The sequence below is a fragment of the Gorillibacterium sp. sgz306347 genome (assembly GCF_059735245.1).
In genome coordinates, this window is sequence record NZ_JCAPET010000039.1 from 1 (window position 1) to 43,796 (window position 43,796).

The window sequence follows — 43,796 nt, forward strand, 5'->3', positions numbered from 1 at the left end:
ACGCGACTTTATTTTCATTTTCTGTGGTGCCCGCCAGGGCATGGGGCTAACGGTTGCGAGCGAGCTTATTTGCCTCGAAATATCGAATAAGGCCCTCTCCAGCGCGAAATAAGCTCCGTGGCAACCGGTTCATTTTGAAAAGCTTCGTTTTGGCGAAATAAGCCCTCTGGCAACCGTTAGCGTTTATTCGAGCGTCCTATTCGAACCTGCCGTTCAAGGCTGGTAAAAGGGACAGCCCAAGGCCAGCCGATAAACGCCTTTTTGGACATAAAAAACCGCCGCCGGTCAACCCGGCAGCGGTTCATATTCAACAAGTCAGTCCCGGCGCGCCCCTCTTCCGCCCCTCTTGCCTTCAGTATTCTTCTTGAGGGAAGAAATGCGCTCTTCGCTGTCTTTCAGGAATTTGCTCATCTTGTCTTCGAAGGACGGCTTGCCAAAACCCGGCTTGCCATAGCCTCCTTTGTTGAAAGGCCGACCGCCGCGGTCGCGGTTAAATCCGCCGCCTTCGCGTCTCTCTCCGCCGAAGCCGCCTCCCGGTCCTGTGCGAGGAGGTCGTTGCGGCATTTCCGACGCGGGCCGATCCACAGCTTGTTTGATCGACAAGCCGATCTTCCCGTCTTTGTCCACATTGATAACCTTGACGGTGACGATATCGCTGATCTTCAGGTGGTCGTTTACGTCTTTGACGTAATTATCAGCAATTTCCGAAATGTGAACAAGACCGGTGCCCCCCTCGGGAAGCTCCACAAAGGCCCCAAAGTGGGTAATTCCTGTCACCTTTCCTTGCAGTTTGGCGCCTACTTCGATGGCCATAAAATAATACGTTCCTCCTCAGAGTAATTAGAAAAACCCAAAACCTACGCAAATTATACCCGAAGGTCAACGGGAAATCAAGAAACGTCCCGTCCAGCGGATTCCGTCTTGCGGCTTGCGTTAAAAGTGCACTAATTGTTCGGCTTGACCGGCTCAAAGACGGTCTCGCCTTCCTTGGCGTAGTTCAGCTCGCTCCGGATCACTTCCTCCCGGTATTCCGGGTCGTTCATTCGCTCCAGCTCCAGCTGCATCTCGGCGTTGGCTTTTTCTTTGGCGTTTAGTTTGCTCTTCAATTCTACCAGTTGGGCGGTGTTCTCCTGCAGCTTTCCAAACTGATTCCAGGCCGTGTAAAATACCGGAACGGCAAGCACGGCCACCAGCAGCGAAGCGAGCCGCATTCGGCGCACGGACGCTTTCGAGCGTTTGGGCTGCCCGGAGGAAGACGACGGCATACGGCTGAACCTCCTGACCAATCAATCGAAAAATTTGCGAAACCAGCGGAACAACGGGCCAACGGTCCGCGCGGCAAAACGCCGCCAAGGCACCCGGCCTCCCGTGCGATTCCAAGCCCATCGGAACAGGACTCGAAAAGGGTATAGCAATTGTAGCACAATTTTTAGCAAGAACAAAGAGACTGCAGCCGCAAATTGCAGAAGAAGCAGCAGCAGCCGGTAAAGCCCCCGCAGCGGACGAACCACGGCCATATCCGCGAGGCGGCCCAGCATGCGCCACGTCCATCTTGCGCCGCGAATGCCCGCCAGCACCAGACGAACCGTCACACGGCTGAACAGCCCGTAATGCAAAAGGACCCCTGCCGCAAGACCGAGAAACACAAAAAAACGCAGCTCGCCCTCATTGCTTCCGACCAGCATGCGAAAAACGAAAACCGTAACAGCCGCCCAATACAAGAGATCCAACAAGGGAAGAAGCCGGCGGACGATCCGCAGCTGCCCAGTCAGCACGCGGTAAAAATCGTAGACGGCTCCCATGGCGATGCCGCTCGCCATCATCCACCCCATTGTCGCGAATTGAACCGAAAGCGTCATCGAAACAGTTTGCCGAGCAAACCTTTCGATTTCCCCTGGGTTCCCGCTTCCACATAGGCCAGCTCGTTCACATATCCCTCGATGGCGACAAGTCCCTGCTCGAGATTCAAGTTCTTGATATGCAGATTTTGGCCCTTGATGGTTAAAAACCCGCATTCCGTTTCCAGCAAAAACTCTTCGCTGTCAAAGCTCTCCACATTCATGACCCCCGAAATTTCCAGCGCCTTGCGGTTCAGCATGCGAATTTCCTGTCGTTTCGGCTTCCCTGGCTCCGCCATCGCTCGTCCCTCCCTTTTACCACTACCCTATGGAGAAGACGGGGATTTTAGAACAGGGAGACGGGACGGCCCTGCGGAAGCCGGGGTTATTCTTTTGTTTCGTCTGCCGGGCGCTTTCGGGGCCGGCCGCGCCCTTTGCGGCTTGCGGGCGGCACAGCCTCTACCTCCGGGTCGGCGGGTTCAGCGGAATTTGCCAAATTCGCCGGACCGGTTAGGGGAATGTAATGCCGCTCGGGAAGGAAATACGGCTCCCGCTCCGCCAAAAGGGTCGGGTTGTACCCGTAAAGGTTGAGCTCCAGAGCGGAAACCCCCGGGTTCCATTTGCCGCAAAAACGCAGGGCGTTTGGAAGGGAGGACTGCCGGTAGTTCAGCCCTTCCTCCTCAAAGGTGCCGTGCCCATAATGGTGCAGATATACATCGTTCGCCACCCAGAGGCGGTATCCCGCTATGCGGGCGCGCAGGCAATAATCGTCATCCTCGTACCCGCCCGGAAAAAACCGTTCGTCGAGCGCCCCCACGCGTTCGAGAACGGCGCGCCGCATCAGCAGGCAAAACCCGATCAGGCGGTGGGCGTAAAACCCGCTGCCGGCATGCCGCTCGCGCCAATCGGCGGCGAAGGCTTCAAGCTCGGCTTTGGTCGCGTAGGAGGGGTCCGGCACGTTTTGAATCGGAGCGACGTTGCAGGCGCGCGGTCCGGCCATGCCTACCGAAGGATCACGCTCCAGACAAGCCAGCAGCCCGTTCAGCCAATCCCGGGTCACGATCACGTCGTTGTTGAGAAGAAGCAAATACTCCCCCTCCGCGGCCCGAAGCCCCTGGTTGCAGCCTCCGGCAAACCCGGTATTCTCCGTGTTTTGGATCAGGCGGGAATGGGGCACTTCCTTCAAATACTCGGGGGTCCCGTCCGTCGAGCCGTTATCGACAAAAAGAAATTCAAACGGTACGTCCGTATGCGCAAGCACGCTTTCCACCGCTTCCCGGGTCCGGTGCAGGGCGTTCCGGGTGAGCATGATGATCGACACCAAAGGCTTCAAGGCCATCCTCCCTTTCTGCTACAGACCCGAGGTTTCCAGCACAAAGCGGATCGCGCCGTCCAGTCCGCTTCCTTCTTCATACAGCACGCCAAGTCCGTTGTTGGTGTGAAGCCGGCGGAGAACAAGCGGGAAGGACGACTCGCGCATGAAATCCTCTACGGCCGTAAGCACTCCGTTGCGCTCGCCTCCTTCGGTCTCCGCATTCGCCAGCACCGCGTTAAAGCCGCCCGATTCCGCCAGCTCCGACTGCCCGGGCACCATTCCCTTGCAGGCGTACGGCTGCCGGAAGGCTTCCGGAACGGTAGCCGGATCGTAATACATGTCCCGGCGGCCGTACGGCCATTCCGTGTCGTGCAGAATCGTAACGGGGAAGCGGCCCTGGAGAGCGGCGATCCGTCCGGCTTCGCGCAGCTCATGATAAACCGTATACCAGTTGTGATCCCCGTCAATCAGCAAAAGGTCGCAGGCATTCTGCCGGGGCAGCGCCTCCAGACTGAGCTCCCGGAGCATTTGAAAGGAATCCCCGAAAAAGCCCTCGAACGAAGCGACGTCGAATTGCGGCAGCGGGTCGATCGCGATGACTTTCGCTCCGGCCGCACGGCCGTATTCCGCCAGCTTGATTGTCGTCTTTCCCGAAAGCGCCCCGATTTCGATTATCGTGCGCGGCCGCACGGCCGCAAGCAGCGGCCGGATCGCCTTTTCCCAAAACCGATGCATGCCATCCCCTCCTTTTTCCTGCCGGCCGGACCAGGCGTCCGAGCCGCGCGCCGCGAAAACGCAGCATTTCCTTAACGGGCCGGACGCCTTATTCCTGTTCCGCCGCTCCGGGAGACGCTTCGGCGGCTGACCGTTTGGCGAAATAATCGCGGTTAAAGAGAATGGAGGGATGCGTCGGATGATAGGTGTAGGCGATCTCGTTGTGCTCGCGCGCCTTCTCGTATTGCTGAAGCCGGTCGTAGCACAGGCAAAGCTGAAGATGCGGATACCAGGTAGACGCGTAGCGGTCTACCGTACCCATCGACTCCTCCGCCGGTTCTCCGTCCCGGACGGCCTCCCCGTACCAGTACGCCGACTTCCGGTATTCCGAGAGCTCCCGGAAGTAATCGCCGAGGGCGCAGCAGATCTCCGGGCGGGGCGTGTCATAGAAAAAGGAACGGAGCAGCGACCGGACGCGCCCCTCCTGATTGCCGGTCCGGTGATAGCAGCCGGCCAGCTTCAGACAGGCCCGGATGTTATCCTCCACCCAGCCTTTCCCCGTCTCCAGAAAACGCTCATACTGCTCGGCCGCCTCGTCATAGCAGGCATGATCGCTCAATTCGTTCCCGAAATAGTACAAGTCGCGGGGGCCGAAGCTTTCTCCCGCCGCCAGCCGGTTGCGGTAAATTTTTAAATTCCGGTCGGTGTGGGGCCGTTCTTTTTTGTGTTTGATCGCCACATCGCTGTGAAAAATTCTTCCGCCGACCTCCAGGTACTCATGAACGGCCCCGATCCAGCGAAAATGCCGGTCCCGGCGGACAAGCCGGTTGCGGCGCAGGCTGGTGGTCGGGTTTCCCCGATCGTCAAAGCCCAGCTGGTACAGCATGCTGACGCTGTCCACATGGGGCAGCAGATCGTTTTTCAGTTGAAGCAGCTTGGCGCATTCGGCTTCTTCCAGGATATCGTCCGCATCCAGCCAGAGAATGTACTCCCGGGTCGCCTTCTGAAACGAAAAATTGCGCGCCGCCGCAAAATCATCAATCCATTCAAAATCGTAAACAGCAGGGGTAAAATTCAGGGCGATTTCTTTAGTGCGATCGGTCGAGCCGGTGTCGACAATGACGATTTCGTCTACCGCCTCCCGCACCGAGGACAGGCAGCGCCCCAGGCTGTCTTCCTCGTTTCGCACGATCATGCACAAGCTGATCGTTATCAAACGGATCGTTCCTCTCCTGATTTCTTGCGTCCCCGTGCTTCCCGCACGCATTCTTGCACAAAACCGGTCGTAACAGCTATATGCCTCGCGTCCGCAAGCCGTGACGACCCTTAGCCCGGAAACGAAAAATACGGCCGGAAGCCGAACGCAAAAAAGGAGCCTCCGAACCCGGAGCTCCTGAAAAAAGAAACAAGCGGCCCTTTTCCGGCAAACCGGAAAAAGACCGCAGTTTAATTTCGTTGATCTGTTGCGGCGGCGAACCGCCGGCTAAGCCGATTTCCTCGGCCGGATAGCGTGAATGATGGATGTCGTGGATGATTACTGCCGCGGTTCTTCGCGGAGCAGCGTGTACATGTCCCCGGCTTCGTCCTTGCGTACCGTTTCGGCGATCCGGTCGATGCGCACGGTGACGTTTTTCTGCCCGAACTGAATGGTCAGCTCGTCCCCGGGCTTCACCGTACTGGACGGCTTCGCCTCTTTCCCGTTGATCCATACCCGGCCCTGCTCGGACACATCCTTGGCTACGGTGCGCCGCTTGATCAGGCGGGAAACCTTCAGGAATTTGTCGACGCGCATTATTTTACGGCTTCTTTAAGCTTGTTGCCCGCTTTGAATGCCGGTACGACCGATTCCGCGATGGTGATCGTTTGGCCGGTTTGCGGGTTGCGGCCCGTCCGTCCGTTGCGTTTGCGGGTTTCGAAGGTGCCGAAGCCGATCAGTTGGACTTTTTCGCCTTGGGACAGAGCGGTGGTGACTTCACCGAAAAAGCCGTTCAGCACGGACTCGACATCTTTTTTGGACATTCCGCTTTTTTCCGCGATATTGCTAATCAAATCGGTTTTGTTCATGAATAGCAAGCCTCCTCTGAATAGTAAAACTGACAATCTTCCCTTATATTCTTTGCGTCTCCCGGAATTCCTGCTTTCTCCGCGTTATTTTTCTTGATTTTCCGGGGTTTTGGCCTCCTGCCAGTACCTCTCCATCTCGTCAATTCCAGTTTCGTCCAGTTTTCCGCCTTTTAAACGGACCGATTGCTCAATGTAACGAAACCGGCGGATAAATTTCCGGTTGGTCAGGGAAAGCGCCTCTTCCGGGTCCACCTTGAGAAAACGGGCCAGGTTGACGACGGCAAAAAGAAGATCGCCCAGCTCCTCCCGGCGTTTCGCCTCCCCGGCCGTTCCGGCCTCGTCCGCCACCTCGCGCACTTCAGCCAGCTCTTCCTCCACCTTCGCCAGCACGTCGCGGATATCCGTCCAGTCAAAGCCGACCGCCGCCGCTTTCTTTTGCAGCTTCCATGCCTTCAGAAGCCCCGGCAGGTCGCGCGGTACGCCGTCCAGCGCCGATGCCTCATCCGCCGCTTCCCCGCGGCTTTCTTTTTCGGCGCGTTTGATGTCGTTCCAGTTGGCCAGCGCTTCCGCCGCATCGGACGCCGCCCGGTCGCCAAAAACGTGGGGATGCCGGCGGATCAGCTTCTCATTCAGCGTCTGGATAACATCGTAAATGCCGAATGCGCCCGCCTCCGCCTCAATCTGGGCATGCAGCAGCACCTGCAGCAGCACGTCCCCGAGCTCCTCCCGCATATGGTCCGGGTCGTCCTCGTCAATCGTTTCCAGCACTTCATACATTTCTTCGATCAGGTTTTTGCGCAGGCTGGCATGGGTTTGCTCCCGGTCCCACGGGCATCCGCCCGGGCTGCGCAAAATCTCGACAATTTCCCGGGCGCGGGCGAACGAGCGGTTCGTCAGCTCGTCCCGCTCGGAGCGGGGGACGTAAACCAGCGTCAGGTTGCCGTACTTCTCTTCTCGGTCCAGCTCGTAAAGCGGAATGCGGCTGACCCGCTCCTCGCCGGCCACCCCAAGCGCATGACCGACCATAACCGGATAATCGTCGGGGTAGACCTCCATCAGCGCAAGCTTTGCATCGGAGGCGGTAAAGGTGTCGTACACTTGCCCGATCACCGTATGCAGCCGGGGGTTAAGCAGATCGGCCTTCAGATCGGCCGCGTCCAGCAGCTGGAACCCTTCGACCGGGTCAAAGCCGAAGCGCAGGAAGGCCTGATCCAGGAAGCTTTCGCCGCCCAGCACCGTGAGGGTAATGCCTTTCGGCGGGCAATGCTCCTGCAGAAGCCGCGTCGTCCGTTCCGCCACAAGCGGGTGGCCCGGAACGGCGTACACAATTTCGCTTTCCGGCCGGCTTTCGGCCTCCGCGATCAGCCGCCCCGCGATCTCCTCGTACACGGAAGCAAAATCGGAGGATTTTTCGTATGCGTCGTCGAACGAGCGGAAGCTTACCTTGCTTTCGGCGAGGAACCGGACCACCGGATGATCCGCGGTCCGCAGGTAAAGGGAATCCGCTTGGCGCAGCTTGTTCCAGATAGCCAGGGTCAGTTGGTTTTCGTCGCCCGAGCCAAGCCCGGCGACCGTAATGCGGGCCGTCATCGATGTACCTCCTCTGGCCTGCCGTCGGCAGGCGGAGTTTTATGTAGTCGCGCTCCGGCATACGGCGCCCGGTATAATACCGGTGCCGCCGCAGGCGGGAAAACGCGGGACAAGCGTTGAAGCGCCAGCGTGAGAACGTGTCGCGAGCCGGGAATCGGCGTGCCGGGCAAAGGCGGACCGGCCGCGCGGCGGCGGAGATACGAGTGCGTCAGCGCAGCAGTAGGCGAGGCGGGCGCGAGCGCGGGCGCAGACAGCTCAGCGGCGGGTGCGGCGGCTCGCACAGGCGGTGCGACAAGGTGCGTCAGCGCAGCAGCCGCAGCCGCTCGCAGAGCGGGATCAGCCGCCGGCCGAGAGCGGGCGCGGCCTCCAGGTCGGCGCGCGTCACGACACCGAAGCGCAGGAGCGCCGCGCCGTACGCGGCCGCGCCGGCCGCCACCGCGGCGAGCGCCGTCAGCGTTGCCGCGCCGCGGTGCGCCGGGCCGGCGGCCGGGCCCGCGAGCGCGAGCACGGCGCCGACGGCGGCGGCCATGACGGCGGCGGCGGCCAGCGGCCGGCCGAGGAAGGCGGCCGCCGGGAAGCGCACGCCCGCGAGGCGGCGGACGGCAGCGAGGCCCGCGAGGCCCGCGAGCGCGTACGCGGCCACGCTGGCGGCCGCCGCGCCGGGGATGCCGAACGCGGGCACGAGCAGCGCGTTCAGCAGCCATTTGACGCCGGCAGCGGCAAACAGGTGCAGCGCCGGACGGCGGGCGTCGCCCAGGCCGATCAGCACGCTGGCCGTCACGATCTGCAGCGTGCCGAAGGCCGAGGTGAAGGCCAGAATGGCCATCGTTCCCGTGCCTTCGCCCGTCGCAAACAGCATGGCGTTCACCGGACCGGCCGCCAACGCCAGCCCAAACGAAGCGGCGAAGCCGATCAGCCAGGCAAACCGCACGGACGTCTCCGTCCGGCGGCGGAGCAGAGCGAGATCGCCCCGCGCCCGCGCTTCCGCGATGGCCGGAACCAGCGCCGCCGCCATGGAGCTTGCAATCAGCGCAACCAGCTGCACGAGCGGCTGCGCGTGGTTGTACACGCCGACCTCGTGCAGCCGGGCCGCTTCCGCGAGACCCGCCTTCGCCAGAAGCCGGGGCAGCGTCGCGGAATCGACAAGCGTCAGCGTGGGCAGGGCGATGGAGGCGAAGCAGACCGGCAGCGCCAGCCGCACAAACCGGCGGAGGAGCGCGCCAAGCGGCTCGGCCGCTGCAGCGGAAGAATCAGCTGCCGCTGCCCCGGGAAGCGCGCCGCGGCGTTCCCTTGTCCGCCAGGCCAGCATGACCAAAAGGCCGGCCGCCGCTCCCGCCGTCGAGCCGAACGTGGCCCCGGCGGCAATGGCGTCCGGGCCGTATCCGGCGTCCATTAGCCAAAACAGCAGCGCCAGCATGGCCGCCACCCTTACCAGCTGTTCCGCCACCTGGGAGACGGCGGTCGGTACCATATCGCCCCAGCCCTGATAGTAGCCGCGCAGGGCCGCCATTACCGGGGCCAGGAGAAGCGCCCAGGAAACGCTGCGGATGGCGGGCGCCGTTTGGGCTACGCCGAGCAGCCGGGAAAGCGGGTCGGCTCCCGCGTATAGAAGGGCAAACGCCAGCACTCCCGTTCCGGCCAGCAGCACGGCCGCGACCCGCAAAATCCGGTTCGCCTCCCGCCGGTTGCCTGCGGTCGCCTGCTCGGCGACAAAAGCCGACACCGTCAGCGGCAAGCCGGCAATGGTCAGTGTTAAAATCAGGTTATACAGCGGGTAGACAATGTTGTATATGCCAAAGGCTTCTTCCCCGGCAAGGTTTTGCAGCGGGATTTTCTGCAAGGTGCCGAGCAATTTGGACACCACGGCCGCCGCGCCGAGCACAGCCGCCCCTTTCAGGTAACCCTTGCCCTGCTTCACTTGGAAACCCCTTCCGCCGTCATAGGATGCCCCTATTATAGCGCAAGTCCACAAAAAAAACTTCCGCCCCGGGCCTTGTCCGGTACGGAAGTTAGATAGGCCCCCCGGCAGGGCCGCCGCCGGCTTTCACAAGCGGCTTCGGCGGTTCCGGCGGAGGAAAGCTTACTGCTCCATCTGTTTGCCCAGAAAAGCGGCGGCGATTTCCGCCATTTTTTGTTCCATTTCGCCCAGCTGGGTGTCCCCGTCCTTGGCGACCAGGATAACGGAGCCGATAGGGTCGCCGCCCGAGATGATCGGCGAAATGACGCAGGATTGATACGTCTCCTTGCCGTCCTTGACGATCTCGTAGCTGCCCGGCTCGGTTTCGAGCACCGTCCGGCGCCCTTCCATGCTGCTTTCGACCAAGCTTCCCACCGGTTTGTCCTGGTAGTCCTTCTTCGAGCCGCCCGAAATGGCGACGATGCTGTCCCGGTCGGTGACCAGAATCAAATGGCCGGTGCTCTCAAACAGCGAGTCCGCATACTCCTTGGCAAAATCGGACAACTCCCCGATGGGCGAATATTTCTTCAGAATGACCTCTCCATCGCGGTCCACAAAAATCTCCAGCGGGTCCCCCTCGCGAATCCTGAGCGTGCGGCGGATTTCCTTTGGAATGACGACACGGCCGAGGTCGTCGATACGGCGAACGATTCCCGTTGCTTTCATTCTCCTGATGCCTCGCTTTCTTTGATGATGAAGTCACTGGAAGATAAGGTATGGTCAGTATTCTCCGTCTCCCGATCCTTATTCAGGTTTCGCGGAATAATGAATGCGGGCGGCCGGAGAAGACGAGACGGCTGTCCCCCTCATTATGCCCGAATGCTGGAAAAAGAAACGGAGCCTCCCGAAGGAGGCTCCTGGTATATGCTGGGCTTGTCCGCCCGGCGGGAAAACAGGGTTAGCTCGCCGACGGGCTTGCTTCCGGGGAAGCGGAAGCCGCCGGGCTTTCGGTTGCGGCCGGTTCGGTCGCCGCCGGTGCGCTTGCGTCAGGCGCTGTGGTGGCCGGAGCGGAAGCGGACGGAGACGGCTGCGGCAGAAGCGACGTGAATTCGTAGGAGGGGAAGTCCTTCTCGATAAACTCGGACAGCTTCTCCTGCGCTTTCGTTTCGCGGATCGCTTCCTTTTCGTCGTCGAGCGTCAGCGTTTTGCGCGAATCCACCCGCATGACATGGTAACCAAAGTCGGTTTCCACCGGCTCGCTGATGGCGTTAACCTCCAGCTCGGTCATCGCTTTCGTGAAAGGTGCGACAAACTGGCTCGTTCCGACCTGCTGGTCGGCGTAAAGCCCGCCTTCTTCCTTGGAGCCCGGATCGTCGGAATACTGCTTCGCCAGCTCGGCGAAATCGCCGCCGGCTTCCAGCTTGCCCTTGACTTCGTTGGCAAGCTTCAGCGCTTCTTCCTTGGTCCGTTTTTCTTTGCTTTCGCCCGTTTCGGTCGTTTCGCTGGTGGCGATCAGAATGTGCCGCACGTTCACGACGTCATAGTAGTTGGCGTTGGCTTTTACGTTCTCGTCATAGGCCGCTTTGAGCTCGTCGTCCGTCACTTTGCTCTGAAACTCGGTAATGACGCCGAAGGTGCTGGTCACGTAGTCCGTGATGTCCTTGATTTCCACCTTGTTTTCTTTCAGAGCGGCTTCAAAGTTCTCTTTGGTGGTGGCGTCCATGTCCTTGATCTGCTTCTCCAGCTCTTCGGCGCGTTTCTCGCCGGCTTCGCGGCTTTCCTTGGACGTGCTTTCGTCCAGAACGCGGAAAATCGCTTGCTGCTGCAAAAGCTGCTGCATGGCGTAATCCTTGTACTCGGGCGTTTGCAGCATCATGGAGAGTTGTCCGGTGCCGTCCATGATGACATTGACCCCGACAAAGGTATCGAATTCGGCTTGCGTAATGGAGCCGCCTTTGTAGGTGGCGACGATGTCTTTCGCATCTCCGGACGGAGATGCGGTGGCGCTGCCGGTGGCTCCTGCGGAAGCCGAAGGCGATGCGCTGTTATCCTTGTCACCGCAGGCGCTGAGCAGGCCCATCGCCAGGACAAGGGAAATACCCGCGGACAGGACACGTTTGCCCCGCCGTAGTTTACTTTGCTGCATTCTGTAATTCTCCTTTCAATATGCGCGCCTCCTCCAAGCGCTCCAAAAACTGCTCCAGCAGGAGGATGGGATGGCCGACCTTGTAGCCTTTGCCTTTGACTTCCATATGAATCTGCGGACCGGGTACCAGTCGAATCCGATTATCAAACCGGGCGGACAGTGCGATCAGCTTCTTGCCGTCCAGCTGGGTGTTCTGGTCGGCATGAAACTTCAGGTGGAAATCCTCCCCTTTCTGAGCGATCGACTCGATCCGGTACAAAGAACCGTAAACTTTGACTCTTGCGACCGAGAGCAGGTTTTGCACGGCGTCGGGAAGATCCCCGAAGCGGTCCACCAGTTCTTCCTGGAGATCGCCTGCTTCCTCAAGCGTCGTAATTCCGGCCACTTTCTTGTAGATCTCGATCTTTTGCATGCTGTCGTAGATATAATCAGAAGGCAGATAAGCGTCGATCTGCAGGTCCAGCTGGGTGCTGAAATCCCGAACCGGAACGGCAGTGTCCCCATCCATCTCCGCCTTGCGCTTGTTGATCTCTTCGGCCAGCATCTGGGAATACATGTCAAATCCAACGGACGCGATGAAGCCGTGCTGCTCGGCCCCGAGCAGATTTCCCGCGCCGCGAATGGACAAGTCCCTCATTGCAATTTTAAACCCTGACCCTAGTTCTGTAAACTCTTTTATGGACTGCAAGCGCTTTTCCGCCACCTCCGTCAGCACTTTATCGCGCTGATAAGTGAAGTAGGCGTAAGCGATCCGGTTGGACCGTCCGACCCGTCCGCGAAGCTGATAAAGCTGGGAAAGCCCCATCTTGTCGGCATCGTGAACGATCAGCGTATTGACGTTCGGAATGTCGACGCCGGTCTCGATAATGCTGGTGCTGACCAGCACGTCGTACTCGCCGTCAAGAAAATCGAGAATCGTCCGCTCCAGCTCCTGCTCGCCCATCTGCCCGTGCGCAAACGCGACGCGGGCGTCGGGCACGAGGGCCGCAATCTGGTCGGCCATCTGCTGAATGCCCTGAACGCGGTTGTACAGATAATAAACCTGGCCTTCCCGCGCCAGCTCCCGCTCTACCGCTTCCCGGACAAGCGCCGGGCTGTATTCCAGCACATACGTCTGCACCGGAAAACGGTTTTCCGGCGGCGTTTCGATGACGGACAGGTCGCGCACGCCGAGCATGGACATGTGCAGCGTCCGCGGAATCGGGGTCGCCGTCAGCGTCAGTACGTCGACATTGGTTTTCAGGCGCTTCAGCTTTTCCTTGTGGGAAACTCCAAAGCGCTGCTCTTCGTCGACGATCAGGAGGCCCAGGTCCTTGAACTTGATGTCGGCCGAAAGCAGGCGGTGCGTCCCGATGACGATGTCCACGCCCCCGGTTTTGATCCCCTTGATGGTTTCCGTCTGCTCCTTGCGCGAACGGAAGCGGCTCAGCACGCCGATGTTGAACGGGTAGCCGGAAAACCGCTCCCGGAACGTTTCGTAGTGCTGCTGCGCCAGAATGGTTGTGGGCACCAGCACCGCGACCTGCTTGCCGTCGATGGCGGCCTTGAACGCCGCGCGCACCGCCACCTCCGTTTTGCCGTAGCCTACGTCGCCGCAGAGCAGGCGGTCCATCGGGCGCCCTTTTTCCATGTCGGCTTTAATCTCCGTGATCGCCCGGATTTGATCCCGGGTTTCCTCGTAGGGAAACATCGCTTCAAACTCGTTCTGATAGGCGGAATCGCGGGAAAAAGAATAGCCGGACGTCTGCTGCCGCTCGGCATACAGCTTGATCAGGTCGTCCGCAATGTCCTTGACGGAGGAACGGACCTTGGTTTTCACCTTGTTCCATTCGTTGCCGCCCAGCTTGTATACCTTCGGCTCCTTGTCTTCCGAACCGACGTATTTCTGAATCAGCTCGATCTGGTCGATCGGCACGGATAGCTTGTCGCCGCCCGCATAGAGAATATGCAGATAATCCTTGTGAATGCCGCCGACTTCCAGCGTTCCGATACCGATATACTTCCCTATGCCGTGGTTGACATGCACCACGTAATCGCCGACCTTCAGCTCTTGATAGCTTTTGATCCGTTCGGCGTTCTCGATCTTCTTGTCCACCCGGCGAGCCTTCCGCTGCTTCTGGGAGAACATTTCCCCTTCGGTGATGACAACCAGCTTGACCGACGGCAGCTCAAAGCCGGATTGCAGGCTTCCGTCCAGAAGCTCCGGCTCCTCGATCTTGTAATCGGCCAGCACGCGCCGCACCCGTTCTTTGCGTTCGCTGCCTTCGGCCAGCAGGATGACCCGCGCGCCGGATTTCTTCCAGCGCTCCATTTCGGATTTGAGCAGGTTCATCTGGCCGTGGAAGCTCTGCATCGTGCGGCAGGTAAAATTCACGATGTTTTGCGGCTGCGTCTGGGGCACCTGACGGAGAAAAAGCGACACATAGACCGTCGGAAACGGCTTGCGGTGCAGCAGCGAGTCGTACGGCTTCGAGAGGGTCAGTGCGGGCAGCGATTTGCCGTCCTGGAGCAGCCCCGTCATCCATTCGCCTTCGTCCCGCTCCAGCTGCTTGGAGGTTTCCATGATGCGCACCGGCTCGTCGATCAGCAGCAGCGTATCTTTCGCCGCGTAATCCAGCAGCGTTTGCCGTTCGGGATACAAAAGAGAAATATATTTCGAGACGCCGGCGAACGACGCGCCTTGCTCCAGACGGCGGATTTCCTCGCCGATGGTTTCCCGCAGCTTGGATTTCGCCTGTCGGTCGGTCATTTTGGCCAGCTGCGCCTCCAGAAGATTGGCCGCATGGTCAGCCGCCCGCTGAAAGCGCTTCAGTTCGCCCATAACCTCCTTCGCCGGAGGAATGGTCAGCTCCGGGACCCGTTCTATGGAACGCTGCGACTCCGGATCAAAGGTGCGGATCGAGTCGATTTCCACATCAAAAAGCTCAATCCGGTAAGGGGCCTGCGCCGTGAGCGGGTAGATATCGACAATGCCGCCCCGCACGCTCATCTCGCCTTTTTTCTCGACCCGTTCGGCTCTCTCGTAGCCCAGCTCGGTCAAACGACGCAGAAAATCGTCGAGGACGAGCTCCTCCCCTTCCCGGACCGCCAGCTGGGACTGCTGAAAAACATCCCGGTCGGGCAAAAGCCGACGAAGACCGGCATAAGGGGTGATGACAACGCCCCGGTAACCGGCCGCCAGCCGGGAAAGCGCTTCGATCCGCTGCGCCATCGTTTCCGGACTGGCGATGGCGGCCTCGGCCGCAAGCATTTCCTGGGCAGGATAAAGCAGCACCTGGTCCGCGGACAAGCATTCTATCAAATCTTCCGCTATTTTCTGAGCGGCGAACATATTGTGCGTCACGACCAGAATCGGCCGGTCGGTTTTCTCCAGCAGCGCGGCGATCATCACCTGCCGGGACGAGCCGGCGAGTCCGGCCACCAGCTGCTCGCGCAGTCCGGACCGGACGCCGTCCGCCACGGCCTGAAAATCGCTGTCCGCCGAAAATGCGGCGATCAATTCCCGCATACGTGCACCTCCAGATTTACATACCGGCGCATCAAAAGAACCCCCAATCCGAGGCGCCCCGCCTGTCGGCGAAGCGTTCCATGGGGGATGACGGCGTTCCGGTTTACCCTTCCTTACCGGCGGCCGCAAAAGACCGCCTAAAAAACAAGAAACCCGGGCTTGCAGCATCGGCCTAGGTTGAAGGTCAAGCTATTACTGTAACGGATTGCCAACTAACGAAAGCTCCGGATTAGCGGCCAGCGCCTCCCGGCAAAACTCGCATACCACCTTGACGGTCATTCCGCCGTCGGGGTTATATGCTATTATATCCCGCCGTTCCCTGGGGGTCAAGAAATGCAGCCCGAGCCTGAGCTCGCTGACCGCCCCGCTTTCGAGTACGCCGATCTCGGCATGGCAGTGGCGGCAGACATAACGAATGGTCATACTGAGTCCTCCTCCCGGATGGTCCTGCCTTCAGTATGTCCCAATCCGCCGTTCTTCACTCGCGGGAATCGCCGCTAGACGTTGAATTTCGCCATCGTTTGCTCAAAGGAATGCGTCAGCCGGTATTCCATGGCTTCGCCGGTTTTGTCGAGAACGTCCGGCAGCAGCTTGGCCTCCGCCCGCGAAAATTCCCCCAGTACGTAGGGCACGATGTCGCGGCCCGGAGCGGGCCGGGAAATGCCGATGCGAATGCGGTCGAACGTCTGGGTCCCCGTATGCTGAATGATCGACTTGATGCCGTTATGGCCGCCCGCGCTCCCTTGATAGCGGAGCCTTATGCGGCCGATCTCCGTGTCGAGATCATCGTAAACGACCGTCATGTCGGCCAGGTCGGCCTTGTAAAACCGTTGAAACGCGTGCACCGCTTCCCCGGAAAGATTCATATAGGTCGCCGGCTTGATCAAGTAAACCTTCTCTCCTCCGACATTTCCTTCCCCGATCCAAGCCCTGCATTTGCTTTCCTTAAATGCGATTCCCCAGCGGGCGGCAAACCGGTCCAGCGCCATAAACCCGACATTGTGGCGGGTGGCTTCGTATTCGCGCCCGGGGTTTCCGAGGCCGACAAACCATTTCATGCTTCTTCGTCCCTTTCCAAATTCCGCCTGAATTCCGGCAAAAGCTGATTTTTTTTAAAAAATGGCCTTTTTTGGCGATACATTGGGCTTTCTGGTCTTGTCTATTTAAGTGGAGGAACATTTCGGATAAAACGGTCCCGGAGGGTGATATCATGTATGCCTTTGGCCAAAAGCTCGTGACAACCGTTCATTTTCAAGATCATCTTTCCCATCATGTGCCGATACAAATCTATGAAAGAGGCGAGCATCGGGACATCGGCTTCGTCCAGCAGTGCACCCCCTATTATATCAAAATGAATGGCGTTCTCTACAACCGGCGCAAATTCACGTTCATCTCCCGGCCCGGGTACTGAAAAGCGCAAAAAGGCCGCTTCGCGGGGAAGCGGCCTTGCGCATGGCGGCAGTTGGCTTTCCGGGCGCCGACCGGCGGCGGAAAGGCGTTATTCGGCGGCAGCCTCTCCGGCTTCCGCATCGGCCTCGCCCGCAGGCTCGGCTTCTTCTTCCTTCTGCGGAGCCACGACGGTGGCGATGACGTCCGTCGGCTCGGTCAGCAGCTCGACGCCTTCGGGAATCGTCAGCGCGGAGACAAGAACATTGTCACCCACCTGTAGCGAAGTGATGTCGACGGCCAGCGAAGCCGGCAAAGCCGAGGGCAGGCAGCGCACCTCCACTTCATGCGTTTCGACGGTCAAAATGCCGCCCGCCTTCACGCCTTCGGAAGTGCCCGCAAGCTCGACCGGAACCGTGGAACGGACCGGTTCGTTCATGTTGATCTGGTGAAAATCGACATGAAGCACCTTGCCCGACATTTTATCCCGTTGGATCTCATTGATCATCACCGGGTGCTTACCCAGCTGCGCAATCTCCAGTTGGATGACGCCGTGGGGATTTGTCTTCAAAATGGACGCAAGCTCTTTTTCCGGAATGGAGATCGCTTCGCCCGTCATAATTTTTTTGCCGTACACCGCTGCCGGAACACGGCCGCCGTTCCTTAACCCGTTCAGGTAGGAGCGGGTGTTCTCTGTTCGGATTTCTGCGTTCAATTGTAGGGACACGCCAAAAACCTCCTTAAACCATCCGGCCTTGACGCACGGGGCGCCTTTCGGTTCGGACGAGAGAATTAGGTGACTACCTATTAAGTTACCCAATTCAAGGAGAGCTGAAACGGACAAGCGCCTTCTTCCCTCCTGCGGCAACGCTGCCGTGCGGGAAAAAGGCGCTTCTTTTGCGGCAAGGCTCTGCGGCCTGCCCGGTCCGCTTGCGCGCGGTGCGCATGCAGATTATTCGCTGTGCTGTTTCTTGAGCCGCGCCCGCAGGCGGCTGGCATAGCCGGGTTTGTTCGACTGGTGCTCCCGCGCGATGGCGAGGGCGTCGTCCTCGACATCCTTGGTAATCGTCGAGCCGGCCACAACAAACGCGCCGCGGCCGATTTTGACCGGAGCGATCAAATTGACATTGCTGCCGACGAAAGCGCCGTCGCCGATTTCGGTCGTAAACTTGTTGTAGCCGTCATAGTTGACGGTTATGGAGCCGCAGCCCATGTTGACGTTCTTTCCGATGACGGCGTCGCCGACATAGCTGAGATGCGAAACCTTGCTGCCGTCCCCGAGGGTGGCATTTTTGATTTCGACAAAATCGCCAACCTTCGCTTTTTCGCCCAGCTTGGCGCCGGGGCGCAGATAAGCGTACGGGCCGACCGTCGCCTCGCGGCCGACTACGGCGTTCACCAGAACCGCGTGCTTGACGGACACGCCGTCCGCGATCTCGCTGCCGTCGATGTCCGCATACGGCCCGACCACGCAATCCTCCCCGATCACCGTACGGCCTTTCAGCACGCAGCCGGGCAAAATGCGCGTATCCGCGCCGATTTGAACCTCCGCTTCAATGTAGGTCGAAGCCGGGTCCTGAATCGTCACGCCGTTCAGCATATGGGCGCGGTTGATGCGGCGGCGCATGATTTCCTCGGCCTCCGACAGCGCGGCCCGGTCGTTGACGCCGATCGCCTCGGTCTCGTCCGGGGTCAGATACGCCGTCACCTTGTCGCCCTGAGCCCGCAAAATGCCGATGACATCCGTCAAATAGTATTCCTGCTGGGCGTTCTGGTTGGTGACGTTCCCGAGTGCCTGGAACAGCTTCCGGTTGTCAAAGCAGTAGATGCCGGTATTGATTTCCCGGATCTCGGCCTGCTCCGGCGTGCAATCCTTCTGCTCAATAATTTCCGCCAGCTCGCCCTGGCCGTCCCGTACAATCCGTCCGTAGCCGGTCGGATCAGGCAGCTCGGCTGTCAGAACGGCGGCCGCCGCTCCTCCGTCCGCAACCAGCCGGAGCATCGCCCGCAGGCTTTGCTCTTTGATCAGCGGCGTGTCGCCGTACAAAACGAGCGTAAGCCCTTCTTCCTTTTCCAGCAGCTCGCGCGCACGCAGCACCGCGTGCCCCGTACCGAGCTGTTGTTCCTGCAGCACATATTCGGCGCGGTCGCCCAGGTAGCCTTTGACCGCCTCCGCTCCATGACCCACCACGACAATACGTCGGTCGCATTCCATCTTTTCCAGAAGTCCCGTCACATGCCCGACCATCGGGACGCCGCAGACGGGATGAAGCACTTTGTATAATTTCGATTTCATCCGTTTGCCCTGCCCGGCGGCCAAAACGATTCCATAAATCCGCAAGCTGACCACTCCCACTTGTTATCGATCCCCCCCACTATAGCCGAAAAAAGCGCAAAAGAAAAGAGAGCCGGGCGCTTGGCCAGGCTCTCGCTGAAGAATGAGCCCTCAGGCTCCTTCTTCGATCGCTTCTTCTTCAACGGCTGCGTTGTCGTACTCGGCGAGCACGGCGGCTTGGATCTTCTCGCGGGTTGCCGACGAGATCGGGTGTGCGATATCGCGGAACTCGCCGTCCGGCGTGCGCTTGCTCGGCATGGCGACAAACATGCCGTTATTGCCGTCAATGACACGGATGTCATGGACAACGAACTCGTTGTCAATCGTAATGGAAGCGATTGCTTTCATTCTTCCTTCCGAGTTGACGCGGCGGAGTCTTACGTCTGTGATTTGCATCTTGGGTTCACCACCTTTTTCCACAAAAACGACTTGGTATATAATTCCACGCGGAAATCATAATTCCTTCTGTGTTTTTAGGAAAAAACCCAATTTTTAAACCTTTTTTATGGGAAAATTCAATAAAAAGAAATATGTTCCATCATTCGACAGGAAGCGCGGCGATCAGTTCGATTTCGACCCGTGCGCCTTTGGGAAGAGCGGCAACCTGAACGGTCGAGCGGGCCGGCTTGTGGTCCCCGAACTGCTCGGCGTAGAGGGCGTTAACCGCCGCAAACTCCGCCATGTCCTGCAGAAACACCGTCGCCTTTACCGTATCGGCCAGCGTCGCCCCCGCCTCGGCCAGAATCGCCTTCAGGTTGGCGAACACCTGGCGCGTTTCCGCTTCGATGCCGCCGGAAACGAATTCCCCGTCCGGGGTCAGGGCGATCTGTCCCGAAGTAAACAGCAGATTGCCGTAACGCACAGCCTGGGAATAAGGCCCGATGGCCGCCGGCGCCTTTTCGGTCGCTACGAGTTCCGGTTTCATGAATGAATCGCCTCCGCATTCGTAAAATAGTTGCCGGGAACCACCGTCGCCCGTTTGGTCTTTAGATCGATTTCGGTGATACGCGCCAGCGAAACGTAATCGGAGATCAGATGCTCCTCCGCGTCTCCCGACTCCACAAAAACGCCGGCTCCGGCCACCTCGGCCCGGAATTCGGCGAGCAGGTCCTTCATCCCCTGGATCGTTCCCCCCGCATGCATGAAATCGTCAATAATCAGAACGCGGGCGTTTTCTTTCAGGGAACGCCGTCCGAGCGACATCGTGTGGATTTTCTTGGCCGAGCCCGACACGTAATTGATGCTGACGGCGGAGCCCTCGACGATGCTGTGGTCGCGGCGGACGATAATGACCGGCAGGTTCAAAAAATGGGCGGTCGCATAGGCGAGCGGAATTCCCTTCGTCTCCACCGTCATGACGGCGTCGGCTTCCTTTTCCGCGAAGATGGAAGCGAACGTCCGCCCGATGTCGTTCACGGTGCTCGGCTCGCCAAGCAGGTCCGACATAAACATATAGCCGCCCGGAAGAATCCGGTCGGGTTGTCCCAATTCCCGGCAAACGTCCTGAATGAACGCCAAAGAACGCTCCTTAGGCACTTTGGGAATAAAACGGACGCCGCCGGCCGCCCCCGCCATGGTCTGGAGATCGCCGAGCCCCTCGCTCAGAAAAACCTCTTTGATGATGGCGAGATCCTCGCTGATGGAGGATTTGGCCGAATTATATCGTTCCGCAAAGGTCGTCAATGGAATCAATGAATGCGGCCGGTTGAGCAAATATTGCGTCATTTCCACCAGCCGTTCGCTGCGCTTGAGCTTCTTCATCCTGCACCCCTAGCAAAAACCCGAATATTTTATCTCAATATACCATTTTTATACGTATTTTATCAAGGAAAATACACTATCTAAGGTTTTACACGGTCGGTTTTTCCCGGGAACTCAAGAACTCAAGTCAGCAATCGAACGGCATAGACTTCCTTGCAAAAGCCGCGCAGCCCGTTGTAGATCCGGGCGGCTTTCGTTTCCTTGGCGGCCAGTCCGAAAACGGTCGGCCCGCTGCCGGACATGAGCACGCCGTCCGCGCCCAGCTTCAGCATGCATTCCTTCAGCCGGCGTACCTCGGGATACAGCTCCAGCGTCACTTCCTCCAGCACATTGCCCAGCCCCCCGCACAACGCGGAAAAGTCCTTTGTCCGAATCGCCTCCAGCACGGCCGGCGTGTCCGGATGCCGCCGGATTTCCGCCGCCCTCAGCTTGCCGTAAATCTCCGACGTGGACACATTGATCGGCGGCTTGGCCAGCACCACCCACGCCTGCGGCGGAGAATCGAGCGGTTCCAGCCGTTCCCCTCGTCCAGTGGCCAGCGCGGTGCCTCCGCGCACGCAAAAGGGCACGTCCGATCCGAGCTCGGCCCCGAGCTCCATCAGCTCCTCCTGCGGGAGGCCGAGCCCCCACAGCCGGTTCAAGCCGCGCAGAGCCGCGGCGGCGTCGCTGCTGCCCCCCGCCAATCCGGCGGCGACGGGGATTTTCTTGTCCAGGTGCAGGTAAACGCCTTTGCGCACCCCGTACCGCTCTTTCATCAGCTTGGCCGCCTGAAAGGCCAGGTTCTTCTCGTCCAGCGGTATGTAGCCGGCCTGGCTGGAGAGAATGATCGCATCCCGGGCCAGCTCCCGAAGCTCCAGCCGATCCGCCAGATCGACCATCGTCATCACCATTTCCACTTCGTGATAGCCGTCCGGTCTCTTATATAAAACGTCCAAGGAAAGGTTGATCTTGGCTGGCGCCTTTTCCAACACTCTCATAAACGCACCCGCTTCCCGGTATCCTCTAACTGCGCCGAGCCCCTTTCGGGCCCGGCATTCGACTCGATAATGATACCACAAACGAAAGCAGGCATGAAGCACGCTGAAAAGCCGTTCCGGCGCGCTTCGCACGGCGGAACGGCCTTCGAGAGAACGCGGCGCCGGTGCGGGCCGCGAAGACGGCGGTTACCGCCCTTTGCGGGCAGCCTGCTCCGCCAGCTGAATGGCGCGTTTCACCATGTTGCCCGCATCCTTCGTGGTGATGCCGCCCCATCCTTCCTTGTCGACGGTATCGGCAAACCCGAGATCCCGAGCCAGCTCGTATTTTAATTCCTCGGACATCATACCGCCCCGACGTCTTCTGCTCACGCGGACCGCCTCCTTATGAGAGTCGGGAGATCCTGCGCGCCTGCCGCAGCCCTCCCGTCTCCTTAGGATGCGAATAAGGCGGCGAAAAAAAACACTCGCTCCCCCAAGTCTCTCCGCGGTCGGTCTCGGCGGCTCCGGGAAGGAGACCGGGCGGGGGCCTGTATAAAACAAACGCGGCGGCTTCCGGGGAAGCCGCCGCATGACCATGAGGTTAGTGACTCAAATAACTGATGCGAAATTGCTCTTCATTCTGACAAACCGTCACTTCGACGGATTCCGTCAGAATATCCGCGTAGCTGTAGGACACCCGCTTAAACGAGTGCTGCTCCTCGTCCAATTTGACGATAAACACAGAAGGGTAGGTCTCTTCCAAAACACCGGAACGTTCAATGGTCTTGCGTCGGCCGCCGTTCGCCCGCAACATAATTTTTTGCCCGACGTGAGGCTCCAGACTGCGTTTGATTTCCAATAGCGCGTTTTTAGCCATTAGCTCCAACCACCTCTTTCCATCTGTTTATTATAACAGACACAGAGGTGTTTGTCAAATTAAACAAAATATTATAGCAGCAGGCCAATCTCGTTGTCAACGGTAGAAAAGCACAGATTTTGAAAATTATCCACGAGGCGTTTTCGCCGTGAAACGCCACGATTCGCGCCGAAGGCGGGGCCGGCGGACGCCCCGCGCTGCGCCGCGTTTCCAAAACGGTTTACGGATACGGCCTCGTGCTCCGCTTCAGCGCTTTGTCCTCTCCGCCCGCCTTGCGGAGACTTCGGCCAGACTTGCCCCCGCTTCCTTCCATCTGCCGTAAGGAATGCCGATCCGGTAGCAGCCCCGCGTCTCCACCCCTCCGACCCCGTCCAGGCCGCTCAACGTGCCGCTTAGCACGTCGGCAAGCTGCACGGTTTCCCGGATGGGGGTATACGCTACCTTGGAGGCGATGTAAAGCGGGTCCAGCGCGTGGATCAGCACCCGCTTCGGGGAGCTGGCGAAGTTCGCTCCGGCATGCAGCAGGGCCTCAAAGTGCGACTGGCAGGCCCCGGCGACGATAATCAGCCCGTCGCGGCTCCGATCGAACTGCCGGGCTGCCCGCACGGCGCTCACAAAATTGCGCGAATTTTTATAGCTGGCCAGGCTTTGAATATCCTGCTCGGTGCGGTTTTTGACAATCCCGTCGTGTCCCGTAATGACCACGATATCCGGCATGACCTGCGGAAGCAGCTGCTTGACGGCATTTGCCATCTCGGACTCGGCCACATGGTAGCCCGCCACCGGCACCCGAAGCTCTTTGTAGAGATTCAGACTTTTGAACAGGTACTGGCTGTCGCCGTCCAGATGCAGGACCTTCCCCGGCACCTCGAAAAAGGCGGAGCCGCTCCTTTGGGCGGAACGGGTGTCCTGCTCCATATGCTCTTTGCGAAACCGGTCAAACCGCCGGATCGAGCGTTTGACAAGGCGCGCTTCTTCGGCCTCGTTCCGCTGCAAACGGTCCTGTCCGGCCGGGCGCAGATCCGCTTGCGGCGCGTCCGCAAGCAGACGGGCGCTGACGCCCTTCAGCAGCACCCGATCCCCCATAATATGGCGGACCGCAAACAATACGTCTCCGCCGTAAGAATAGCGAACCACCAGATCCCCGAGCCGCATCCCGCATCCCTCCCCCATCATCCTATGGAGACGGATGCGGTTTGGTGTGCGTTCGCCCGCAGGCGGCTATCCCGCGCCTTCGCGGGGATGCCGTCAGGCTCCGGAGATTCCCGCTTCCCGCATCGCTTCGGACAGGCGTGCGAATTCCGCAAGCGACAGCGTTTCCCCGCGGCGCCCCGGGTCGATTCCGACTCCCTCCAGCACGCGGTTCATCTCCTCCCGCTTGTCCTTGCCGAAAAACCGCGCCAGCAGGTTGTTGGCGAGCGTCTTGCGCCGCTGGGCAAAAGCGGCCTGCACCACGGAAAAGAAAAAGGCTTCGTCGCTCACGCGCACCGCCGGCTCCTTTCGCAGGGAGAGGCGGATAACCGCCGAATCCACCTGCGGCTGCGGGATAAACACCGTATGCGGTACAATGGCGACCGTTTCCGCCTGGCAGTAATACTGCACCGCCACGCTGAGGCTCCCGTAATCCTTCGTTCCGGGCGAGGCAGCCATCCGGTCGGCCACCTCCTTCTGGATCATGACCACAATGTGCTCCAGCGGCAGCTTTTCCTCCAGCAGCTTCATGATGATCGGCGTCGTGACGTAGTAAGGCAGGTTGGCCACCACGCTGACGCCGCTGCATCCGGCGAATTTGCTCTCCATCAGGCCGGCAAGCTCCAGCTTCAGAACATCGCCGTGCACAACGGACACGTTGCCGTAAGGGGCCAGCGTCTCGCCCAGCACCGGCAGCAGCCGCTGGTCGATTTCCACCGCCAGGACTTGTCCGGCCGTTCGGGCCAGCTGCTCGGTCAACGCGCCGATGCCCGGGCCGATTTCCAGTACGCCTTTGGTTTTGTCGAGCCCCGCCGCGCCCACGATTTTGTTCAAAATGTTGGTATCCACCAAAAAGTTCTGCCCCAGGCTTTTTTTCATCGCAATTCCGTATTTGCGCACGATTTCGCGCGTTCTCCCCGGCGTGGCGATATCGGGCAGACGCGTCTCCCGTTCGTTCATGGCTGTCCCTCTTTTCCGTTCTCGGTTTCCAGCATCCGGACCGCTTCGGCAAATTCCGCAAAGCCGATCCGGAACATGCGGCAGCGGTTGTAAAACTGCTTTCCGTTCGCGTAGCCGATGCCCAACCGGTTGCCGACGGCAAGCCTCCGGGCCGCGGCTTGGGGATGCACGATCAGGCCGGCGTCCATCAGATCGTCCCAGGTAATTTCCGATTCGCCTGCGCCCCAGTCGCTTTTGACGTTGGCCAGCGCCTGACGGATTGCTTCCGGGGAGGCGTTCTCCACGCCGATGTCCCCTTTGCGCGTCGCTTCCTCCTGGGTCAGAAACGCGTGCTTGCAGCCCGGCACCCTGGCGCCGATCAGCTTGCGCAGGCGCTCGCCGGCATGGTCCGGGTCGGTGAAGACGATGACGCCGCGTGCGGCCTGGGCCCGCTCGATCATCCGGTATACGGTCTCGTTGATGGCCGAGCCGCCCGTTTCAATCGTCTCCGCGTCCACGGCGCGCTTGATGGCTACCGTGTCGTCCTTCCCCTCTACTACAATGATTTCCTTAATCAAGCCCAATCCCTCCACGTAACGGGAAAAAGTTGCGAAAAGCCGCGAAAAGGAGAGGCGAATGCCTCTCCTTTGGTTAAAAATACTATATCAGATGAATGGGATTCCGCGCAACCGCGCTTATTCGGCGGTCGGCTTCTTCGGCCCGATGACATATACCGTGTAGCCTCGCTTGAGCCCGAACTGCTGGGCGTACGCTTCGCTGTCGTAATAAACGTCGATTTTGTTGCCCTTGACCGCGCTGCCGGTATCCTCGGCGCGGCGGTAGCCGATTCCTTCGATATACACCCACCAGCCGAGCGGAATGACGCCCGGATCGACCGCAATGGTGCGGCCCTCGGTCACTTTGGTGCCGGTACGGGTGATGCCGAAGCCGCTGTCTCCCGGGCTTTTGCCGGTAGACGGAGCGTGGGCGGAATAAGCCGTCAAGGTAACGTTGCTGATAAGCTTCTTATAGCTGACGGGCACACCGTCCTTCACGACAGTCTGCGTCTTTGCTTTCGATGCCGTTTGTGCCGCAGGTTTCTTCGTTTCGGGCTTGGCGGCCAGCGTAACCACCGGTTTTTTGGTCCCGACTGCGACGATCTTGTTCACGCTCTTGGCGGCGACCGCTTCGGAAATCGTACTCTCCTTGACCAGCTTGCCGTCTTCAAAAACGCGCTCCTTGGTAATGACCTTGCTTCCGGCTTTCCCCTCCTGGAGGGTCTGCTGCTTGCCTTTCAGCAGTTTGTCGTCATTCTGGGTGGTCACCTTAAAGGCAATCGGAACGACCTGCTTGGTCTGCTCCTTCGTAACCCGGACGATCTGGATTGCTGCGTGGTCGGTTAGTGTTTCGTTCAATGCGAGGGATAATTTGTCGTCCGTATTGACGGTGATGCGCGCCTCCCGGAGCGCCGCGTCCACCGTTTTTTCAACCGTGTGGAACAAACGGGTCTTTCCGTCTGCCGTTACCGTAAAGCTCCGTGCCCGGGTCAGCTCGATCCGGTCGCCGTGCTTCAATTTGGCGTCGAGCGGCTGGGACAGCTTGTCATAGCTGCCTACCGTTACGCCTTGATCCTCCAACACATGCTGCACAGTTAGTCCGTGCGTTTTGACTTCCATCTCCTGGCCGTCTACAACAAGCGCAATCGTTTTGTTGTAGGTGCCGTTCAGCAACATGAAAAACATAATGGTCACCGTTAAAGTGAACAACGCGAGAAATGTATACCTGCGCAGGTTTTCATGCTTCCAACGCAATGCGAAGGACATGCTGGATGATCGTTTTACATGGGGATTCAAATTCGTGTCTCCCACTTCTTCGGTCCTCCTTGAGAGCCTCGCCATCGACTGTTATGCATGATTCCATCTGACGTGACTAGGGATTTTGGTGTTCGCTCATCACTGGCGCCAATTTCCGTTTTCAGCCTGCCGGTCTCACGGCCCGTGTGTAACGCCTTCACCTCGCTTTCTCGAAAACTTATCCATTTGAGTCTCTTAGGACCTCGGAACACAAAAAAGCCCTAAGAAGAGGAACTTCTCGGAGCAAAAAAACACCCGCCCGATCAATACCTCTCTCTTCACGCTTACGAGGTTAGCTGACGGATTCGGGCGCGAGAGTCGCCCTACGGAGAGCTAAAATCCTCCCCGATTCACCCCTAAACCTGCAGGCTGCCGGTTGCTTACCCCGGCCGTCCGCTTGCGGTTCCCCCGTTTCCCAAATGGAACTCAGCGATAATTTGGAAAATTGGCATGGTAATATTAAGTTATCCTGAATGTATATTACGCCCTGCGTCTGCACATGTAAAGGGCGGCCGTCCCGGAATAAACAGCAAAAAAAAGGCATACTCAGCCAAAATCCGCAAATGGCCGAATAAACCTTGCCTGTTTCTCCTTATATCGGGCTCTAGCCCACCATTTTCTCACGATTTCAGAGTTTCTTTGCTTCCAAGCCCTACAAGTTTATAATAAAATGGAACAAATCCTTCACTTATACAACGCACGAACAGCCCCAAAAGTTGCACCGGTTTGGAAAGATTTTTACGATTTTTTGAAGACCGGTCCAGCCTCCTTGCAACCGCTTTTAGGCGGGAAGGATTGCTTTCTATTCGGACGGGCTTCCCCGGCACGGAAGCGCCGCTTTGCGGCGGTGCCGGACGCCTGTCTTTTCGGCGGTGAACCATGGAAACGATTTTGGAAGTGGAAGGCCTCTTTGGCGGTTACCTCTACAACAAACCGGTAATCCGCGACCTGACCTTTACGGTCGGCAAAGGGGAGATGGTCGGCCTGATCGGGCTGAACGGCGCAGGCAAAAGCACGGCCATCAAGCACATTCTCGGGCTGATGGAGCCCCAGCGCGGCGCGGTGCGCGTTCGCGGCGCCGGGCTGCGCGACAACCCCGAAGCCTACCGGTCGTCGTTTGCGTTCGTCCCGGAAAGCCCGGAGCTGTACGACGAGCTGACCATCCGGGAGCACCTGGAATTGACGGCCCGCGTCTACGGCCTCGACCGGACGGCTTTTGAAACACGGACTTCGGAGCTGATGAAGCGGTTCCGCATGGAGGAAAAAGCGGACAGCTTTCCGATGCATCTTTCCAAGGGCATGCGGCAAAAGGTGATGCTGATGAACGCTTTTCTGATCGAAGCGCCGCTTTACATCATCGACGAGCCATTCCTCGGGCTCGACCCGCTTGGCATCCGCTCCCTGCTGGAGCTGATGGATTCGTTCAAGAAGAAGGGGGCGAGCTTCCTTATCAGCTCGCACATTCTCTCCACCTTGGAGCGGTACTGCGACCGCTACGTCGTGCTGCAGCGCGGCGAAATCGCCGCCAAGGGCACGCTGGCCGACGTCCGCGCGGCGTCCGGCGCTCCGGCGGAAGCGGACCTCGACGACGTGTTCTTCCGGCTGGTCGGCGAAGGAGGCGGCGTGTTATGACAAGCGGCAACGGCCCGGGGCCCGGGCAAACGCCGCAGGGCCGGCCGGCGGGGGCCGGCGGCGGCGCGGGCGGGCAGCCGCCGGGAGGACAGGGCCGCACGTCCGGCGGCGCGGCGGGGGCCGACGGCGGGTTGAACGGCGCAGGCCTCTGGAGCGGGCGGCGGGCCCGCGCCCTGCGCGAGACGCTGCCGTACTGGATGGACGTCCTGCGGAGCGGCGCGGGCATGTTGCTCGCGCTGGCGCTCCTGACGGCCATCCCCGCCTACGGCTGGGCACTCGACCGGATGCCGCCCGGCTTCCCCTGGCGGCGAATCGCTGTGCCGGTGCTGGCGCTGGCGCTCGGCTGGACGCCGGTCCGCACGTTCCTGCAGGAAGCGGACCGCGTCTTCCTGCTGCCGGCGGAGGCGCGCATGGCCGCCTACCTCCGCCGCGCAGCGCGCGCCGCCTTCACGCGGCAGGCGCTGCTCGCGGCCGCCGCCGTCGTGGCGCTGTGGCCGCTTTACCTGCGCGCGGCCGGACCGGCGGCCATGGCGATCGCCTGGCCGCTGCTGCTCGCCGCGGCGGCGAAAGCCGCGGCTGTCGCCGCCGCCGTGCGCGAGCCGCGCCTCGTGCGCCCGGCCCAGCGGCGGGCGGCGGCTGCCGCGCGCTGGCTCACCGCCGCCGCGGCCGCGTACGCGCTGTGGCGCTTCGGCCCGGCCTGGGCGGCTGCGGCGCTCGCGGCGGGCGCGCTTGCGACGGCAGCGCTGCTCGCGGCGGGCCCGGCCCAGCGCTTCCCGTGGCTCGCGCTGATCGAGCGCGAGCGGAAGCAAAAGGCCCGCGTCTACGCCTTCCTGGGCTGGTTCACGGACGTACCCGGCCAAGGAGGCGTCATCCGGCGGCGAAGCGGGATCGCCTCCTTCGCGGAACGCATCGCGTTCACCCGGGAAAAAGCGATCCTGTACCTCTACGCCAAAACCTACACGCGCCGCGAGCCTTTCGCCATCGCGCTCCGGCTGACGCTGCTCGGGGCCGTGCTGATCGCGCTGTTCCGGCATCCGTACGCGCAGACCCTCTTTTATGCCCTGGTGCTGTTTATGACCGGGCTGCAGACAGCGGCGGTCGGCAGCTATCACCGCTACACGTCCTGGCTGTACCTCTATCCGACGCAGCCGGGAGCGGGCAAACGGGCGGCGTCGCGCATCCTGACCGTTTCGTTAACGGCGCAGGCGCTCCTGCTTTCGGCGGTTTTGGCTGCTGCGGGCTACGGACTGCTTCCGGCGCTGATCGCCTTCTTCGCCGGGGCGGCCTATGCGGCCGCCTACGGGCTTTCCGTCCTGAAACGCAAAGAACGGGCTTCCGGTTACGCAAAGTGATCTTTGCGTACGGAAGCCCGCTTTTTTCCGGGCTGCTTCTGCTTGCACAGTATGCCCTTTCCGCCTTTTCCGGCGGAGGCTTTACGTCAGCCCAAGAAGCCGGACCGCGTTATCGGTGGTGATCCGGGCGATCTCCTCCACGGTCATCCCGCGGATCTCCGCCGCCGCTTCTGCGACCAGCCGGACGTGCGCCGACTCATTGCGTTTCCCGCGAAACGGATGCGGGGTCAGGTAGGGGCTGTCCGTTTCGATCAGCAGCCGGTCGAGCGGCACCTGCGCCAGCACTTCCTTCGGCTGGCGGGCGTTCTTGAAGGTGACCGGCCCGCCGAAGGAAATGTGGAAGCCCAGGTCGAGGCACTGCTTCGCCGTTTCCCAGCTGCCCGAATAACAGTGCATGATGCCGCCGACCTCGGCGGCTTTTTCTTCCTTGAGCACCTGCACGACGTCATGATGGGCGTCCCGGTTGTGTATGACGATCGGTTTGCCGACCTTCCGGGCCAGGCGGACCTGCTCGCGGAAAACGCGGTCCTGCACGTCCTTGGGCGACGTATCCCAGTAATAATCCAGCCCGATCTCCCCGATGGCCACCACCTTCGGATGGCCGCACAGCTCCTCAATCCACTCCAGATCGCCGGGCAGCATGTCCTTCGCGTCCTGCGGATGCCAGCCCACCGCCGTCCAGATAAAATCATAGTCCTCCGCCAGTTGAAGCGACGTCGGAATCGTTTCCCGGTTAAAGCCGATATTGACAATCCGCGTCACGCCGGCCTCGCGGGCGCGGGCGATCGTCTCCTCGCGGTCTTCGTCGAATTCCGGCGCGTTGAGATGCGCATGTGTGTCCGTCAGCATAGCTTCGTCCCCTTTCGCTATTCATTTTACCCGTTTCCGGCCGGTTCGACAGCCATTTTCGGGGAATACGCGCAGGGTGCGCCGTTTTATTCCGGCTCGCCAAGCTTGCTTCGGCGCCGCGCCGTCATTCGGACGGGATCATCCCAGCTCCAGAAACCGGCGAACGTCCTCGGGCAGCCCCTCAAAGGCCAGTACCTCTTGCGGAAAATACAGATGATTAATCCCCGCGTGAACGCCGCTGATCGAACGGACGATTTCCGAGCGCCGCGAAATTTCCTCCAGCTTGCCGTCCTTGCCGAGCAGCAGAATCGGCAGCTTCTCGTCGTTTTCCCCGGGCCGGTAAACGTCGTAAGGCAAATCCGACGGGAAGTCCGCTTTCAGGTAATAATCCGGGTGCCAGCCCGCTTCCGCAACCGCCGCTTTTACCCGCTCCATGAAGGGAGCGGACAAACCTTCCGCGGGCACGTACCGGAGCAGCTTGCGATACAGGAAGCGGCGGCTCAAGTCGGCCAAAACGGCGTCCGGCTCCTGCATCCATTGGGAAAACACCGCCTGCATAACGGCCTCGTCGAGCCCCAGGTAATCCTCGACCCCCAGCTTCCCCTCCAGCAGCCGCTCCAGAGGCGGCAAAAGAAAACCGAAAGCGTATCCTTCTTCATAAAGCACCTTGGCCCGAAGCAAAATATGCGTCAGCAAAATTTCCGCGCTTCGCGTCACCGGATGAAAATAAATCTGCCAATACATCTGATAACGCGACATGAGATAATCCTCCACCGCATGCATGCCGCTTTCCTTGACGACAATGCCCGTCCGGAGCGGACGCATCACCCGCAAAATCCGGTCGAGGTCGAAGGTGCCGTAATTGACGCCGGTGAAATACGCATCCCGCAGCAGATAATCCATCCGGTCGGCATCCAGCTGGCTGGAGATGAGGCTTACCGCGACCGGGTTGGCGTGCGTTTTGCAGATGACGCCGGCCACCTGCTCGGGAAAGTCCGGCGCGACCCTTTTCAGCACGCTGTTTACTTCCGTCGGGCCGAGGATAATGCGGCAGGACCAATCCTCGTGGTTCATCCCGAACGTCTTTTCCATGGAATGCGAGAAAGGCCCGTGGCCGACATCGTGCAGGAGGGCGGCGCACAGGCAGAGCATCCGCTCCTCGTGCGTCCACTCTCCGTATCCCCCGCGTTCAAATTGCGAGAGCACCCGGCGCGTAATTTCATAGACGCCGAGCGAATGGGAGAAGCGGCTGTGCTCCGCCCCGTGAAAAGTCAAATAGGAGGTGCCGAGCTGGCGGATCCGCCGCAGCCGCTGAAACTCCCGGGAATTGACGAGATCCCAAATCACCTTGTCCTGCACGTAAATATACCGGTGCACCGGGTCTTTGAATACCTTTTCTTCCTGAAGACGTTCCATCTTTTTCCTCCCCCTTATTCGACATTTACCCGCGATTCTGTCGATTAATGTCGAATCTATTCTTCCAACTATAATAAGGCCTTATGAAAACGTAATATTTTCTAGATAGCCCGAAAAACCGCATAGAAACAATGTTTTTCGAATGTTTAAATTTCTTTATTATTTTTCAGAAAATTACCCGATAATTCCGGTTGACTGTTATGGGAATGGTTGGTATTATATTTAAGAGTTTCATGTCGAATTATGACGATGATCTATTGATCTATTTAAACCGGAGGGATGATTGTATATGATGAAATCGACAGGCATTGTGAGAAAAGTAGACGAACTTGGACGCGTAGTTATTCCGATCGAGCTTCGCCGCACGCTGGGCATCGGCGAGAAAGACGCCCTTGAAATTTATGTGGACGGCGAGCGCATCATGCTCAAGAAATACGAGCCCGCTTGCATTTTCTGCGGCAATGCCGAGAACGTTACTTACTTTAAAGGAAAAATTGTGTGCAACAGCTGCATTTCCGATATGCCGGAACCGGTGACAAAGTAACAAACCTATAGTATAATAGAGGAAATCCCATTTTGTTATTTATAACCTTTCTATATCTCCTTACTCCCCGAGTTTTGCGGAACGGCAACCGCAAAGTCGGGGAGCTTTTTTTTGTCTTCTCCCCGTCCTCCGCTGCACCACCGCTGCCTTTCCTTGCCGCTACAGCAGCTCCCGGTATATATCCCGCTTGGAAACGCCCCGGTCGGCCGCCGCCTTCTTCATGGCTTCCTTTCGTTCCGCCCCCTGCTCCAAATACCGGTCCACATGCTCCCGCACCGTCAGCCCGTTCCACCAGCCGTCTTCCTGCTCTTCCATCCAGCGGGCCGATCCGCCCGAATCCGCGTCGGCCCCCGCACCGGCTTGTCCTTCCATTCCCTGGGCTCCCGGGCTCTCTCCGCCGGCTTCGGCATCGCCCGCCTCGCCGCTGCCCGGTCCGCTTCCTCCGGTCCTGCGACCGGCGGCTTGACGTCCTTCGACAGCCAGAACATACTCGCCAAGGGGAGGATGCTCTTCCAGAAAGGCGGCAAGCTCGCCGAGCGTGCCGCGCGCGGCCTCCTCGTGCCGCTTGGTCAGCTCGCGGATCAGCGCGGCGCGGCGTTCGCCGAATACTTCGCGCATGGCCTGCACCGTTTTGACGACCCGGTGAGGGGATTCATAGAACAGAAGCGTAGCCGGCACCGTCCGCAGGGCCGCCAGCTCCTCCTGGAGCTTTTTCTTGCCTCGCGGCGGGAAGCCGACAAACAGGAATTGCTCCGTGGGCAGCCCGGACATGACGAGCGCCGACAACGCGGCGTTCGGCCCCGGCACCGGAATAACCGGAAGGCCCGCCTCGATGGCCTCCCGGGCCAGGTCCGCTCCCGGATCGGAAATGGCCGGCATGCCGGCGTCGGATACAAGCGCGATGCGCTTCCCCTCTGTCATCAGCCGGACCAGCTCGCGGCCGCTGGCCGCCTTGTTGTGCTCGTGATAGCTCACCAGGCGGCCGCTTATCTCGTAATGGGCAAGCAGCTTGCGCGTCTGCCTCGTGTCCTCGGCGGCGATGAGGTCGGCTTCGCGCAGGATGCGGACGGCCCGGTAGGTCATGTCCTCCAGGTTGCCGATCGGCGTGCCGACCAGGTAGAGGGCTCCGCCCTCCGCCGGTCCTTCAAAGCTCTTTTGCAGGTTCATGCTCCGTCCTCCCCGCTTGCCCCGGGCGCTTCCGCCGCAGCGGCTGCGTCTGCGCCAAAATAAATCTCCCTCAATTCGTCACAATAGTCCGTTTTGTTCTTATAGACCATCAGCGGCGGCAGCAGCCGCAGGTCGGGCTTGCCGTCCCGGATGCCTTCCACCAGCACCATGTTCGCTTCCTCTCCCGCACGCGGATGCACGAAGCGAAGCCGCTTCGGCTCCAGCCGATACTGCCGCATCAGCCCCAGCAGATCGGTCAGCCGGGAGGGCCGGTGCACTATCGCCGCCTTGCCTCCCGCTTTGGTCAGGCGGGCGCAGGCTGCGACGACATCCTCCAGCGTACAGTGGATTTCGTGCCGTGCGGCGGCAAAATGCGGATTTCCGTTCTGCTCTCCGGCCACCACCGGCAAATACGGCGGATTCACCGTCACCAGGTCAAACCGGCCGTAGCCGAGCTCCCGGTGGGCATCCTTCAGGTCCATGTTCATAATGGTGACCCGTTCCTCCAGCCCGTTCATCCGGACGCTTCTCGCCGCCATATCCGCGAGACGCTCCTGAAGCTCCACCCCCCAGACGGCAGCCTTGGTCCGGGCCGTCAGCAAAAGGGGAATCACGCCGTTTCCGGTGCACAAATCAAGAATGCGCCCTTTCGGGGGCGCGGAGCAAAACCGGGACAGCAGCACCGCATCCATCGAAAAGGAAAACACCTCGTCGCTTTGTATGATCCCCAGGTTGTTGCGGAGCAGGTCGTCCACCCGCTCCCCCGGACGCAGCTCCGATTCCAGCCTTCTGTTCATGCTCATCCTCCGTCATTCCGCTTCCGGACATTCCAAAAAACCGCGGGGACCGTTGCCCCCGCGGCGGTTGCTTACTTATTTAAGAACGACAAGCAGAACAAGCAGTCGCCCTCGGTTCGGAGATGCCCGAAATACACGTTGCAAATATGAAACCCTTCATTATATAAGCGCGTCAGGTTATCGTGTCCTGTGCCGACCGCGGCGGCTTTGTCCGCCGGCTCCGCTTCTTTGGCGGCTTCGCTTTTTTTGAGAAGCGAACGAAGCTGGCTGTTCTCCGCCTGAAGCCGGTTGTTCTCTTCCAGGAGGTAAACGATTTTTTGCTTCAGCATGCCGAGATCGGCGTACGTCAAGCCCATTTTGTCTTCGATTTGTTCCAGTTGAAGGAAAATGTCTTTCTTGTCCACCGCTTCACCCCAACGTTCCGGTAAGTTCTTCGCGAACCCTTCAATCGGCCCCGCGGTCGTCACTCCTGCTCCGCCACATCGTCGGCGGGCAGCTCCATTACCTTGTTGTTCAGGTCGAAAATTTGCACCCGGACGGTCCGCTCGCCTGAGTTCAGGCTCAGCACCTTGCCGAGTCCGTACGAGGTCAACACATGCTTTCCGGGCTTCGGAAGCTCCGTCTTGACGCTTTCGTAATTATCATGCTCATATTTCAGGCAGCACATCAATCTTCCGCACAGGCCCGAGATCTTGGTCGGGTTGAGCGACAGGTTCTGGTCCTTCGCCATCTTGATCGACACCGGCTCGAAGTCGCCGAGGAACGACGAGCAGCAAAGGATCCGCCCGCACGGCCCGATGCCGCCGAGCAGCTTGGCTTCGTCGCGCACGCCGATCTGGCGGAGCTCGATACGCGTCCGGAAGACGCTTGCCAGGTCTTTGACCAGCTCGCGGAAATCGACGCGGCCGTCCGCCGTGAAATAGAAAATGATCTTGTTGCGGTCAAAGGTATATTCCACGTCAATCAGCTTCATTTTCAAATCGTGGTCCCTGATTTTGACCTGGCATATATGAAACGCTTCGCCTGCCGCCTTGCGGTTTCCTTCCACCAGGGAGGCATCGTTCGCGTCCGCGATCCGAATGACTTTCTTCAGAGGCAATACGACATCATCCTCAGGCACGTCCCGCTTTCCGATCACAACCTTGCCGTACTCCAGTCCTCTCGCCGTATCGACGATAACGCTCTGGTCTTTCTCGACGGGAAGCTCGTGGGGATCGAAATAAAACACTTTGCCGGCCCGCTTGAAACGCACCCCTACTACACAATACAAAGCCTAGCCCCCTTGCATATCCATGATCAACTTTTCCACCGCTAGCTGCGGGTTGACATGGTATCTTAACCGTTTCCGGGTTTCCGCCACCAACTCGATCGCCGCAACCCAATACGGCAGCTCGCGGGAAAACGCCTTCTCGGACATCCATTCCGTCTGGTCGACAAATACGATCCGTTCCTTCTGGCCGCATTGCAGCAAAATCATATCTTTTAGCCACAGCATCCACAAATCCAGAACGGTTTCCAGCCGCTCCGCCAGTTCTCCCTTCAGGAGCTTCTGCTGGGCGGTCAGCATCGCATCGGGAAAACGCGTCAGCGTTTCCTTAGCCAATTGTACCATCGCGCTTCGCGCTTCGGCAAACCATTCCGTACGGGCCAATTCCCCGGCCGCTTCGCTTCCGGCCGCCAGCCGGGCGGCGGGGCGGGCCAGCGCTGCGCTTATGCCTTCCTCCGTGAGCCGCCGGGCCATTGCCTCCGGGTCCTCCGGGACGAACGGCACCAGCTGCGTCCGCGACTGGATCGTCGGGAGCAAGGCTTGTCCGTTGTCGGTAATCAAAACTGCCGTAACGCGCGCCGCCGGCTCCTCCAAAAATTTCAGCAGGCTGTTGGCGGCCTGGACGGTCATTTTTTCCGCTTCTTCAATTATATATAGCTTCGGCCGCTCCTGCGAGGACCGATAGGCGAATTCCTTTTGCAGGCCGCGGATCTGCTCGATCTTGATCGTTGTTCCGTCGGGCGCAACCCGCTTGAAATCCGGATGGTTGCCGTGCAGCACCCGGCGGCATTCGACACATTCGCCGCAGGCGTCATCGCCGCCTTGCACGCAGAACACCGCCTGGGCCAGCGTCAAGGCCAGCTTGCGTTTGCCGGTGCCTGCCGGGCCGCTGAACAGATAGGCATGGGACAGCTTTCCTGTTCTCAGCCCGTTCTGCAAAATGCGCTTGGCGCGTTCCTGGCCCGCAAACGATTGAAACGACATGATGAGATCCCTTCTTTCCGCACGGGAGGGCGGCGCTGCCGAGGCTGTACGCCCGGCCTTGCCGCCCCCGCAAACCGGTCAAAAAAAGTAATTGACCAGCATTCCTTTGATATCGCCGATGCGGACCAGAATTTCGATCCGCCCCTGCTCCGACTCAAGCAGCTCGTCGGCCATGGACGTCAGCGCGTCGTCGATTTCTTCCAGCAGCTTGTAGCGCTTGGTGCGCCCGCGCCGGTCCCAGCCGCGCGTCTCCCGCAGGCCGACGCCTCGCCGCGCCGTTTCCTCCAGAAACCGTTTGATCAAAAGCTTGTATTGGCGCAGCTCCCGAACGGTCATCGATTTGGCCAGCCGCTCCGCCTGCAGCTGAATCTGCTCCAGGATTTTTCCGAGCTCGCCTTGGGCAAAATCCTGATTCTGCTGCTGCATGAAGTCGGCAAACGGCTTCGGCTGAACATGCTGGCTGCTCGTTGCGTCCGGTATATGAAGGTTTTGGCCGGCCGGACGCCAGCCGGGATTGATTTTCATCGCTTAATAGTGCTCAAACCGCTCGACCGGCAGGACGAATACGGTGGCTCCTCCCACTTGTACTTCTACCGGAAACGGAATATAAGAATCCGTTGTGCCGCCCATCGGCGACACCGGGGTGACCAGCTGATCCCGCGTTTTGCCGTTGTTGCGGATGACCTGCAGCACATCGCTCACGCGCTCGTCTTCAATCCCGATCAGGAACGTGGTGTTGCCTGCCTTGAGGAAGCCCCCGGTACTGGCGAGCTTTGTGGAGCGGAACCCTGCCTGGATCAACGCGTTGGACAACCGGTTGCTATCCTTGTCTTGCACGACCGCCACTACCATTTTCATCTTGCATTCCTCCTTCTTAATGGATCATGCCTGTAGCTTGCCGCCTGGCAAGCGAAGGTCCAAAAAGGCCAGAAAATCGGCCAGAATGCCGGCAAAAACTTCATCTTCGCCGTGTTCGCCGTCCACCTGCACGATGCGTTCGCCGGCGGAGGCCACAATCCGGTCGAAGCCTTCCAGCACGCGCGCATGATAAGCCGCGCTCTTGCTTTCGATCCGGTCGAGACGGCCCGCGGTCCGCTTTGCCAGCCGGGCCTGGCCCGTCTCGAACGAGACGGCGACCAGATACGTCCGGTCCGGCTTCAGCCCGAAGGTGGCGAACCGGTTGATGTCCTCCACGTCCTTCGGGTCGACGCCCAGGCCGTACGCCTGATACGCCATGCTTGCGTCGACAAACCGGTCGCAGAGCACGATCCGGCCTTCCTCCAATGCGGGAAGGATCCGTTCCTGCACATGCTGGGCCCGGGATGCCGCGTAGAGCAGTACTTCGGTGCGGTCGGCCATCCGCTTGTTGGCGGGATCGAGCAAGATCCGGCGGATGCCGTCGCTGATTTCGGTTCCTCCCGGCTCGCGCGTCGCGGTCACCGGATATCCCCGCCGTTCCAGCTCCTCGGCCAGCCTGCGCAGCTGGGTGGTCTTGCCGGAGCCGTCCGGTCCTTCAAAGGTAACAAAGAGTCCTCTCATGCTGTTCCTCCATCCAATGGGTGAGCCGACGCCTGAATGCTCGTTAGCCGCGGGTCGGCCGCTCCCTGAAAACGCGCCCCGGCTTCGGACAGCCGGAGCAGATAGTCCCGGGTGCCGGGTGTAATCCGTTCGCCCGGATACAAAACCGGGATGCCCGGCGGGTAAGGCACGACCATTTCGGCGGCATACCAGCCTGCGGCTTCCTGAAGCGGAACGGATTGAACAATGCAGCGTGAAGCGAAAGCGGATGACAAATCCCGTGGGATGGAAACCGGCGAGGACAATTCGGTAAGAAAAGGAGTACCCGACTTATTCGCCAAAAACGGTTCGGTTTCCTGCCGGTTCAGACCAATTTCCGCGTCAATCCGCAAAAAAATGTTATGGAGTCGCAGCGCGTCCTCCCGCGTGCTGGCGGGACTGAGAAGGCAAAGCGCGCGGAAGGGATCGGCCAGCTCGACCATACAGCCCAGCGCCTCGATCCGCAGCTGCAGCTCGTACCCCGTTAAAGTCCCGGTCCGGTCCGAAACGCTGACCTTGAACGGGTCCAGCGCATCGTACGCGGACGTCTCGCCGCGTTCCAGGAGAGCCAGGCTGCGCAGCTCGCCCGCCCGGGCGCGCAGCTCTCTCACGGCGGCCAGCCCCTCTTCCAGAAAGGCACGGCCTTCCGTATGCATCCGCCGCCGGCTCAGGTCGAGCGAAGCCATGATCGGATACGACGGGCTGGAGCTCTGCACCATGGCGAGCGCCTGCGCTACGGCGGCCCGGTTCAGGCGGCCGCCCCGCAGATGCAGCATGGCGCCCATGGTGAAGGCGGTGAGCATTTTGTGCGTGGACTGTACGACGCCGTCCGCGCCGCAGGACAGTGCCGAAGGCGGAAGGGCCGGATGGAAGCCGAAATGCGCACCGTGTGCTTCGTCCACCAGCAGCGGCTTGCCGAAGGAATGCGCGACTTCGGCCGTCCGCGTCAGGTCATCCGCCATGCCGTAGTAATTCGGGTTGGTGAGCAGCACGCCTCTCGCTTCCGGGTGCCGCTCCAGCGCGGCCTGCACGTCCTCCGGCCGCACGCCCGCCGCAAGGCCGCTCGCCGTATCCACACGGGCGGGCAGGAACACCGCCCGGGCGCCGGCGAGCGCAAGGCCGTTCAACACCGACTTGTGCGCGTTGCGCTGCACGATCAGCAGGTCCCCGGGGGCGCAAAGCGCGAGCACCAGCGCCAGGTTCCCGGCCGTGCTGCCGCCGACCAGGAAAAACGTCTCCTCCGCGCCGAAGCAGTCCGCCGCGAGCCGCTGCGCGTCCCGGATGATTCCTTCCGGATGATGGAGATCGTCCAGCCCGGTAATTTCCGTGTAATCGACGGACGCGAAAGCACCAAACAATTCCCGGCCAAGCGGGTCGAGGCCTTGCCCTCCCTTATGCCCCGGAACGTGAAAACTGGTCTCCCCCGCCAGCCGGCGGCGCGCCAGCGCTTCGGCCAAGGGAGCGGCTTGCGGAGTAAGCAACGCGAAACCTCCTGCTACACTGTATTTGCGATACCGGCCAAATGCCCCTTCGGACGGCCGGTAAAAACGAAAGAAGAAGAACAAGCTCCCGCCCGTTCTCCTTCACTATACCAAAAAACCGGCACCAGGCCCACGTCAGGCGTCTTTTTTATACCAGAGCCGCTTCAAACGGCCGATAAAAAACGGATATTTCTCATCCTGCACATCGGTCCGCACCATTTCCGCCTCGCATTTTTCACAGATGAACACAGAAACGACGGTAATGCCTGCGCCGCCCTGTTCCCCGCAAATAATGCAAACCTTCCCGTTTTCCTCCACGCCGTTCACCCGCCTCGTTTTACGATATAGTATACCCATGAAACAAGTTTCATAAACTGGCCGTCATGCGGTTTCGTGCTATATAGATATTCCGCGCGCGGGTTTGCGTGTTTGTACCGGCCGATTTTTTTGGGCGGCCGCTTTTAAACGGCGGCGGACCTGCCGATATAATAGAGAGACCCAACCGGGAGGAACCTATGGCAGAGCGCAATTTGTCCAAAGAAGCGACCATTTACCGCTATACGCTGGCCCGAAAACTGAATGTCCGCCCCATTCTGAGCCTGGTCCATGCGGCAGCCTGGCTCGCCGTGCTGGCCAGCGAAGGCCTTCTGTTCGGCTGGGACGGCTGGATCGCCGGTCTGGCTTCCCTTGCCGTCATTCCCTTTTTCCATCTGCTGATCACGCGCTTCTATATCGTTTCGACCGGACGCTTCCAGGCCCAGGAATGGCTTGTCCGCACGACCCCGCTCTGGTACGGCTACCTGCCGTCCGGCTATGCCCCGTTTTCCGTTTACGCGCGGCTTCTGCACCAGTTGGCGGCGGTGGGCGCAGCGGCCGCGTGCCTGGGCTACGTGTGGCTTCCGCCGGTTTATACGGCCGCTTTTTTGCTGACGCATGTCTGGATTCTTGTTCCGCATTACGTGGCGTTTTTCAAGTTCCGCAAGCTGAAGGAAGGCGGCGTCATCCGCTTTAACGAAACCGATCTTTCTTATTACAATCCCTAAAGGTTTAACAGCCCTTGGTTTTCTTCCCTGGGCTATTCTTGTTGTCTCCTTTCTTCTTTTCGCTTTCCGGGTATCCTTTTTGCTCTCGGCCGTTTTTAAAGCATCGCTCCTTCGCGCCTTCTCCTTTATCTTGGCGCCCGTCTTTTTATCCCTTCAGCGGTCTTTAGCAGTTCGCCGTCCGCCTTTGCTCGGCGCTTTCTTCGCTTGTGCCCTCCTTTTTCGCCTTCCCTTTTTGGCCCTTCCCTCTTTGACCGAAAAGGAATCGTCTGGCATCTCCTCCGCCGCTGTGGTATCGTAACCCTAGATTCGTCGGACGGGCCGGGCGCTGTTTTTCGGGAGCGCTTTCAATTTACGCGCCGGCTTCGAGCCGATCACCCAAACCGCCGGGTCCCGCCGGATACCGGCATCATCGAGAGGATCGTGAAACCGAATGGAGTTAATCGAGCATTGGCGGCTGCAATCGTTTGAACCCGGGGAAAAACGCCCCCTGGACCTTGCCGCGCCCGGACTGGACGACCGGTACTGGATCGCGGCTTCCGTTCCGGGCGACGTTCACACGACGCTCAAAGAACGGAATCTGATCGAAGATCCTTATTTCGGTCACAACGACATCAAATCCCGCTGGGTCGAAAACAAGGAATGGTGGTACCGCACCAAATTCGATTGGCAGGGCGCCGGCAGCCCCGATGAACGGCATGAACTGATTTTTGAGGGACTGGACACCTTTGCCACCGTCTTCGTCAACGGCCTGGAAATCGGTCAGACGGACAACATGCTGATGCGGCATTGCTTTGACGTGACGCGTGCGCTTCGCGAGGGCTGGAACTCGCTTGCCGTCAAGTTCGATCCGCTTCACTTGCACAATCGGGACAAGGAGCCGTTTCAATGGTCCTCCTACACCAAGGAACGCCCCTGGCTGCGCAAAGCGGCCATGAACTTCGGCTGGGACTGGGGCCCGCGGATCGTTACGGTCGGCATCTGGGGACCGGTGCGGCTGGAGCGGAGGAGGCTGGCCAAGCTGGAGAGCGTGTATGCGCGAACGCTTACCGCAGACCGGGACCAGGCGGTCGTGCGCGTCGAGCTGGACGCATCGGCGTTTCGCCGCGGGACAACGCTGGCGGCGGACTTCCGCCTGATCGCCCCATCCGGCCGGGTTGCCGCGTCCGCCCGAGTGTCCGAAGCCGCCGGGCTCGCCTCCGTGGACCTCGCCGTTTCCCAGCCGGAGCTCTGGTGGACGCACGACCTCGGAACGCCGGCTCTGTACCGGCTGGAGGCCGACCTCTACGCCGACGGAGAGCTGGCGGACCGGTATGCGGAGCCGTTCGGCATTCGCACCGTCGAGCTTCGGCTGAAGGATGAGCAGGGACGAAACGCGTTCGCCTTTTATTTGAACGGCGTGAAGCTTTACGCCAAAGGCGCCAACTGGATTCCCGCCGACAACCTGATCGGCTCGATCCCGGACACGCGCTATCGGGAGCTGCTCGATCTCGCGGTCAAAGGAAACATGAACATGCTGCGGGTTTGGGCGGGGGGCATTTACGAGAAGGATGTCTTTTACAACGAATGCGACCGGCTCGGCCTGCTGGTCTGGCAGGACTTTGCTTTTGCCAACGCCCTTTTTCCCGATTACAACCGGGATTTCATGAACAATGTGCGCGCCGAAGTCGAAGACAACATCAAGCGGCTGCGCAATCACGCCTCCCTCGCCATTTGGTGCGGAAACAACGAGATTGACTGGCTCTACGACATGAAGTCTTCCGCCGGAGACATTACGACGCCCTTTTACGGGGAAAAGATCTTCCATGAGCTGATACCCGAAGCGCTCGAACGGCTGGACGCCAGCCGGCCTTATTGGCCTTCCTCTCCTTACGGCGGGAACGACGCCAACGACCCGGACGAAGGAGACCGGCACAACTGGCAGGTGTGGCACGGCTCGGTTTATCCCCGCAAAGCCGGCGAAGTACCGCTGCTGGACTACAGCATCGAGGGGGTCACCTTCAAGAACTACAAAAAAGACTTCGCTCTGTTCAGCAGTGAATTCGGCATGCATGCCTCCGCTAACCGCTATACCCTGGAGAAAAACATGCCCGCCGGGCAGTTCTTCTGGGGGAGCGTCGAGATGGCTTACCGCAACAAGGATACGAATCACCTCAAAGGCATTTTACTGATGGAAGGCTATACGGGCATTCCGCAAACCATTGAGGAATACATCAACTTCTCCATGCTGACCCAAGCCGAGGGATTAAAATACGGCATTGAGCATTACCGGCGGAACAAGGAGCGGAACAGCGGAGCTCTGGTCTGGCAGTTTAATGACAGCTGGCCGGGTACCAGCTGGTCGATGGTGGATTACGAGCTGCTGCCGAAGGCTTCGTACTACTATGGGAAAACGTTCTTTCACCCGCTCCTGCCCATGATCGAACACGAACCGGGTCAACCGCTGGAGGTGTGGGTGGCAAACGACCGGGTGACAAACTATACGGGGAACGTAACGCTGGAGGTGTTCGACTTTTCCGGTACCATCGTCTATCGAAAGGAATTTCGGGCGGAGGTCCCCGCCGGTGCCGCGGTTTGTCTCGGACGTGTGGCGGAGGAGGAAGCGCTGAACGGCCGGGCGTCCGGCGAAGCGGCCGTCCGGCTGACGGCGGAAAACTGGGACATTCCGGCAAACTTCTATTATTTGCGGGACCATAAAGATCTATCGCTGCCCGATGTTGTCCTTACCGCCGAGATCAATCAGTCCGAGCAAACGGTCACGGTAACCGCTGAGGGCGGTTTCGCCCGAATGGTGCGGATCGACATGCCGCAAAGCAAGCTTTGCTTCAGCGACAACTATTTTGACCTGCTGCCGGGCGAATCCCGGACCGTCTCTATAACCCGGCACGACGGCAGGCCGGTGCTTCTGCACAACCTTTCGGTGACGGCCATCAACGCCCGATCGAAAAAAGCGGAGGACGCGCTCAAGCCGGACCTTCCCTTTGTGTAAAAGCCCGCTCAGCATCCTGTGCAGCATGCATTCAAGCCCGGACGGAGCAGCCCAAGCCCCTTTGGGAACGCTTCGTCCGGGTTCCTGGTTGCAAAGTGCAGCCAGATGCTGTCAGTTGCTCCTCCCCCCGCACAAGATTGGGTGCGGGTAACCCGGAAGAGCACGCCCTACAAATAAGGCGGTTTTCTGTCGCTATTTTCATGATGGTCGCTCCAGCTTCGCCACGCCAGTTTCCCGGGCAAAGTTACCTTTGCTTTGTTTCGTCTTGTTTCCGCATCTCAATATATAACAAAAGAACCTGCGCAAGTTGCACAGGTTCTCTCGTTGCTTGGCGACGTTCGACTCTTCCGG

General features: G+C 59.8%; 46 protein-coding genes and 1 riboswitch. Of the genes, 6 read left to right on the forward strand and 40 right to left on the reverse strand.

What is annotated here, in order from left to right:
• Positions 1-315 precede the first annotated feature (315 nt).
• The 16 genes from AC6I6H_RS17585 to pth form a co-directional block, all read right to left on the reverse strand.
• Complete coding sequence (locus tag AC6I6H_RS17585; protein WP_497955303.1) at positions 316-813, reverse strand: S1 domain-containing RNA-binding protein; 498 nt, start codon at positions 811-813, stop codon at positions 316-318.
• Between the two features lie 131 nt (positions 814-944).
• Positions 945-1,265, reverse strand: coding sequence for an FtsB family cell division protein (locus AC6I6H_RS17590; RefSeq protein WP_497955304.1), 321 nt, complete (start codon positions 1,263-1,265; stop codon positions 945-947).
• A gap of 21 nt (positions 1,266-1,286) precedes the next feature.
• A complete protein-coding gene (gene yabQ / locus AC6I6H_RS17595) occupies positions 1,287-1,859 on the reverse strand; it encodes a spore cortex biosynthesis protein YabQ (RefSeq protein WP_497955305.1) in 573 nt (190 codons plus the stop codon).
• On the reverse strand, positions 1,856-2,137 hold the full coding sequence (gene yabP / locus AC6I6H_RS17600) for a sporulation protein YabP (protein WP_497955306.1): 282 nt from the start codon (positions 2,135-2,137) through the stop codon (positions 1,856-1,858). Before yabP ends, yabQ begins: the two co-directional genes overlap by 4 nt.
• Before the next feature lie 86 nt (positions 2,138-2,223).
• Positions 2,224-3,171 (reverse strand): glycosyltransferase family 2 protein, encoded by a 948-nt coding sequence (locus AC6I6H_RS17605; RefSeq protein WP_497955307.1) that lies wholly within the window; start codon positions 3,169-3,171, stop codon positions 2,224-2,226.
• Positions 3,172-3,189: 18 nt separating this feature from the next.
• On the reverse strand, positions 3,190-3,888 hold the full coding sequence (locus tag AC6I6H_RS17610) for a class I SAM-dependent methyltransferase (RefSeq protein WP_497955308.1): 699 nt from the start codon (positions 3,886-3,888) through the stop codon (positions 3,190-3,192).
• Between the two features lie 88 nt (positions 3,889-3,976).
• Positions 3,977-5,062, reverse strand: a complete 1,086-nt coding sequence (locus AC6I6H_RS17615) for a glycosyltransferase family 2 protein (RefSeq protein ID WP_497955347.1) — start codon at positions 5,060-5,062, stop codon at positions 3,977-3,979.
• Between the two features lie 339 nt (positions 5,063-5,401).
• Entirely contained in the window at positions 5,402-5,659 is a 258-nt protein-coding gene (locus AC6I6H_RS17620) for an RNA-binding S4 domain-containing protein (RefSeq protein ID WP_497955309.1), read from the reverse strand.
• Positions 5,659-5,931 carry an HU family DNA-binding protein gene (locus AC6I6H_RS17625; protein WP_497955310.1) on the reverse strand — a complete coding sequence of 91 codons (273 nt, stop codon included), beginning with the start codon at positions 5,929-5,931 and terminating at the stop codon, positions 5,659-5,661. Before AC6I6H_RS17625 ends, AC6I6H_RS17620 begins: the two co-directional genes overlap by 1 nt.
• 84 nt (positions 5,932-6,015) lie before the next feature.
• Positions 6,016-7,521, reverse strand: a complete 1,506-nt coding sequence (gene yabN / locus AC6I6H_RS17630) for a bifunctional methyltransferase/pyrophosphohydrolase YabN (protein ID WP_497955311.1) — start codon at positions 7,519-7,521, stop codon at positions 6,016-6,018.
• Between the two features lie 301 nt (positions 7,522-7,822).
• Complete coding sequence (locus AC6I6H_RS17635) at positions 7,823-9,439, reverse strand: polysaccharide biosynthesis protein (protein WP_497955312.1); 1,617 nt, start codon at positions 9,437-9,439, stop codon at positions 7,823-7,825.
• A gap of 162 nt (positions 9,440-9,601) precedes the next feature.
• A complete protein-coding gene (gene spoVT, locus AC6I6H_RS17640) occupies positions 9,602-10,144 on the reverse strand; it encodes a stage V sporulation protein T (protein WP_497955313.1) in 543 nt (180 codons plus the stop codon).
• Positions 10,145-10,376: 232 nt separating this feature from the next.
• Positions 10,377-11,564 carry a peptidylprolyl isomerase gene (locus tag AC6I6H_RS17645; RefSeq protein ID WP_497955314.1) on the reverse strand — a complete coding sequence of 396 codons (1,188 nt, stop codon included), beginning with the start codon at positions 11,562-11,564 and terminating at the stop codon, positions 10,377-10,379.
• Positions 11,551-15,072 (reverse strand): transcription-repair coupling factor, encoded by a 3,522-nt coding sequence (gene mfd, locus AC6I6H_RS17650; RefSeq protein ID WP_497955315.1) that lies wholly within the window; start codon positions 15,070-15,072, stop codon positions 11,551-11,553. Before mfd ends, AC6I6H_RS17645 begins: the two co-directional genes overlap by 14 nt.
• Before the next feature lie 192 nt (positions 15,073-15,264).
• Positions 15,265-15,495 carry an anti-sigma-F factor Fin gene (locus AC6I6H_RS17655; RefSeq protein WP_497955316.1) on the reverse strand — a complete coding sequence of 77 codons (231 nt, stop codon included), beginning with the start codon at positions 15,493-15,495 and terminating at the stop codon, positions 15,265-15,267.
• A gap of 74 nt (positions 15,496-15,569) precedes the next feature.
• Positions 15,570-16,130, reverse strand: coding sequence for an aminoacyl-tRNA hydrolase (gene pth / locus AC6I6H_RS17660; RefSeq protein WP_497955317.1), 561 nt, complete (start codon positions 16,128-16,130; stop codon positions 15,570-15,572).
• Between the two features lie 152 nt (positions 16,131-16,282).
• Between pth and AC6I6H_RS17665 the strand changes: the two genes are divergently transcribed.
• Positions 16,283-16,483, forward strand: coding sequence for a hypothetical protein (locus AC6I6H_RS17665; protein ID WP_497955318.1), 201 nt, complete (start codon positions 16,283-16,285; stop codon positions 16,481-16,483).
• An 87-nt stretch (positions 16,484-16,570) separates the two neighbouring features.
• Here the strand turns inward: AC6I6H_RS17665 and AC6I6H_RS17670 are convergent, their stop codons facing one another.
• The 12 genes from AC6I6H_RS17670 to AC6I6H_RS17725 all read right to left on the reverse strand — a co-directional run bounded on the left by AC6I6H_RS17670 (position 16,571) and on the right by AC6I6H_RS17725 (position 26,385).
• Entirely contained in the window at positions 16,571-17,185 is a 615-nt protein-coding gene (locus AC6I6H_RS17670; RefSeq protein ID WP_497955319.1) for a 50S ribosomal protein L25, read from the reverse strand.
• 225 nt (positions 17,186-17,410) lie between these two features.
• Positions 17,411-18,799 (reverse strand): bifunctional UDP-N-acetylglucosamine diphosphorylase/glucosamine-1-phosphate N-acetyltransferase GlmU, encoded by a 1,389-nt coding sequence (gene glmU, locus AC6I6H_RS17675; RefSeq protein ID WP_497955320.1) that lies wholly within the window; start codon positions 18,797-18,799, stop codon positions 17,411-17,413.
• Between the two features lie 105 nt (positions 18,800-18,904).
• Positions 18,905-19,189: a septation regulator SpoVG gene (gene spoVG, locus AC6I6H_RS17680; protein ID WP_497955321.1), complete on the reverse strand. Its 285-nt coding sequence runs from the start codon at positions 19,187-19,189 to the stop codon at positions 18,905-18,907.
• A 142-nt stretch (positions 19,190-19,331) separates the two neighbouring features.
• Positions 19,332-19,718, reverse strand: a complete 387-nt coding sequence (locus tag AC6I6H_RS17685; RefSeq protein ID WP_497955322.1) for a RidA family protein — start codon at positions 19,716-19,718, stop codon at positions 19,332-19,334.
• Positions 19,715-20,554, reverse strand: a complete 840-nt coding sequence (gene purR / locus AC6I6H_RS17690; RefSeq protein WP_497955323.1) for a pur operon repressor — start codon at positions 20,552-20,554, stop codon at positions 19,715-19,717. Before purR ends, AC6I6H_RS17685 begins: the two co-directional genes overlap by 4 nt.
• A gap of 122 nt (positions 20,555-20,676) precedes the next feature.
• Positions 20,677-21,531 (reverse strand): 4-(cytidine 5'-diphospho)-2-C-methyl-D-erythritol kinase, encoded by an 855-nt coding sequence (gene ispE / locus AC6I6H_RS17695; RefSeq protein ID WP_497955324.1) that lies wholly within the window; start codon positions 21,529-21,531, stop codon positions 20,677-20,679.
• A gap of 186 nt (positions 21,532-21,717) precedes the next feature.
• Complete coding sequence (locus AC6I6H_RS17700) at positions 21,718-21,900, reverse strand: small, acid-soluble spore protein, alpha/beta type (protein WP_497955325.1); 183 nt, start codon at positions 21,898-21,900, stop codon at positions 21,718-21,720.
• Between the two features lie 211 nt (positions 21,901-22,111).
• On the reverse strand, positions 22,112-22,387 hold the full coding sequence (veg, locus tag AC6I6H_RS17705; RefSeq protein WP_497955326.1) for a biofilm formation stimulator Veg: 276 nt from the start codon (positions 22,385-22,387) through the stop codon (positions 22,112-22,114).
• 246 nt (positions 22,388-22,633) lie between these two features.
• Positions 22,634-23,542, reverse strand: a complete 909-nt coding sequence (gene yabG, locus AC6I6H_RS17710) for a sporulation peptidase YabG (protein WP_497955327.1) — start codon at positions 23,540-23,542, stop codon at positions 22,634-22,636.
• A gap of 93 nt (positions 23,543-23,635) precedes the next feature.
• Positions 23,636-24,538, reverse strand: a complete 903-nt coding sequence (gene rsmA / locus AC6I6H_RS17715; protein ID WP_497955328.1) for a 16S rRNA (adenine(1518)-N(6)/adenine(1519)-N(6))-dimethyltransferase RsmA — start codon at positions 24,536-24,538, stop codon at positions 23,636-23,638.
• Entirely contained in the window at positions 24,535-25,095 is a 561-nt protein-coding gene (rnmV, locus tag AC6I6H_RS17720; protein ID WP_497955329.1) for a ribonuclease M5, read from the reverse strand. Before rnmV ends, rsmA begins: the two co-directional genes overlap by 4 nt.
• 117 nt (positions 25,096-25,212) lie before the next feature.
• The gene (locus AC6I6H_RS17725) at positions 25,213-26,385 is read right to left on the reverse strand and encodes a resuscitation-promoting factor (protein ID WP_497955330.1); all 1,173 of its coding nucleotides are present in this window, start codon (positions 26,383-26,385) and stop codon (positions 25,213-25,215) included.
• Between the two features lie 250 nt (positions 26,386-26,635).
• Positions 26,636-26,812: riboswitch (cyclic di-AMP (ydaO/yuaA leader) on the reverse strand.
• Between the two features lie 437 nt (positions 26,813-27,249).
• Between AC6I6H_RS17725 and AC6I6H_RS17730 the strand changes: the two genes are divergently transcribed.
• A complete protein-coding gene (locus AC6I6H_RS17730; RefSeq protein ID WP_497955331.1) occupies positions 27,250-28,002 on the forward strand; it encodes an ABC transporter ATP-binding protein in 753 nt (250 codons plus the stop codon).
• Positions 27,999-29,354: an ABC transporter permease gene (locus tag AC6I6H_RS17735; protein WP_497955332.1), complete on the forward strand. Its 1,356-nt coding sequence runs from the start codon at positions 27,999-28,001 to the stop codon at positions 29,352-29,354. Before AC6I6H_RS17730 ends, AC6I6H_RS17735 begins: the two co-directional genes overlap by 4 nt.
• Positions 29,355-29,435: 81 nt before the next feature.
• Here the strand turns inward: AC6I6H_RS17735 and AC6I6H_RS17740 are convergent, their stop codons facing one another.
• Positions 29,436-30,203 carry a TatD family hydrolase gene (locus AC6I6H_RS17740; protein ID WP_497955333.1) on the reverse strand — a complete coding sequence of 256 codons (768 nt, stop codon included), beginning with the start codon at positions 30,201-30,203 and terminating at the stop codon, positions 29,436-29,438.
• A gap of 138 nt (positions 30,204-30,341) precedes the next feature.
• Positions 30,342-31,619 carry an HD domain-containing protein gene (locus AC6I6H_RS17745; RefSeq protein ID WP_497955334.1) on the reverse strand — a complete coding sequence of 426 codons (1,278 nt, stop codon included), beginning with the start codon at positions 31,617-31,619 and terminating at the stop codon, positions 30,342-30,344.
• Positions 31,620-31,908: 289 nt separating this feature from the next.
• Here AC6I6H_RS17745 and AC6I6H_RS17750 point away from each other — a divergent pair, with 289 nt between their 5' ends.
• Positions 31,909-32,163, forward strand: coding sequence for an AbrB/MazE/SpoVT family DNA-binding domain-containing protein (locus AC6I6H_RS17750; protein ID WP_497955335.1), 255 nt, complete (start codon positions 31,909-31,911; stop codon positions 32,161-32,163).
• A gap of 159 nt (positions 32,164-32,322) precedes the next feature.
• On the opposite strand, the gene rsmI is transcribed toward AC6I6H_RS17750, so the two are convergent.
• The 10 genes from rsmI to AC6I6H_RS17800 form a co-directional block, all read right to left on the reverse strand.
• Positions 32,323-33,330, reverse strand: coding sequence for a 16S rRNA (cytidine(1402)-2'-O)-methyltransferase (gene rsmI / locus AC6I6H_RS17755; protein ID WP_497955336.1), 1,008 nt, complete (start codon positions 33,328-33,330; stop codon positions 32,323-32,325).
• On the reverse strand, positions 33,327-34,127 hold the full coding sequence (locus tag AC6I6H_RS17760; RefSeq protein ID WP_497955337.1) for a tRNA1(Val) (adenine(37)-N6)-methyltransferase: 801 nt from the start codon (positions 34,125-34,127) through the stop codon (positions 33,327-33,329). Before AC6I6H_RS17760 ends, rsmI begins: the two co-directional genes overlap by 4 nt.
• 71 nt (positions 34,128-34,198) lie before the next feature.
• Entirely contained in the window at positions 34,199-34,531 is a 333-nt protein-coding gene (gene yabA, locus AC6I6H_RS17765) for a DNA replication initiation control protein YabA (protein WP_497955348.1), read from the reverse strand.
• Between the two features lie 59 nt (positions 34,532-34,590).
• Positions 34,591-35,397 carry a PSP1 domain-containing protein gene (locus AC6I6H_RS17770; RefSeq protein ID WP_497955338.1) on the reverse strand — a complete coding sequence of 269 codons (807 nt, stop codon included), beginning with the start codon at positions 35,395-35,397 and terminating at the stop codon, positions 34,591-34,593.
• Positions 35,398-35,400: 3 nt separating this feature from the next.
• Positions 35,401-36,378 (reverse strand): DNA polymerase III subunit delta', encoded by a 978-nt coding sequence (holB, locus tag AC6I6H_RS17775; protein ID WP_497955339.1) that lies wholly within the window; start codon positions 36,376-36,378, stop codon positions 35,401-35,403.
• A 78-nt stretch (positions 36,379-36,456) separates the two neighbouring features.
• Positions 36,457-36,903 carry a YaaR family protein gene (locus AC6I6H_RS17780; RefSeq protein ID WP_497955340.1) on the reverse strand — a complete coding sequence of 149 codons (447 nt, stop codon included), beginning with the start codon at positions 36,901-36,903 and terminating at the stop codon, positions 36,457-36,459.
• Between the two features lie 3 nt (positions 36,904-36,906).
• Positions 36,907-37,236, reverse strand: coding sequence for a cyclic di-AMP receptor DarA (gene darA, locus AC6I6H_RS17785; RefSeq protein WP_497955341.1), 330 nt, complete (start codon positions 37,234-37,236; stop codon positions 36,907-36,909).
• Between the two features lie 24 nt (positions 37,237-37,260).
• Positions 37,261-37,917: a dTMP kinase gene (tmk, locus tag AC6I6H_RS17790; protein WP_497955342.1), complete on the reverse strand. Its 657-nt coding sequence runs from the start codon at positions 37,915-37,917 to the stop codon at positions 37,261-37,263.
• The gene (locus AC6I6H_RS17795) at positions 37,914-39,416 is read right to left on the reverse strand and encodes an aminotransferase class I/II-fold pyridoxal phosphate-dependent enzyme (protein ID WP_497955343.1); all 1,503 of its coding nucleotides are present in this window, start codon (positions 39,414-39,416) and stop codon (positions 37,914-37,916) included. Before AC6I6H_RS17795 ends, tmk begins: the two co-directional genes overlap by 4 nt.
• A gap of 135 nt (positions 39,417-39,551) precedes the next feature.
• Positions 39,552-39,734 carry a sigma factor G inhibitor Gin gene (locus AC6I6H_RS17800; RefSeq protein WP_497955344.1) on the reverse strand — a complete coding sequence of 61 codons (183 nt, stop codon included), beginning with the start codon at positions 39,732-39,734 and terminating at the stop codon, positions 39,552-39,554.
• Between the two features lie 197 nt (positions 39,735-39,931).
• On the opposite strand from AC6I6H_RS17800, the gene AC6I6H_RS17805 reads away from it, so the two are divergent.
• Together AC6I6H_RS17805 and AC6I6H_RS17810 are read left to right on the forward strand one after the other, a co-directional pair.
• On the forward strand, positions 39,932-40,459 hold the full coding sequence (locus AC6I6H_RS17805; protein ID WP_497955345.1) for a hypothetical protein: 528 nt from the start codon (positions 39,932-39,934) through the stop codon (positions 40,457-40,459).
• A 430-nt stretch (positions 40,460-40,889) separates the two neighbouring features.
• Positions 40,890-43,445 (forward strand): beta-mannosidase, encoded by a 2,556-nt coding sequence (locus tag AC6I6H_RS17810; RefSeq protein ID WP_497955346.1) that lies wholly within the window; start codon positions 40,890-40,892, stop codon positions 43,443-43,445.
• Positions 43,446-43,796 lie beyond the last annotated feature (351 nt).

What these genes read in the sequence shown, in the direction of transcription:
- AC6I6H_RS17665 (WP_497955318.1), top strand. Translation starts at nt 16,283, where the DNA reads ATGTATGCCTTTGGCCAAAAGCTCGTGACAACCGTTCATTTTCAAGAT.
- yabP (WP_497955306.1), bottom strand. Translation starts at nt 2,137, where the DNA reads ATGGCGGAGCCAGGGAAGCCGAAACGACAGGAAATTCGCATGCTGAAC.
- ispE (WP_497955324.1), bottom strand. Translation starts at nt 21,531, where the DNA reads ATGAGAGTGTTGGAAAAGGCGCCAGCCAAGATCAACCTTTCCTTGGAC.
- rsmA (WP_497955328.1), bottom strand. Translation starts at nt 24,538, where the DNA reads ATGAACGAACGGGAGACGCGTCTGCCCGATATCGCCACGCCGGGGAGA.
- AC6I6H_RS17590 (WP_497955304.1), bottom strand. Translation starts at nt 1,265, where the DNA reads ATGCCGTCGTCTTCCTCCGGGCAGCCCAAACGCTCGAAAGCGTCCGTG.
- yabN (WP_497955311.1), bottom strand. Translation starts at nt 7,521, where the DNA reads ATGACGGCCCGCATTACGGTCGCCGGGCTTGGCTCGGGCGACGAAAAC.
- AC6I6H_RS17760 (WP_497955337.1), bottom strand. Translation starts at nt 34,127, where the DNA reads ATGAACAGAAGGCTGGAATCGGAGCTGCGTCCGGGGGAGCGGGTGGAC.
- yabQ (WP_497955305.1), bottom strand. Translation starts at nt 1,859, where the DNA reads ATGACGCTTTCGGTTCAATTCGCGACAATGGGGTGGATGATGGCGAGC.
- veg (WP_497955326.1), bottom strand. Translation starts at nt 22,387, where the DNA reads ATGGCTAAAAACGCGCTATTGGAAATCAAACGCAGTCTGGAGCCTCAC.
- spoVT (WP_497955313.1), bottom strand. Translation starts at nt 10,144, where the DNA reads ATGAAAGCAACGGGAATCGTTCGCCGTATCGACGACCTCGGCCGTGTC.
- AC6I6H_RS17810 (WP_497955346.1), top strand. Translation starts at nt 40,890, where the DNA reads ATGGAGTTAATCGAGCATTGGCGGCTGCAATCGTTTGAACCCGGGGAA.
- AC6I6H_RS17685 (WP_497955322.1), bottom strand. Translation starts at nt 19,718, where the DNA reads ATGAAACCGGAACTCGTAGCGACCGAAAAGGCGCCGGCGGCCATCGGG.
- purR (WP_497955323.1), bottom strand. Translation starts at nt 20,554, where the DNA reads ATGAAGAAGCTCAAGCGCAGCGAACGGCTGGTGGAAATGACGCAATAT.
- AC6I6H_RS17740 (WP_497955333.1), bottom strand. Translation starts at nt 30,203, where the DNA reads ATGCTGACGGACACACATGCGCATCTCAACGCGCCGGAATTCGACGAA.
- AC6I6H_RS17735 (WP_497955332.1), top strand. Translation starts at nt 27,999, where the DNA reads ATGACAAGCGGCAACGGCCCGGGGCCCGGGCAAACGCCGCAGGGCCGG.
- tmk (WP_497955342.1), bottom strand. Translation starts at nt 37,917, where the DNA reads ATGAGAGGACTCTTTGTTACCTTTGAAGGACCGGACGGCTCCGGCAAG.
- darA (WP_497955341.1), bottom strand. Translation starts at nt 37,236, where the DNA reads ATGAAAATGGTAGTGGCGGTCGTGCAAGACAAGGATAGCAACCGGTTG.
- yabG (WP_497955327.1), bottom strand. Translation starts at nt 23,542, where the DNA reads ATGCGGCTCGGGGATCTGGTGGTTCGCTATTCTTACGGCGGAGACGTA.
- AC6I6H_RS17750 (WP_497955335.1), top strand. Translation starts at nt 31,909, where the DNA reads ATGATGAAATCGACAGGCATTGTGAGAAAAGTAGACGAACTTGGACGC.
- AC6I6H_RS17625 (WP_497955310.1), bottom strand. Translation starts at nt 5,931, where the DNA reads ATGAACAAAACCGATTTGATTAGCAATATCGCGGAAAAAAGCGGAATG.
- AC6I6H_RS17585 (WP_497955303.1), bottom strand. Translation starts at nt 813, where the DNA reads ATGGCCATCGAAGTAGGCGCCAAACTGCAAGGAAAGGTGACAGGAATT.
- AC6I6H_RS17645 (WP_497955314.1), bottom strand. Translation starts at nt 11,564, where the DNA reads ATGCAGCAAAGTAAACTACGGCGGGGCAAACGTGTCCTGTCCGCGGGT.
- AC6I6H_RS17745 (WP_497955334.1), bottom strand. Translation starts at nt 31,619, where the DNA reads ATGGAACGTCTTCAGGAAGAAAAGGTATTCAAAGACCCGGTGCACCGG.
- AC6I6H_RS17780 (WP_497955340.1), bottom strand. Translation starts at nt 36,903, where the DNA reads ATGAAAATCAATCCCGGCTGGCGTCCGGCCGGCCAAAACCTTCATATA.
- AC6I6H_RS17620 (WP_497955309.1), bottom strand. Translation starts at nt 5,659, where the DNA reads ATGCGCGTCGACAAATTCCTGAAGGTTTCCCGCCTGATCAAGCGGCGC.
- AC6I6H_RS17615 (WP_497955347.1), bottom strand. Translation starts at nt 5,062, where the DNA reads ATGATCGTGCGAAACGAGGAAGACAGCCTGGGGCGCTGCCTGTCCTCG.
- AC6I6H_RS17655 (WP_497955316.1), bottom strand. Translation starts at nt 15,495, where the DNA reads ATGACCATTCGTTATGTCTGCCGCCACTGCCATGCCGAGATCGGCGTA.
- rsmI (WP_497955336.1), bottom strand. Translation starts at nt 33,330, where the DNA reads ATGAACCTGCAAAAGAGCTTTGAAGGACCGGCGGAGGGCGGAGCCCTC.
- AC6I6H_RS17610 (WP_497955308.1), bottom strand. Translation starts at nt 3,888, where the DNA reads ATGCATCGGTTTTGGGAAAAGGCGATCCGGCCGCTGCTTGCGGCCGTG.
- spoVG (WP_497955321.1), bottom strand. Translation starts at nt 19,189, where the DNA reads ATGCAAATCACAGACGTAAGACTCCGCCGCGTCAACTCGGAAGGAAGA.
- AC6I6H_RS17805 (WP_497955345.1), top strand. Translation starts at nt 39,932, where the DNA reads ATGGCAGAGCGCAATTTGTCCAAAGAAGCGACCATTTACCGCTATACG.
- pth (WP_497955317.1), bottom strand. Translation starts at nt 16,130, where the DNA reads ATGAAATGGTTTGTCGGCCTCGGAAACCCCGGGCGCGAATACGAAGCC.
- holB (WP_497955339.1), bottom strand. Translation starts at nt 36,378, where the DNA reads ATGTCGTTTCAATCGTTTGCGGGCCAGGAACGCGCCAAGCGCATTTTG.
- AC6I6H_RS17730 (WP_497955331.1), top strand. Translation starts at nt 27,250, where the DNA reads ATGGAAACGATTTTGGAAGTGGAAGGCCTCTTTGGCGGTTACCTCTAC.
- mfd (WP_497955315.1), bottom strand. Translation starts at nt 15,072, where the DNA reads ATGCGGGAATTGATCGCCGCATTTTCGGCGGACAGCGATTTTCAGGCC.